The sequence below is a fragment of the Aquitalea sp. genome, assembly GCF_030150775.1.
Lineage (GTDB): Bacteria > Pseudomonadota > Gammaproteobacteria > Burkholderiales > Chromobacteriaceae > Aquitalea > Aquitalea denitrificans.
On the sequence record NZ_JASLFG010000008.1, the window covers coordinates 1 to 56140 of the forward strand.

The following is a 56140-nucleotide window of genomic DNA, read 5'->3' on the forward strand; positions in this document are numbered from 1 at the left end:
GCTTTCGGACATGACTGACCCTCCAGTTGTTTGGCTTCAGCTCTCCACTGCTTGATCAGTGGATATTTCTGTTGGCAATCCAGTACCAGCCGTACCTGATGGCAGGGCAGGAACACCAGATTCAGGCCGCAGGTACTGCCATATCGTGGGATCTCCACCTGCGCGCTGTAGTGCTGGTAAGTCATTTGCTTTTTTTTCATGTACTCGCGAAAAGCGTTACGGTCTTTCGGACCACAATCCAAGCAAGGATTGGGGTCCTCCACCCAGCGCACGGTGGCCATCAGGCCGGGACGCCAGGTGCGGGGCAGCGTGGCGCAGCACTCCTCGCCGCCGGACACCCCGGCCACACCCAGAAACTCAAACTCGGCACTGATGACGGTGTAGATATGCGGGTTGAAGTCATACAGATGGGTAGGCACGCCAATCAGCCCGCCCCCCGGCCCGGCCAGGCTGGAGCACGCTGCCAGCCAGGGCAGCAGCAGGCAGAGCAGCGTGCGTTTAAGCCAGCGCAGCAGCGACGGCAACCCCGCACCCAAGGCCGGGGCAGCACTGGGGACCGCGAGTTGGGCGTGTTCCAGGTTTACGGGGTCATCGTGCATAGCCGCCACGATATAGAGATAGTCCGGACAAACTCGGGTTGGCGCAGATGCCTGCATGCAGAAGCGGGCTGAAGCGGTAGCGGGTTTCCTGCAGATTGTGGTCCTTGCGCACCATGCCATGCCAACAGTGCTGCTGCGCCGGGTCGGCTGATGGACTGGTCATGCCGCTGAGCACTGGCAACGGATGAGACGGCGGCGAGGTGATGATAAAGCTGATCGACCGGTCAATGAGGGTCACCAGTGCCAATGCACAGCCGGGACGGACGACGGTGAACCGCCGCAGATAAGGTGTGTCGAGGGCTTCGTCTAGGGTAAAGCTATGGACAGAGATAGCCAGTCCCTGACGGTCGGGGAAGGAGTGCTGGTAGGGGTTGCGCATGGGTAGGGTGTGAAGGGAGTGATGACATTGGCAATCATTGAAGTGTGCACGGCACAATGCCAATCAGATAGGGAGGAGTCTGTATGGCGAAAGGTCGAAAATCTGTATCAGACGAATTGGCTGGTTTAGGTAGATATCAGGGCAGGCGTTTGCTGGAAGGCGATGACTTGGTGCTGGGAGCCACGTTGCCAACAGCAGCGCAGTCTGGGAGAGCCCTGCCGGAATCACTGCGGCGCAGTCTGCCGCGCAAGGCTGTGGCGCGGGTACTCCCCGGCTTGTATGCGCATCGCCTGTGCGCCGAATCCGCAACACGGTTTTATCAGGAGGAATGGATAGTAGCCTCCGAGTCCGACCGCATCGGCTATCGGCTCAAAGGGGGTTCGCCCTTGCAGTTTCAACCATGGGAAGCACCATTCGGAGCCGGAGACGACCCGTCAAACATCGTGGACGCTGGCTATCCGATTGGCTCCATCCAGGTGTCCGCTGGCAAGGAGCCAATCATTCTGCTGCGTGATGCAGTCTCCGGAGGCGGCTACGCCATGGTAGGCACCGTCATCCGCGCGGATCTGGACGTAGCGGCGCATTGCAGCTCAATCAGGGCATTACGTTTAGCACAGCAGAGATGCAACAAGCCTTGCAGGCCAGACAACAATATCAGGCTGGGTTGCAGCAACTACGACTGGCGCTGCAGTTGAGCTGAACCCACCGCACCAGGAAGAGCGGATCAAGCATGGGCGACGATGGTATTACGTCCTGCCTGTTTGGCCGCATACAAAGCCTGGTCGGCATTGCGGTAGAGTTCGGGAAACGCAATTCCGGGCTGCCATGCTGCCAGCCCCATGCTGACACTGTAGGGAATGCTGCCGCCAAGCGAGGCCGCCGGCATGCCTCTGGCATGCAAACGTAAATCTTCCGCCAGCTCCAGGGCCTGCGGTACCGTGGCCTGCGGCAACAACAGCGCAAACTCCTCACCGCCCATCCGGCCCGCCACGTCGCCCGGTCGCAGGCCTTGCTGCAGCAGGGCGCTGAACGCCAGCAACACCTGATCGCCGGCCTGGTGGCCATGGCGATCGTTGATCTGCTTGAAATGATCCAGATCCATCAACACCAGACACAGGGGAAAGGCGCTGGCCTCGGCCTGTTGCAATAGCTGCATGCTGCGGGTTTCAAAACACTGTCGGGTATTCAGACCGGTCATGCCATCGTGCTCGGCACGCCAGGTAGCCTCGCTGAGCAGGTGCTCCTGCACCATGGCCACGGCCAGCATGGACAGGCCAGGCACCAGCGCTGCGGTCATGCTCATGGAAAAGACATTGGGTACGGTAGTGGCAAACAAGTCGTTGATATCGCCATAGCCACCGCCGTAGTAAATGGATCGCGATAAATGCAGCAGGGATGTGACCGCGCTGCAGGCCGCGCCCAGCCAGTAGACTGCCGCCCGGTGTGTGGGCTCGCGGTGGCGGTACAGCAGCCAGGCGGTGGCCGCAAACACGATGCTGATGCCGCCGGAGGAAATCACCACGCGCATCTGCATGCTGTCCAACAACAGGGTAAAGCCCAGCAAACCGCCAATGCCGGCCACCACCAGCATGGCCAGGGGCCGCGCATGGGTAGGCCGGCCCAGAAAACGGGCGCAGCCGATGTAAAACGTGCTGGCCGCCACCAGGCCCAGGCCATTGCTCAACACCACACTGAACACCAGCGGCAGCACCATGCGCAAACCCAGTGCCGGCAGATAGCCCAACATGGCGATATTGGCCAGCAGCCAGCTGCGGGTTCCGGCAACACCGGCTTTTTTTAATGACCACAGCTGTACCGTATTACAGGCACACAGCAACTCGGTGACCATGAATACCGGTAAGAGGATGGGAATACTGCCGGGAACCGCCATGAATTGCTTCCGTACAGACATCAAGGCCGCCATGCTATGCCCTGAGCGCAAGCAGGCACAAGCCCATTCAATTCAAATGGAATTTTTTTACATCAAACTGCTGGCAATATCATTGGCCATCCCTGCAGCTGACGACGGCACCGTCCGACACACCGCCGCCACTGCCTCATTCTGCCTTGCCTGACCGGGCCTGCTCCTCCCAGCCACCGCCCAAGGCCAGGAACAGGTTGACCTGATCCTGCGCCAGCTGGCTTTCGGCACTGGCCACGGCCAGATCGCTGCTGACCATGGTGCGATCGGCATCCAGACTGGACAGGTAAGGCGCACGGCCGGCCTGATACAGGCGGCGGTTCTGCGCGGCGGCATCGCGCGCACTGTCACGGGCGCTACGCAGCAGCGTCAGCCGCTGCAAGTCCTTGCCGTACAGGCTGAGGCTGGTTTCCACTTCACGCAGGGCATTGAGTACCACACCGTCAAAGTGGGCCAGCGCGGCGGCATTGTCGGCACGGGCAGCAGTGACGCGGGCGCGGCTGCCGCTGTCGGGAATGGTCCAGCTGATCAGCGGGCCAAAGCCGAAGCGCTGGGTGGAGCGCTTGCCCAGGTCTTCCACGAAACCGGTAAAGCCAGCCGATGCCCCCAGCGTGATGCTGGGATACAGCTCGGCGGTGGCCACGCCTATCATGGCGCTGGATTGCGCCAGCCGGCGTTCGGCCTGCTTCACATCGGGCCGGCGTGCCAGCAAGGCAGCCCCATCACCAACCGGAATGGCCTGCGCCAGTTGCGGTTCCTGCGTGCAAGCCAGCGCAGCTGGCGGCAAGGCCTCGCCCGGTGTTTTGCCCAGCAGCATGGCCAGGCGGTAACGGGCGGCATCGCGCTGGGCCTGATAGACGGGCAAGCCTGCCTGCACACTATCTGCCTGCGCCTTGGCCCGTAGCACATCGGTGGCGGTCAGTCGCCCGGCACGCGCCAGCCGCTGTGTCAGTTCCACTTGCTTCTGCTGCAGGCCGTATTGCTGTTGCAAGACCTGGTAGCCGTGGTTAGCCGAGCAGATCTGCAGATAGCTGCGTACGGTTTCTGCCGTCACGGTGATACTGGCCAGGTCGCGCGCCGCGCTTACCGCTTCGGTATTGGCTTCGGCAGCTTCCTCGCCACGCCTGAGCTTGCCAAACAGGTCAAGCTGATAGGCCACGCGGATGCCCTCATCCCCCAGATTGGTGACTGGCAACGGTTCTTCCAGCAGCATGCTCTGGCCGGAAACGCGCGCCCGCTCTGCCGAGGCCGATACGGCGGCATGCGGTCCGGCTTCGGCATTCACTTCGGTGGCCACTGCCATGGCTTTTTGCAGATTGGCCGTGGCCGCACGCAAATCGGTATTGGCAGCCCGGGCCTGTTCCACCAGCTGGTTTAGCACCGGGTCGTGATACAGCTGCCACCAGCGGGGGGCTGCCGGCTGCTGGCTGGTCAGCTTGCCGTCCACATTGGCAAAACCAGCCTGCGCTGCCGGGCGCTGCATCGCGGCCTTGTCCGGCAGATGGTAATCCGGGCCTACGGTGGTGCAGCCTGCCAAGGCAGTCACTACCAGCAAGGCAGTGGGGCAAAGTCGGTTCACGGCTGGCCTCCCTTGCCGGCAAGTACGGCCACGGTGGCGGTACGACCGGCAATCATGCGGAAATCTGCCGGGACTTCATCCAGCGTCACCCGTACCGGGATACGCTGTGCCAGCCGCACCCAGTTGAAGGTGGGATTCACATTGGGTAGCAAGGTGGCACCGTTGCTGCGGTCACGATCTTCGATGCCGGCGGCAATGCTCTGCACATGGCCGCGCAGCTTGCGCGCTTCGCCCATGATCTGGATTTCTACCGGCTGGTTCACCTGTACCCGGCCCAGCTTGGTTTCCTCGAAATAGCCGTCCACGTGGAAGGAACGGGCATCTACCAGCGACAGCACCGGTTTGCCGGTGCTGACATAGTCGCCAACACGTGGCATGCGGTCGTTAAGATAGCCATCGACCGGGCTATTCACCACGGTACGTTGCAGGTTCAGCCGGGCCACTTCCACGGCGGTTGCCGCAGCGGCAACATTGGCCTCGTCCTGCTGCACACGGGCTTCGCTTTGTTCAACACTTTCCCGGGCAACCAGATCGGCCAGACCACGGTTGCGCGCCGCCTCGCGTCTGGCCTGCGCCAGGCCGGCATTCTGCATGGCAAGCGTTGCTTCCGCCTGTTTCAGCGCCAGCGCATAGCGGGCGCGGTCGATGACAAACAGCACCTGGCCACGCTTCACCAGTTGGTTGTCGCTTACTTTCACCTCGGTGATCAGGCCGGAAACATCCGGTGAAATCTGCACCACGTCGGCACGGATGTGGCCATCCCGCGTCCACGGTGCATTGGTGTAGTAATCCCACAGGTAGCGCCCTACCAGCACTGCTGCCACTACCACAATCAGGGTCAGGGCCACCGGGCCCGCTTTTCCTGCCAGCTTTTTCATCATTACCATCCGCGAGTCAGCACGACGAAACCGCCGAGCACGATTACATACAAGGCGAAGTTCATCAGTGAACGGTGCCATACCAGTTTGTAGAAGCCCAGCTGACCCAAGAGGATGCGCAGGCCGGCGGTGACGCCAAAGGCCAGCACCATCAGGATCAGCAGGCTGGGGAAGAACACCCCGTAGATTTCGATTTCACCGATCACGGTGTCACGCCTCCAGTAGCCAAGGGTAAGGGGGCGGCCACGGCAAAGCTGCCGGCTGCCGGGAACAGGGTAAGCCGCAGTTCCACCAGTGCATTGAGTACGGTGAGCACCTGATGGTCGCTGCGGCGCGATGTCGCCAGCACCTGGTCCAGGGCGGCATCTATGCGTTGCAGCAGCTGTTCGCGGGTTGGCGCTTGCTGGCGCAATGCCAGCGCATGGCGGTAATGCACGGCCACATCGTCCAGCACCTGTTGCACGCGCTGGCCAGCCGGGCCGGGCAAGGCATTTTCGTCGCGCTGCAGGTGCAATACGCTAAAGCCGGTACGCAGTTCGCTGAACGCCTGTGGCAACTGGTCATGCCCGCTGGCGGCCAAGCGCGGTATCAGTTGGCCCAGTCGGTCCAGCATGCGCGCGGTCAGTTGCGGATAATCGTCCAGCTTACGCCCTGCCGCCATGCGTGCCAGGTCGTGCCAGCTGGCGCGTCGCAGCCGGCGGATGGCCAGCTCGATGCCGAAGGGACGTACCAGCAGGCTGAACAACAGCGCAAACGACACCCCTACCACGGTGGCAACATTACCGTTGAAAAACGCATTGAAATCGGTGTCGTACGCCCCTTGCAAGCTGAGAAAGGTAGCGGTGTTCACCGTCAGCATCATGGCAATCATGGTGAACTGCGGCCGGGTAAACAGCGTGCCCACCAGCAAGAACGGTACCGCCAGCATGGCCACCAGCATTTCAAAGGTATAGGCCGCCGGAATCACCATGAACAGCAATACGGTGGTCAGCACAATGCTGACCACCGCCCAGATGAGGAAGGTGCGCATCATCGGGGCGGGTTCGTCCAGCGCGGCAAAAAAGCAGGAGGCAATCGCCACCATGATCACGGCACCGGAACCGTCGGTCCAGCCCAGCTGTATCCACAACTGCGAGGCCAGAAAGATGGCGGCAGACGCTTGCAACGCGGAAAACGCCATCATGCCGTAATCGTAATGCCGTGCTGTGCCACCCACCGGCCAATGCCGATAGGCTGGCTTCCACTGAAAAGTGGGGTGCTCTTCCGCCAGCAACTGCTGCAACAATCGACAGTCCAGCCACAGATTGATCAGTGACTGCAACCGAGCCAGCACATGGGCAGCCAGCAGCGACTGCCAGTCATTGCCGTTGGCAATTTCCTGTTTCAGCGCGGCCAGTTGGCGCTGCAGCACCGGCACCGCCTGACGGCTGTGAGCGAGGTCCGGGTCAGCCATCCAGTCAGCTACCTGCTGCATCAGCGCCGCCAGCGGTGCAGGCAGCCCTGCAGCCTGCTGCACCAGCGCCTGCCGGGTTTCGGTCAGCGAGGACAGGATGGGCAGCAGCATGCTCATGCGGCCACGCAGCTCGCGCGCATGCTTGACCATGGCAAAGCTGGTGGTGTCGTAGGACAGATGAGAAATAAACTGATCCAATGCCAGGATATCCGCCGCCAGCTTGTGGCGACTGGCATGAGCCAGCTCTGCAGCCTCGGCCCGCGGCGGGGTAAGCAGCTCGCAGGCCCAGTCGCGCGCATCCTGCATCCAGCTGTTGATGCGGGCGCTGAAAATAGGGGCTACCTTGCCTGGCCATACCAGTGCGGATACCACGCTGGCACACAGGATGCCCAGCAGGATTTCCTCGCTGCGCGCCAGTGCCACATCGAAGATGGTTTCCGGATTATTCAGTGTGGGCAGGGCAATCATCGGCAGGGTGTAGGCCGACAACATGAACAGATAGCTGCGCGGCGTGCGGTCCAGCAGAGAAATACTCAGCAGGCTGCCAGTCCACAAGGCCACCACCAGGCACAGCAAAGTAGGCGCATTGACAAACAGCGGCATCAGGATGACGGCGGCCGAAGCCCCCAGCAGGGTACCGCCGATGCGGTACACCGCCTTGGATCGGGTGGCCCCGGTCAGCGGGTGCGACACCACGTATACCGTGGCCATTGCCCAGTAGGGCCGCGGCAGTTCCAGCGCCATGGCGATGAACAGCGCCAGCATGGCGGCGGCAAACACCTTGGCCGAAAAAAACCAGTCGCGCCAGGAAGGAAATGTCATGCCCGCCCCTGCCCGGCCATCGCCGCCAGTTCGGCCGCCAGTCCGGGCCGCTGGAACGCATCATCCACCGCCGCGAATACCCGCAGCGTAGCCTCCAGGTCCGCCGCGGAAATATCCTTGAACACCAGAGCGCGCAAGCCCACCAGTTCAACTTCAATCTTGTTGGTCAGCACCCTGCCCGCTTCGGTAAACCACAAGGTATTGGAACGGCGATCCACCTTGTCTTTTTCCCGCCTCACCAGTCCATCAGTTGCCAACTGGTCGATGACGCGCACCAGCGACGGGCCTTCAATGCCGATTTCCTCGGCCAGCGCCACCTGGTTGATTCCTTCACCCAAGCGTCCAATAAAAATCAGGGCAGTGGCACAGGGTGCCGTCAGGCCATGGCCAAATACCACATCCTGCGAGATATGCCGCCATTTACGGCCGGCATGCATGATGGCACTGGTAATGCCAAGGCGCAGTAAATCCACATTGTCCATAATGGTTTGCATGTAAATGATTTGATTGCTAATCAATTATAAGGAAAGCATCCCCGCCAAGGCAAGACATTTTCTGGCACCACCAAGCACAATCCCCGCTTGCGCATTACTCTCGCCACAATGCAAAAAGCCCTGATTGCTCAGGGCTTTTCAGCATAGACAGACCAAACGGTGCATTCCAGTTACACCACGACAGGCTCAATCGCCGTGGCGGTAATCGTCGTGCCAGTCACGGCCATGCCAGTCGCGACGATGGTAATGATCGCGCCAGTCACCACGCCAGTCGCCATGCCAGTATGGCCGCGGCGGCGGGGCATAGCGTACCGGTTCCACATAGGCTACCGGCTGGTATACCACGGGAGCCGGGGGCGGCAAGGGGCGATAGCGGCGTTCTTCATCATGCTGGTAGGCCAGCGCAGTGCCGACACTGCCACCAACTGCGCTACCAATGATGGCACCATTGCGTCCGCCAATGGACTGGCCAACGGCGGCACCCACGGCACCGCCCAGCGCGCCGCCAAGAATGGCCGAGGCGTCGGCATGCGCAAGACTGGTAAACGACAGCGCCAGCAGCGCGGGAATCAGGATGCGGGTTTTCATGGACTGGACCTCCAATGCGTTGATACCGCTCCAGATTAGCGCCTGCCAGGTAACGGCATGTAAAACAGTGTGAAGAAGCATTGCACCAGCCGGTCCGGCACATGTTTGTACACATTTTGGCCTTCAGCGTTTCGCCTTCTTGCAGCCTCAGGACACTGAACTCAACATGTCGCAGTCATGCAGAGCGGCTATAATGCCGCATTTCCCAGCGGCACCCCACTCTCTCATGCGCCAAAGCTTCCCACGTAAACTCGTGTTCCTGAGCAGCCTGGTTTTTGCCGCCCTGCTGTTTGGCACCAGCGGCTACATGCTGATCGAACACTGGGACTTCTCCGACAGTCTGTTCATGACAGTCATTACCCTGGCCACCATCGGCTATGGTGAAACCCACAACCTGTCGCTGGATGGCCGCTACTTCACCATTGCCCTGATTGTGTTTGGCACCGGCGTGGTCGGTTATGGCATTTCCTCGCTCACCCTGATGCTGTTTCAGGGCGACCTGCCGCTTTATCTGAGACGAAAGAAAATGGAAAAACTGATCACACGCATGCGTGGCCACACCATCATCTGCGGCCTGAGCCATACCGGCCGCTATGCGCTGGAGGAGCTGCTGGGCACCCAGCATCAGGTGGTGGTGATCGAGAAGGACGAAACCAATACCATGCTGCTGCAGGAGCTGGATATTCCCTTTATCGTCGGAGATGCATCCGAGGATGAAAACCTCTCCGCCGCTGGTATTACGCATGCCCGCGCCCTGATTTCCTGCCTGAGCGCCGATGCTGATAATGCCTTTGTGGTGGTCACCGCCAAAAGCCTGAACAGCAAGGTGCTGGCCGTGGCAAAAGCGGAGAACGAAAGCTCGCGCAAGAAGCTGCTGGCGGTGGGTGCGGACAATGTGGTGATTCCATCCCACTTGGGCGGCATGAACATGGCCAATATCGTGGCTCATCCGGAAACCCTGCACTTCTTCGAGCACCTGCATCACCGTTATCCCAACCAGTTTCGCGCTCAGGTTCATGTTCTGGACGAGCGCTGGGAAGGCCTGCCGCTGGAATGCTTCCTGAAAGACGGCTTTGACGGCAAAGCCATGGTGATTGCACTGGAACGCAGCCCAGGCGAGGTCGAGTTTTCTCCCGGCCCGGAAATCATCATGCACAGCGGGGAATCCTTACTGCTGATCAGCACCCAGACTCCCAACACCTAGCAGACAGCACAAGGGCCGGGTGCAACCCGGCCCTTGTCACCTCATCCCGTTATCAGCACGCAGGCAGCATGGCACCCCGCCACATTGCCAGCAATCCTTCCACTCCAGCCAAGCTCAACGATCTGTTGCTTCGCTACGGCCTGTCGCCATGGCGGCAACAGACGGCACCCGGTCCTGAGTAATGCCGGAATACAGCCACTGACGAAAATGGTTCAGCGTCATCGGCTTGCCAAAATAAAAACCCTGCAGAAACTGGAAGCCCTTGACCGACAAATAGTTCTGCTGCCCTTGGGTTTCCACCCCCTTCACGATCACCTGCACCCCCAGCTGATGTGAGGTTTGCAGCAGTCCATCCAGAATATTGGCCTTGAAACTGTCCTTGCCCAGCGCCGACACATAGCCCTTTTCCACCTTCAGATAATCGAATCCCCAGCGGCGCAGGTAGTTGCGGTCGGCATGGCCGATGCCAAAATCATCCAGTGCCAGCTTCACGCCCATCTGGCGCAGGTCCTGCACCACCCGGTGGGTAACCTGATGCTCGGGCAGCGGAAAGCGCTCCGACACTTCCAGCACCAGCACGGCTTTTTTCTCGCGCAGTACTGCCAGCAGAATCTTGCAGTCTTCCACCAGATCCGGCATGCCAAGATGCTCGGCAGCAATATTGATACCAACCAGGAAGCCAGGCGGCAATGCAACTTGCTTGAATTCCTTGCTGACGCGGCGGATCAGGTAACGGGTCAATGGCACAATCAGCCCGGCATCTTCGGCGGCAGGAATGAACAGGTCGGAACGAATGGCACCCTGTACCGGATGACGCCAGCGGGCCAGCACCTCTACTCCGATGCATTCACCGTGCTCCGCCGTGACAATGGGCTGGTAGTGGGTAAAGAACTCGCGGTTACGAATGCCCTGGGCAATTTCCCAAGAGCTGGAATTACGTGCCAGTTGACGACGCAGCAAAGCCCAGCCCAGTGCCACACCAGCCAGGGCAGCTAGCAACAGGGTGTCCAGCCGGCGCAACACCGAATGCTGCACCACCTCAGCCCAGGATTCCCGCACAACAACTTCCAGCAAGCCATCCTGTGTAGCAGCCTGATAACTCAGCCCTTGCCCGACAGCATCATCCACCGCATGCACCGTACCGTCCGCAGCCAGATACTGCGATCCCATCCTCACCCCGGCCACGACACCGGTACTGCCAGGCTGCAACAAGGCGGCCAGCGATACCGCCCCCAGCTCCAGCATGCTACCGCCATTACCCTGATGCTGCAGCACAAATGCCGGGCTGCCAGCCTGAGAGCTGCGCAAAATCAGAGTAGAACCTGCGGCTACGGCAGGCGGATTATCAATACGGGAAATATCCGAGGTACACACCCGGCCATCCGGCGCAGTACGCAACGCATAGCGGGCATGCGGCGTAGCCTGGACAACAGCGGCCAGCAAACGGGAGGTCAGCTCACAGTTGCTACCGGGCGCAATCGCATCAATACGGGCCAGGGCGGTATTGGCTTGCGCAAACTGCAGCTCCAGCTGATGTGCAATGGTAACGGCCCGCTGCTGCAGATCAGCACGGTCCTGCAGATACGCCGCCCCCAGGGCCAGCAGCCAGCCAATCAACAGACAGGCGCATACCGCGACGGGATAGACCACCGCCGGTTTGGCAGACAATGCATGGCGCGACCACTGCGCCCCGAGCCTTTTAAGCATCCACTTGTTCCAGTCACCACGCCCATGGCTGGTTTATCACGACAGCGTACCCCCATCGGCCACTGTCTGGTTATTGTCATCATAGCTCTTATTGCCCCCAACCCAAGCTGGATCGGGCTTGCAAGGATATCCTTTCGGATAAGTAAGGAAAAGCGTAGTTTTGCTTACAACCACAGGCGATCATCAGCAACATCACCATGACAAATGCAATAACACAGCGTGCCGCAGCCTACCCTCGACAGGCAGCAGCCATTTGCTCAGCAGATATCGCCACAAGACAGACACCGGAATAACGGCAGAAAGAGGAAGGATGGCAGTCGCCAGAAGGGAAAAGAAAGACGGCTGGTTGTATTGCAAGTGGCAAGGCAGAATCACCCGCTCAGGACTGCCAGATCACACTGCCCCGCCAGCAAACGTGGCAAGGCAATGTGCGGTATCGGATTCAGACGGTGATAATCAGCCGAAGTGACAAACGTAGTGCAGGGTTTCCAGTACTTCGATCTGGAAGGAGCTGTCCCCCGGCACATTGAAGCTCTGGCCACCCTGATAGTCGATAGCTTCGCTGCTGCCGGCCAGGGTGATGCGGCACTTGCCTTCCAGCAGTTCCATGATTTCGGGAGCGCCGGTATTGAACAGCAGCTTGGACGGCAGGATCACGCCCACCGATTTGCTGGTGCCATCGGCCAGTGTAATGCTGTGGCTGACGCATTTGCCATCAAAATAGACATTGGCACGCTTGGCCACACTGACATTGTCGAACTGATCCATGGGTATCCTTTGCTCGTGTTTTTGTTATCAACGATAAAATGATCGGCTAGCATACCCGAATCCACCATAACGGCAAGATGCAGACCGGCACGTGCCATCTTGCTTGCCATCTCGACAGGGAGCGAAGACTCATGGCCATTATCCAGCGCTACAGCCTGCTGCTGACGCCATTTCTACTAGCCGCCTGCAGCACCATGGCTGACCGCCTGCAAGGCAGCATCACCCCACCTCCGGGCTATGGCTATGCCATCGTCTCGCTGACGGCCAAGGCTTTTGATCAGGACTCGGCCAATACCGGACTGCATATTGCCGACAGCAGTGGCCATGTGGTGGCCAATGGCCGCGCCAGCATGAATACGGACACCGTGTTCGGAGAAGAAGGCATGAGTCCGGTAGACGGCAGGCTGCTGCTGTTTGCTCTGCCGCCAGGGCATTATCAGGTAGCCGATGCCTGGGGTAACTGGGTGGAAGAATCAGGCTGGGGCAGCCAGTGGCGCTCGGTCACGCTGCCGGTCCAGGCTGGTTTCGACATCAGTGCCGGCAACAGCGTGTATCTGGGAGAGGTGTTTCTGGATTTGTCCATGCGGCCGGAACTGAAGCTGAGCAATCAGCAAAAGCGGGACTTCGGCCACATGCAACGGGTATGGAAGGTCAATAATCTGAGCACTGTTCGCATCAGTCCCCTGCAAACCTCCGGTAGCGAACAGGTGGCACCGGCCAGCCACTGACAGCCTAGCCCAGCCGCGAGGTCCACAGCCGGGTGAGATAAGCAGGATTGACCGCGGCCGTCGCAGCGGCAACCGGCTCCAGTACCCGGCAAGTGCTCTGGCGGGTATCTCGCAGCAAGACATCAGCATAGGGCGGGCCATCCACCTTGCGCAGGGCAGCCACCCGCGGCTGATTGGCCTTGTCTCCGCTGTGAGTGACCACGGCAATTTCATTACTGGCCAGGCGCACGAAACTGCCGGGTGGGTAGATGCCCATTTCCTTGATCATCAGCGCAACCAGCGCCGGCTCAAACCGCCCCAGCTCGCCACGGAACAGGCTGGCCATCACTTGCGAAGGCAGCACGGCAACATCGCTGTGGAACTGTTCGCACAGCAGGTCAGCCAGTGCCAGCAGGCGCGCATCGGGATGGATGTCATCACCGCGTAGTCCGGCCGGATAGCCCTGACCGTCATCCTGCTCATGGTGCGTTTGCACCAGCATGTGCCAGTGTTCATCCACCACTCCCGCCTCGCGCAGAATGGCCGAACCCAGTACCGGGTGTGCCACCAGCGCTTCCTGCTGAGACAGGCTTAGCGCCTGACGCTGGCTACCCAGCTGATTCAGCAACTGGCTGATGGCCACATTCATCGACATGGCAGCACATACCAGGCTATGCAGACGCGCCGGCTCCAGCCCCTGGCGCCGGCCCAGCAGGGCCACCAGGGTGGCCACCTTCAGGCTGTGCGACTTCACCGGCACCAGAAACAGCGACGCCAGCAAGCCATCGCGAAAACGCTGGGTAAGCTGCAGCAGCTCGTCCGCCATTTCTTCCAGCCGACCTCCCAGGCCAGGTACAGCCAGGCCGTGCAACAGCAAAGCCTCCAGCCGCCCGGCCATGAAGCCTACCTCCACCAGCGGATTCTTCGGTGCCATGGCCGCCGCTTCGCGCTCGCGCTGGGCAGCACGGTCCAGCCGTTCGCGCTCCAGCCTTACCGCCACTTCCTCGGCATCGCCGTGTGCCACATCCATCAGGCGTTCGCGCTGCTCTGGCGTCAGGACATAATGCCCCTTCTTTAACAGCAAAAAGCCATTCTTGGCATAGACATCAACCGGGAGCTGCTCCCCTACGCGCAAAAAGCTGCCGGGAAGTTTTATCTTGGAGGGTGGCTGGGACATGGTGGTGACTGAGATAACGTATCTAGACTACAGTTTAGTCAAACAGAGGCCATTGCGCCGACAAAGCAGGCAAGGAGCAACAATCGAGCGGCATTGTCGCCAAGCGTGTCGCAAACCACAAGTCCCGGCGGTATGCCGGATACAACCACGGGAGCATTCTGTCCATGCAAGCATTCGACCCACCACGTCGTGACTTCCTCAAAGGTGCACTGGCTGCCGGCTTCGCCCTGGCGGTACAGCCTGTCGCCGCCAGCAGCATCATCACCGACACCCTGTCACTGGATACCGGCCTGACCGGCATTGCACTGGATGATGGCATTCTGCCTGTCTACTTTGCCCATCCTGCCGGCCAGACAACCGGCATGCCCATCATGCTGGTGGTACAGGAAATCTTTGGTGTGCACGAGCATATCCGTGATATCTGTCGCCGTCTGGCCAAACTAGGCTATCTGGCCATTGCCCCGGAGCTGTATTTCCGGCAGGGCAATCCAGCAGAAAGCAGCAACATCACCACCATCATCAGCACGATTGTCAGCAAGGTACCGGACCAGCAGGTCATGCAAGATCTGGACGCCACCCTGGCCTGGGCCGGTCTGCATGGCGGAGACGTGAAGCGGGCGGCCATCACCGGCTTCTGCTGGGGTGGACGCATCAGCTGGCTATACGCCAGCCACAACCCCGACTTGAAGGCCGGCATTGCCTGGTATGGCAAGCTGGTGGGCGAGCACGACCCGATGACGCCAAGCCAGCCCGTTGACCTTGCCGCCAATCTTGCCGTACCGGTACTCGGCCTGTATGGCGGACAGGATGGCAGCATCCCGCAAGACAGTGTCAACACCATGCGCAATGCCTTGCAACAAGGCCACAGCGGCTCGCAGATCGTGGTGTATCCGCAAGCCGGACACGCCTTCAATGCCGACTACCGCCCTTCATATAATGCAGCGGCAGCACAGGATGGCTGGCAGCGCATGCAAACCTGGCTGGACAGCCACGGTATGGCGGTACGCTGAAACCGCTTAGCTTGCCGCCTGCTCCAGCATGCGGCGCAGCACCTGATTGAAGGGATCAAGCCAGGCACGCTCGAATTGATCATCCGCCGCATTCAGCTCGGCGGCCGCGCGCAGCATGGAGCGGCGCTGCCCGCGATGGGCATGCTTGAGCATCACGGCCTCGAAGGCATCCACCAGCGCCAGAATGCGCGCTCCCTGGCAGATCTCGCCGCTGGCGAGGCCGTATGGATAACCCTCACCATCCGGTGTTTCGTGGTGCTGCATCACCATCAACGCCGCGCCTTCCCAGCCAGGCATACGCCCCATCAGGCCGGCCACCCAAGCCGGGTGCAGTACCATCAGGCGGCGTTCGTTTTCGCTGATGCTACCCAGCTTGAGCCACACTTGTTCGGGCAGAAACATCATGCCGACATCGTGCATGTACACGGCTGCCTCCAGCTGTTCGGCATCCACCCAGCCGCCCGCCTGGCGATTCAGTTCCAGTGCCAGCCGCAAATTGCGCTCGGTACGGCCAACAAATTCCGGCATGCGCTGTTCCAGCTGGAAAGCCAGCGTACGAAACAGCAGCATATCCTGCTGACGCGACTGCGCCACCGATTTGCCGGCAGCCGCCGCCACCGGCGCATCGCTGCTACCCTGCGCACCAACCATGGCCGCAATCAGCCGTGAACAGGTGGCCAGCACTGAAGGCAATGGCGCACTTTCCAGCGAGCACAGTGCATCTAGCAGATTATGCATCTGTGCCACATCCACCTTGCGAGCACCGGCAACCTGAGCCATCACCAGGTCCAGCCGATCGAGCACCAGCAGCAGCACATCACCCATGACTTCCTGATACACCAGCTCGCCACTGCGCAAACGTGCCAGCAATCCTTCCAGCGCATGGGCAAACGGCACCACAAACATCACCCGGCACAGACCCGCATCGCCTTTTATCGTGTGGACCAGGCGAAACAGATCGCCAATCAACTCGGGCGAGCGCGGGTTCTGGCTCAGCTGTGAAGCCAGCTTTTCAATCTGCGGCGCGTAATCGGACAGCACATCGCGGAAATCCTGAAAGCCTTCCGCGTCTTCCCGCACAAACAGCAATTGCTCTTCTTCGCTCATGGCATGCTCACGGTGTGACCAGATGTCATTGCACTATAAATCATCAGATTGACTCCAACCGATTCAATCCCTTGCCGCGTGTCAAAAACAGCGGAGTATCATGTGCGCCTTTCCCGTGACTTTGCCGGAGTATCCAGCCATGCCCGCCCCCTTCATTGCCTTGCAACAGCAAATCGACTTCATTCTGGAAGTCGACAAACTCAAATCCGTACTGCGCAAAACCAAGCCAGTCGGCCTCGAGCGCTATGAAAACTCGGCGGAACACAGCTGGCAGGCCGCCTTGCTGGCCCTGGCCATGACCGAACATGCACCGGTGGCACTGAATATCGACAAAGTCATCCGCATGCTGCTGATTCACGATCTGGGAGAAATAGATACCGGCGATGTAATTGTCTATGCCGCCACCGACAATGCCGAACGCGAGGCTGAAGAATTGGCGGCCATACGCCGTATCTGCGGCCTGCTGCCAGAACAACAGGCTGCCGGGCTGGTGGAACTATGGCAGGAGTTCGAGGCACGCCAGAGTGCCGAAGCACGCTTTGCCCGTGCAATGGACCGGCTGATGCCCATCCTGCTCAACCTGAACCGCCAGGGACAAAGCTGGCGTGAAAACGGCGTCAGTAAGCAGCAGGTACTGTCCATGGCTGCCAGCAAGGTCAGTGATGGCTGCCCACTGGCAGGCCAGTGGCTACTGCAGGCGCTGGACGAAGCAGAAAAACAGGGATTTTTTGGCGCGTAAAACCGTCACCAGGCCAAATAAACCACAATCAATACAATGTTTTTGGTCAGGACTGATCACAGACGGGGCGGATAGCGCGCAGAAAATACTTGCCAACATTCGCAACAATGGGCAGTATGCCTGCCTGCAGGATGCTCAAGTTGTGGATGTGTAGTTGTCGTAGTGGCATTTAGTCCGTACCTCAGTCGCCATTTCCCTTGAACTTCATGCGTTTTATCAACTTGCTCGTTTTGAGGATAAACAAAATGGCAACCGGTACCGTTAAGTGGTTCAACGACTCCAAAGGTTTTGGCTTCATCACTCCGGATGAAGGTGGCGATGACGTATTCGCTCACTTCTCCCAGATCAATGCCAAAGGCTTCCGCACCCTGGCCGAAAACCAGCGCGTAAGCTTCGACATCGTCGATGGCCCGAAAGGCAAGCAAGCCTCCAACATCCAGCCGCTGTAATCTTTTAAAGATTACTCGCTGATGAAAACCCGGACTCGTCCGGGTTTTTTGTTTTCCAAGCTTCACCGCCGTATATCACCCAGCCATTCGGACCTAGCACCATGCAAACGCCAACCCACGAAGAAGCCATTACCAGCACACGCGAATGGCTGGAAAAGGCCGTCATCGGCCTGAATCTCTGCCCCTTTGCCAAATCGGTTTATGTCAAAAACCAGGTACGCATTGTCGTAAGCGACGCCACGGAACCGGCGCAACTCGCCGAAGAGCTGGCGCGTGAGCTGCGCCTGCTGGCCGATACCGACCCGGAAGAAACCGATACCACCCTGCTGGTACACCCTTATGTATTGCAGCGCTTCCTGGATTTCAACGAATTCCAGGATATCGCTGACGCCATCGTCGAAGAACTGGAACTGGACGGAGAGCTGCAGGTTGCCAGCTTCCATCCGAAATTCCAGTTTGACGGCACCGGCATCAATGATGTCAGCAACTACACCAACCGCTCGCCCTGGCCTACTCTGCACCTGATTCGCGAAGCCAGCATCGATCGGGCCGTGGAAGCCTTTCCGGACGCCGAAGCCATCTTCGAAAAAAATATCGAAACAGTCACCCGCCTTGGTGTAGATGGCTGGCGCGCCCTGTTCGCCACCAAGTCCTGACACCTGGCCTACTTGCTTGAGTGCAGGCAACAGGGTAAAACGGCTCATCTTCACTTTTACACGCCAGGCGTGCACAGCCATGAAGATGCTACGCTTTGCCCTACTCTTGCTGCTGGGCCTGCTACTGGCCGGCTGCAGTAACGCGCCAGTACGCAAACCGGTCAAGGGGGACGATTTCAGCTCTGCCGAACTGGGTCAGAGCGCAGCCAATCGCATGGCCAACCTGGCCATGCGCGACAATCTGGCCAGCCTGCAAACCTTGCTGGACAAGCTTTATCGCCGCAACCCGTCGCAATGGCAAAAAGCAGGCTTCAGCAGCCGCGATGCCGCCATCTCCCAAGTCATGAACGCAATCCGGCAGAATCAGCCCCTGCCCAGCCTGGGACAGGTGCGCTCCACCGCCGCACTAAGCACTGCCTTTGATCCGCAATTTGGCGGCGACCGCGTAGGTACGCTGGTATTCGGGCTGGGCAGCATGCTGGTGGAGGTTTATGGTGGTCGTACCGAACTGTATCTGGTACACGGGCTGAATGCCCAGCAACTGGCCAATGCCGCCTACAATGTCGAAGTGGCCTCCTGGCTGCTGGGGCGCAGGCAGAATCCGGACGGCAGCCCCATGCTGCTGGCCAATGAAATCACACCACAGCTGCGCAATCTGAGCTTTGAACGCGAAATGTCCAAGATCATTGCACGGCTGGAGTTGCTGGCCGAGCTGTCCGATGAAAAGCTGCGCCGCAGCGCCATCGACTTTGGCCAGTCCTTGCTGGCCGCACCCTTCCTGCAGTTCATCCCGGTGCAAGCAGCCACCAGCGCAGCCCCCGTTCCCTGAAAACAAGCCGTCACCATGCAACAGGCCCGCAGCAACTGCCTGCGGGCCTGTACCGATCAAGGCATCCGGCAACCAGTACTACCTGGATACGGCCGCGGATGGCAAGGTGTGTTTTTACGACCCCGCCTAGTGCTGGTCCGGGTATTTACCCACCTTATCCTGATAAAAAGCCTGGATTTGCGGCATGTCCACCGCGATATCACCGATCGGATAAAACACCGGACCGAAACCGCATACCTTGCGTGCGTAATCCATATAAGCCAGCGCCACCGGCACCTGCGCACCGCAGGCGATGTGGTAAAACCCGGTCTTCCATTCCTTGACACGCTGACGGGTGCCTTCCGGCGGAATGGCCACCACCAGCTTGTCGGAACGCTGGTATACATCCACCATCTGCTGCACCAGCGAGTTGCTGCGGCTGCGCAGTACCGGAATCCCCCCCAACCAGCGCATGAGTGGTCCCATCGGCCCCCAGAACAAAGTGTGCTTGCCCATCCAGTACAGCTTGGCACGCAGGGCAAAGCACACGCCCAGCGTCAGCGGGAAATCCCAGTTACTGGTATGCGGTGCAGCAATCAGCACGTATTTGGGTAGATCAGGAAAGTTGCCATCAATGCGCCAACCATGCAGACGCAGCAGGAAAATGGACAAGGTGCGCATCAGGTCGCGCAGGATTGGCGTGTCGAAAATGGTGTAGTGCATGAGCCCGGCATAAGGGCAGGACTCACTGACGGGACGGCTGGCAGCCTCCTGTCAGAAGCCTGCCTTGACGATGGAAAAGGCGGACTGTACCGGATATGGCTACAGGGGTAAATCAGAATGATGCAGCCGACCGCAGCCACACCGGTTCGCCACAATACACCATCAACTGCGCTGCAGGATTTCTTTAAGGTCTTTCTGCACATCCCAGTAGGTGACATCAGCATCATAGACCCCAAGGCAAGTGGGTTTGGCGAGGTAGCGCTGGGCATTGCGACTATCCATGGAGCAAAACAGCAAGCGCTCCTTTTCCCAGATGACGATGCACTGGCCTTTTTTGGAAAGCCGGTCGATCAGGGTACTAATCTGTTCGCTGATCACCCGGGAAGACAGATTGCCGGTTTGCTTGCCGGCTTTGCACGGTTCTTTATTCATCGCTTCGGACAATCATTTCAGGGTTGTTCAATGACCTACCCGTCGTATTATCCTGAGCTGAGAAACAATACCTATCAGAAGTTTCGGAAAGATAGCCAGAACCTTTAACCCATACCCTGGTTCTCCACCCGCCTCAACAGACAGTCAACCCTCGCGCAGCAAACAAGGCCCGGGCCGCATCCACTACCGCCGAAGCGGCGGCCGGGGTGTTGGCCAGCGGGTAGTCCAGTCCAAGTTCTGCCCATTTGGCTGCTCCCATCTGATGAAAGGGCAAAACCTCCACCCGTTGCACGATACTGCCCAGACTGGCTGCGTAGTCTGCCAGGCGGGCGATATCAGCCGCGCCATCGGTCAAACCCGGCACCAGCACATAGCGCAGCCACATCGGCTTGCCCAGCCGCTTTAGCCGCTGGGCAAAATCCAGCGTCGGCTGTAGCGCCTGTCCGGTAATCAGCTGATAGCGCACCGGGTCGCTGTGCTTGATGTCCAGCAATACCAGATCGACCTGGTCAAACCAGGCATCATCCACATTGGCATGCAAGAAGCCCTGGGTATCCAGCGCGGTGTGCAGGCCGTAGCGCTGCTTGATGGCAGTGAATAGTGCCCCGACAAATTCTGCCTGCATCAGCGGCTCGCCACCGGATACAGTCACGCCACCGGCAAATTTGAGAAAGCCGGCATAGGGTGCGATTTCCGCCACTGCCTGTTCAACCGTCAACTGCCTTCCCGCATGCAGCTTCCAGGTGTCCGGGTTGTGGCAGTACTGGCAGCGAAACTGGCAGCCGGACATGAAATAGACAAAGCGCATGCCCGGCCCGTCCACTCCGGCACCGCTTTCGGTGGAGTGGACATAGCCGGTCAGCTCACCCTGACTGAGCGGCACATGCACCACATGCTGCTGGGTCATGAAAACTCCCGATGAAAAACCCGCCCGTCAGCATCTGCCGGCGGGCGGGTGGATGGACAAACCGTGACTGGCTTACAGGCTACCGTGGAAGGTACGGTTGATCACATCCAGTTGCTGTTCACGCGTCAGTTTGACGAAGTTCACCGCATAGCCGGACACGCGGATGGTGAGTTGCGGGTACAGTTCTGGATGCTCCATGGCGTCCAGCAGGGTTTCACGGCGGAACACGTTCACATTCACATGGAAACCGCCGGCAGCGGCAAAGCCATCCAGACAATGCGACAAATTGGCAACGCGGTCCTCTGCGGTATGCCCCAGCGCATCCGGCGTTGCCGATGCGGTCCAGCTGATGCCATCCAGCGCGGCGGCATAGGGCAGCTTGGCCACCGAGGCACCGGCAGCAACAAAACCATGCACGTCACGACCGTTCATCGGATTGGCACCCGGTGCAAACGGCTCGCCAGCGCGACGGCCGCACGGGGTGTTACCGGTTTTCTTGCCATACACCACATTGGAAGTGATGGTGAGTACCGACTGGGTGGGCGTGGCATTGCGGTAGAAATACGGCTGGGCCTTGATCTTCTGCATGAAAGTTTCGGTCAGCCACACTGCCATGCTGTCCACCCGGTCGTCGTTATTGCCATAGGCCGGGTAGTCGCCCTCGATACGGTAGTCCACTGCCAGGCCGTCTTCGTTGCGGATGACATGCACGCGGGCATGCTTGATGGCCGACAGCGAATCCGCTGCCACCGACAGCCCGGCAATACCGCAGGCCATGGTGCGCAGGATGTCACGGTCGTGCAGTGCCATTTCGATACGCTCGTATGCGTATTTGTCGTGCATGTAATGGATGCAGTTGAGCGCCTTCACGTAAGTGGCGGCCAGCCAGTCCATCATCTTGTCGAACCTGGCCATCACTGTGTCAAAGTCCAGCACATCATCGGTAATCGGCTCGAAGCCATGTGCCACCACGGCACCGCTCTTTTCATCGCGACCGCCATTGATGGCATACAGCATGGCCTTGGCCAGATTGGCACGGGCACCAAAGAACTGCATTTGCTTGCCGATGCGCATGGCCGACACGCAGCAGGCAATGCCGTAATCGTCGCCCCAGTAGGGCCGCATCAGGTCGTCGTTTTCGTACTGGATGGAGCTGGTATCGATGGACACCTTGGCGCAGAAATCCTTGAAGCCCTGCGGCAGCGCGGTGGACCACAATACGGTGAGGTTGGGCTCCGGTGCCGGCCCCAGGTTGTACAGGGTATTGAGGAAGCGGAAGCTGTTTTTGGTCACCAGCGTGCGGCCATCCTCACCCATGCCGCCAATGGATTCGGTCACCCAGGTGGGGTCGCCGGAGAACAGCTGGTCGTATTCCGGGGTGCGCAGGAAGCGTACGATGCGCAGCTTGATCACCAGATCATCAATCAGCTCCTGTGCCTGTGCTTCGCTCAGGATGCCTGCCGCCAGATCACGCTGGATATAGATGTCGAGGAAGGTGGCAATGCGGCCCAGCGACATGGCGGCACCGTTTTGCTCCTTCACCGCAGCCAGATAGGCAAAGTAGGTCCATTGCACGGCTTCGCGCGCATTCACCGCCGGACGGCTGATGTCGTAGCCGTACTTGGCTGCCATTTCGCGCAGCTCATCCAGCGCACGGAATTGTTCGGACAGCTCTTCACGCTGACGTAGCACGTCTTCGGTGAATACGGCGTCGTCCAGTTCATGGAAGGCTTGCTGGCGTTCCTTGCGCAGGAAATCGGTACCGTACAGGGCGACACGACGGTAATCGCCAATAATGCGGCCACGACCATAGGCATCCGGCAGGCCGGTGATGATGCCGGATTTACGCGCGGCCAGAATTTCCGGGGTATAGGTATCGAACACACCCTGGTTATGGCTCTTGCGGTATTTGCTCCAGACTTCCTTGATCACCGGGTCCAGGGTAAAGCCATAGGCAGCCAGACCGGCTTCCACCATGCGCAAACCACCGTTTGGCATGATGGCACGCTTGAGCGGCGCATCGGTCTGCAGGCCGACAATCAGTTCCAGCTTGGGATCGATATACCCAGCGTCATGCGCCGTGATGGATGTTGCGCGGTCAGCCGAGACATCCAGCACCCCCTTCGCGCGTTCCTGTGTCAGCAACTCCCCCAGCGCCTCCCACAAAGCCTGGGTGCGTTCGGTAGCGGCGGCAAGGAAACTGGCATCGCCAGCATATGGTTGGTAATTGCGCTGGATGAAGTTGCGTACATCGACACGGGTTTGCCAGTCTCCGGCGGCAAAATCCCGCCACGGGTCAGCTTGTACGGCTTGTTGAGCAATCGATTCCATGACTATCTCCTGATTGAAGCCCGAAATTGTTCTCTATGGAAACAATACTACATTCGATATCGAAAATAACAGCTTGATGCAGATCAAACCAGGACCGCACAAAGCGCCCTGACTGCCCAACAGGGAAAATCCAGCCCCCGCCTGAGCGGCAAGGCGTCTGGCACCGCATACGCAGACCTGTTGATAATCAACACCATAGCAGCAAAACAGGCAAAGTGCATGCCGTGCAGGCGCACCTGCCGTCTTTTGCCGCCAAAGCCACAAGCACCGACAGCAACAGCACAACGACCCCGCGCGCAGAATAAGGCCACTCAGTAACGAGCAGGCTAATATGTTCGATTTCAAACATTCATGTTTTTCATAGTGAATGTTAACTACAGGTGATGCGCAAGAATATATGTAGCATTACTACGATAAAAAACAGGAACTCTTGCCGCCCCAGACACTCTGCCATCGTTCACAGTACCAGGAGCCATCATGATCTCGCACAGAAAAGTCATGGCCATGACAGGGCTTTGCCTGCTGACCGCCTGCAGCCAGCAACAAAGCGAACAGGTACAGCAAGCGGCCTCAGCCGCCATCGGCGTAGCCCACAATAGCCTGCAAGCCAGCAGCGCACCGCTTGCCGCACTGCGCCAGCAGGCAAGCAATGTCACGGCCGAAGCCAAGCAGCAGGCGGCAACACTGCTCACGGAGAATCCGGCACTGGGCAATGCCATGGCCATCCTGAAACAGGCATCAGGCAAGGCGGATGGCAAGCAGCAATGGCAGGCGCTGGAAAACAAGGTAGGAAAGTACCCGGCCGACATCGGCCTGTACCAGACCGGCGTGGTGGCGGACGCGTTGCGGCAACTGCTGGGCAGCAAATTTGCCGTGTTCCAGCAGAACATGCAGGTTAGCGGCCCGCTAAGCCGGGACCAGCTGCTCTATGTCAGTGGCAACAAGCCGCACGAAGGCGGCAGCGAGATGGCCTACCTGCTGCTGGACCCAGCCAGCAGGCAGCTGGAAGTCGGCCTCATCGAACAAGGAAAACTGACGGTGTATCGAAGCGGCCCGGCCCTGTATCGCCCGGCGGAAATCACCACCATGCTGAGCAATATCGATGGTCAGCCCTGAGAACAACCGGCAGCGCTAGCGCGCCAGCCCGCGAGGCCACAGCCGGCCAGTGTGCTGCATATACTGGCGATAGGCATCACCCAGCCACTGCAGCAACAGCCCTTCCTCCCGCCTTACGCTGCGTCCATAGCTGAACAGCAGGGCAAGCACACCGCCACTGCCCGCCAAGCCATCCTGCACCAGCAGGAACTGGGCCAGTGCCGCCAGCCACAGGGCCGCATACAGCGGATGGCGAATACGCTGATAAACCCCGCCCGGCCATGGCTTGCGCTGCGCATTGCCCAACAGCACATCATGCTGACTACGCCAGAACAGCCAGCATGCATACGCCAGCATCAGGCAGCCCACCGGCCCGGCCAGCGGTGACAGGGCCAGCGAAAACCGGTGCGGCCAGCCCGGAAACGAGGCCAGCAAGGGCAGGATCACCATGCCAAGCAGCACAGGCCAGCGCAGGATGCACTGCCCCACCAGCAGGTGACTACTACGCCGCAGCAATGGCCGGTAAGCAAACCGCGTCAGCACCATTACCCCCACTCCGCATAGCTGAATGATTGCCCACAGCATGACATCACCTCGCTCATTTGTTAATGACAATCATTATCATTTACATGCACAATCATCGCAAGCAGATTTTATCGGCTCAAGCCCCCCACCAACCCTGAGCTGATCGCACGGCAAGGGCGACTTTCCGGCAGGCCCTTGCTATTGTTGCTGGCAGCATCCGGCTTGTGCCGGTACTTCCCGGAGAAAACGCATGCATGTCCGTCACCTGCTTATCCTTGCCTGCCTGATGCTGCCCCTGTCGGCGCAAGCTGCCGAACGCTGCCCTCAGGCTGCACCACCCGGCATGCACGTCCTGCCCGGCCTGTGCGCCGAAATCATTGCCAGCGGCCTGAAAATGCCGCGTGGACTTGCCATCCTGCCGGACGGCAAGCTGCTGCTGACCGAAATGACACGCTGGGATGCCCCGCAAGGCCGTCTGCTGCAACTGGAACGCAAGAACGGCAGCTGGCAGCAGACTGTGCTGCTAACAGGGCTGGACCGTCCGCACGGCGTGGCGCAAGGACCGGATGGCAAGATTTACGTGGGAGAAGTGGGACGCATCATCCGCTTTGACCTGGCAGCGCCACAACAACGCGAAACCGTCATCAGCCTGCCAGCGCGCCAGCGTCATCCGCTCACTACCTTTGCCCTGGCCGCCAATGGCGATCTCTACGTCAATATCGGCAGCTCATCCGACAATTGCGAAAACGCATCGCCAGCCGAGCAGGCAAGCGGACACTGCCCCGAGAGTGAGCAGGACCTGGCCGGCGTGGTGTGGCGCTATCACATCGATAACAATGGCAAGGTCAGCGATATGGGGGTATTTGCCCGCGGCCTGCGCAACAGCATGGCACTGGGCGTGCATCCGCGCAGTGGCATCCTGCTGCAGGCAGAAAACAGCCGCGACGCCATCCAACTGAAACTGCAGTTGCCCAACGACAATGAACTGCCACACGACGAGCTGAATCTGCTGCAAGCCGGCAAGCACTATGGCTGGCCCTTTTGCTACGACAAACAGGTGGCGGCACCGGAGTTTCCCGCCTACGACTGCAGTCAAACCATCGCCCCCTACCGCCTGTTACCCGCACATGCCGCACCATTGGGACTGACCTGGTGGCTGGGGCCCAAGGCCGCGCCACGCTTTGCCGGCTGGCTGATTGTCGGATTTCATGGTTATCGCCAGCATGGCCACCGCCTGATGGCCTATCCGACCGACCGCCAGGGCCTGCCCACTGGCCAGGGGCTGGAACTGATCAGCAACTGGAAAGACAGCAAAGGCCCCGGCGGCCCGGTAGAAATCCGCGCCGGTGCCGACGGCGCACTCTACATTACCGAAGACCGCCACGGCCAGTTGATCCGCCTGTATGCCCTGCGCTGAGCGGCAAGCTGCTTTTCCCCGGGCGGCAAAGCCCATATCATCGCTACATCCAACCTGCCACGGCCTGCCATGACCCAGCACCAGCAACAACAATGGACTGCCCTGCTCTCCACCCAGCGCTTCAAGGTGGTACAAGGGGAAATCAAGCCCACCCGCACCCCGGCTACCGATGAAGGCAGTGCCGGACTGCGCAGCGACTTCCACATCGACCATGACCGGGTAGTGTTTTCCAGCGCCTTCCGCCGCCTGGGCCGCAAGACCCAGGTACATCCGCTGGCCCAGAACGACCACACCCACAACCGGCTGACGCACAGCGTGGAAGTGGCCAGTGTCGGCCGCAGTCTGGGCAACCGGGTTGGCGTGATGATGCAGCACGCCGGCGTCATGCCTGCGGGCTACAGCCCCTTTGATATTGGTGCGGTGGTGCAGGTAGCCTGCCTGGCACACGACATCGGCAACCCGCCGTTTGGCCATACCGGCGAAGATGCACTGCGCGACTGGTTCCGCGATGCACGCAACGCCCATTTCCTGCACACGCTGGATGCCGCCCAGCTCCGCGATGTGCAGACCTACGAAGGCAACGCCCACGGCCTGCGCATGCTGGCCACGCTGGAAATGTACAACCATGAAGGCGGCATGCGCCTGACTGCCGCGGCACTGGGTGCGCTGATCAAATACCCATGGACATCCGACGCACCCAAGGCACTGGTGCGCGACAAGTTCAATATCTACCGTACCGAGCTGGCCTATTTCGAGCGCATTGCCACCGAGCTGCAATTACCGCGCAAGGGCGAACTGGAATGGAGCCGCCATCCGCTGTCTTACCTGATGGAAGCGGCCGACGATATCTGCTACGCCATTCTGGACCTGGAAGATGCGGTGGAAATCGGCATTCTGGACGTACACGAATTCGAAGGCCTGTTTGCCCGCTTCACCGAATACGAAAAGGTGTGGAACCTGCACGACGTGAAGCAGAAATGCGCCACCTTGCGCGGCATCGCCATTGGCCGCTGCGTGGCCGAAGTGGCGCAAAAATTCATGCTGCACCACAACGCCCTTCTTGCTGGCGAATTTCCGGCCAAGGACCTGATCAACCTGACGGATGCCGAGGTACAGGAAGCACTGATTCAGGCCAAGGAACTGGCCAGCAACAAGGTATACCGCCACCGCACCAAACTGGTTACCGAACTGGCCTCCTACCCCTGCATTGCGGCCATCCTGGACGTGCTCATCCCTGCCGTGCACGCCTTGGTCACCCGTGGTGCAGAACAGCTGACCCCGCGCCAACACCTGGCCATGGGGCTGCTGGAGCAACACATCAAGCCAGAAGACAGCCTGTATCAGGCCTATATGAAAGTACTGGATTTCGTAGGGGGCATGACCGACAACTACGCCGCCAACCTGGCGCGTGAAATCTCTGGTGTCGGCATACTGTAATCCCGCTTCAACCGCTCAACCATCCGGAAACACCCATGCCCATCACCCGTTTTTGCCTGATCCGCCACGGTGAAACCGACTGGAACCGCGAGCGCCGCCTGCAAGGCCATCTGGATATCCCGCTCAATGCGCGCGGCTTGCAGCAGGCCGAACAGCTGGCCGCCGCACTTGGCAGACAGCAACTGCAGTTTGCCGCGCTGCATGTCAGCGAGTTGACCCGCGCCCGCCAGACCGCCAGCGCCATCAGCCGCCAGTTGGGCCTGCCGCTGCAAACCCACCCCGCGCTAAAAGAACGGCATTATGGGGCCTTCCAGGGGCGCACCTTCGACGAAGCACGCGAGCATATCCCGCACATTTACCGGCTGCACCAGGAGCGAGACCTGCATTTTGACCTGCAAGGCGGCGAAAGCCTGCACGCCTTCAGTCAGCGCATCATGCACTGCATGCAGCAACTAGCGGAGCAACATCCGGGGGAGCAGATTCTGGTGGTCAGCCATGGCGGCGTGCTGGAGATGGTGCACCGCACCGCCAGTGGTCAGGGACTGAACGGCGCACGCAACTTTCCCATCCCCAATGCAGCACTCAACTGGGTCAGCTATCGAGATGGCTGCTGGGAAATTGAAAAATGGGCCGACGAGACCCATCTGGACAGCAGCCTGGACGAACTGTAAGCCTGCCACGCGTCAGATCAAGCCAGCAGCCACGACCAACAGCCACAGCCCCACCTCAAGGAATGGCCATGAACGACCCGAAATCCATCAGCGATGCCGACTGGCGTACCCGGCTCAGCCCGGAACAATACCGTGTCGCCCGCCAGGGCGGCACCGAACGCCCGTTCAGCGGCGAACATTACCTGCGCACCGAGCGCGGTGACTATTACTGCATTTGCTGTGGCAGCCTGTTGTTCCACTCCGATACCAAGTTTGATGCAGGCTGCGGCTGGCCCAGCTTCTGGGCCGAAGCTGCCGGTGAACGCATTACCCGCCTGCGCGATACATCACACGGCATGCTGCGCGTAGAGGTGCGTTGCACAAACTGCGATGCCCATCTGGGCCATGTATTCCCGGATGGCCCGGAACCCACCGGCGAGCGTTACTGCATCAACTCCGTCTGCCTGAGTTTCAAACCAGCCGACTGAGCCACAGCTGCTGTAGGGACGCTAAATTATTGAAGTTAATAACTTTACACTTGTAGATTAGATTTGCACCAGCATTGGGCACCCCGAGAGGGCGTGCCCATTTTTTTTGCCGCTTCCCCGCTATTGCAGCTCCCTAAAAACACAGGCAGAAACAAATCTGCTGATGTGTTTTGCCAAAAATCGTCCAGGATGCGACAGATGATTTGCTACGCGTACACTGGCCATGTGGCCATGCTTCCCCGCCCTTAGCCCGGACTGTCCCGCTTTTATTTTCAATGTGAAATTAATAAAGCAATATCAAGCCAACATTAATTATTAGTATTACTCAAAATATCTTCTCACCCGATCTCCCCTGCACATATCCCCAAAACCAAAACCCTGCTTAATGCCAGCTCAGGTTATTTCATGCAAAATATTCAGCATAGGTAAGTTTACTAAGTAAAAAGCATGTTGTTCCCGACATCAGACAAACCTAGCCTGAACAAGCCGCAAGATAAATACCGGCAAAAAGTCTTCTCACCATGCACGAAGGGAATAGTCATGCTTGCCATTTCAGACCGCCTCAACTTCATTAATAATCTACAACTACCCGCCAGCAATTTGACCTTACAGTCCAATCTATTGGCAAACACCACCACTCCACCACCCGACGATAGCAAAGGAGGTTATGTCGTAGATGGCAGTCTGGTTTCATTTGTGGCAGGCCTGGACAGCCAGAACAAATCGGACGTATTGAATTCCACATTACTTGCCCAGCTGGCAGCCAACAAAAAATATGACCGGGAGGTACAAACCCAGGATTGGTATAAATATTATCAAAGTGTGCTGGAACCACTAGGCTGGGTAATCCAGGCCTTTAATTTTGACAAATACAATGCCGCTGGTGATTCATTTGAAATGAACAAAGCAGTGATTGAAATATTGAAAGCGATTGCATCGGAAGATGAGGCCGCTGTCTCGCAGGCGACGATTGATGCCTTGGGTGCACTCGATAGCGGCAGTCATGGCCTGGTATTATGGAATAGCTCCAGCAGCAGCGTTACCGCTGGTAATTTCCAGATTGCTCCTTGCGGCTTGTCAAATGGTTCGGTGGTCATGAAAAACGCATCCTTCTACTTCAACACTACCGAATCAACCACCGGTTTTCTCTGGTTTACCTACTCCACATCCAAAATGTCTTTATACAAATCCACCAATACCATGACGTTGGATGGCGACATTTACACCAAAGTCAGACAAGCCGTTATCGACAAACTGGGAGACAAGGCCATTCAGTTTGTTGCAGACCTGGATATTTAACGTTTATTACTCGCTGCACAGAAAGGCAGAAAATGAACGAAATCATCGATGCAGGTCAGCACTGGCCAATGCAAAACCCCAAAGTTGCCCAACAACAAATCCGCGTTACCATGGCGGGGCAAAATGGACTAACCGCGGTGAGCAGTGGGCATCACCGTATCGGCCAGGCCGTTGTCAATGGCAACGTCTATCAGATTCAACTGCCCGGGCTGCAAGGTGGTGGCCTGGATGCGGAGTTTACCCGACAATAAAATTTACCACTCAAAAGAAAAGCCGCATTCTGCGGCTTTTCTTTTGTCAATACGATGCTACGGCCTGTGGCTTGGCTGTGTTCTGGTAAGAATCCTAGCGACAGCAAGATCTTTCAATGGTTTTGCCGGGAAAACAATTTTTCCGGAACACGGTGTCGCTTCCACTGCGATGCCAGCCCACACTGACTTTACACTCCGACATCGCTCAACCCGCCACTGCCGCCGGCACTACACCAACAGGGCTGACATGGACCCGATTGCGACCATTGTTCTTTGCCTCATACAAAGCCTGGTCGGCACGACGGCATAGCTGATCAAAACTTTCGCCACCATGCCAGTCCGCCACGCCAATGCTGATGCTGTAGCGGCAATCGCCAAAACTGCTGCTGACCAGATGCTGCTGGGCATGTAGTCTCAGCCGCTCGGCCACCTGCCATCCAGCCTCCACGGTGGCATCGGGTAACAGAATGGCAAATTCTTCTCCACCCAGCCGGCCCAGGGTGTCCTGCCCGCGCAGATGCCCATGCACCATGTCAGCGAAAGCCCGTAGTACTTCATCGCCAGCGGCATGGCCAAATGTGTCGTTGATGGTTTTGAAGTGATCCAGATCGATCAACAGCAGCGTCAATGGCTGATGTGATGCCGCCGCGTGCAGTATCTGCTGCTGACCGATGGTGAAAAGGTGTTTGCGTGACAGTGCGCCGGTCATGAAATCACGATTGGCAGCATTCTCGGCCTCCGTTTGCAAGGACTCGTGCAGCATCAGTACGGCAGACATCGACAGGGCAGGCATGATGGCAGCGCCCAGGCACAGCAGCACGATATTCCAGCCGCTGGCCAGCATGATGCTGGTAGGTGCCGGGTGCAGTGTGTAGAAGTAGATGCTGCGCGCCAGTTGTGACAAGGCAAAGATACAGGCCAGCCCGGTAAGCAAGCGATAATGCACGCTGCTGCGCCGACCACGATAATGTTTCAGCATCAGCCAGGCGGTAGCGGTACACACCACGGCACTGTAAGCGGAAATGGCCATCACCCGCATGGGCAGGCTGTTGTCCCCGTAGCGCCAGTAGCTTACCGCCAGCACCTGCAGCAGCGCACCACCCAGCAGCCAGTTCCAGCGTGGTGGCTGGCCAAGAAAATGGGCACAGCCGGCATAGTACAGGGCTACAGACAAAGCCAGGATGCCATTGGCGGCCACAATGGAAATACTGTCGGGCACTATCCCGCGCAAACCCAGCAAGGGCAGATAAACCACGACGGCAAGATTGGCTAGCAACCACTGCCGCACGCCGGGCAGGCCGCTGCGCCGCAGCGAAGCCAGCGCCATGCACAGCGCCAGACTCAGCAATTCGGTGGTCAGGAAGATCGGGGCCAGAACCAGTACGGGGTCGATAGTCATGATGGGTATCAATACCGGCTTGAGCAGCCGGGAAGCCCGCCTTGCAAACGGACAGGGCCTGATTTGCAAGATGCAATTCAGCTTTATACCAAAAATGACAGCCGACATCAGCATTTAAAACAATTATTCACATTAGGCACGGCAACAGGCACAATCGCTGCAGTTTCCACTCTGTCCGGCCACATCATGCCCGCTACCGGAAAAGCCCCCCAACCCCTCCGGCAATGCCTGGACTGCCGCCACTACCATATCAGCCATGATGCCCGCTTTCCTTACGCCTGCACTGCCCTAAAAATCAAGAGCAAGCGCCAGCCCTGTCTGGATGTGCTGGAAGCATCTGGCCAGCCCTGCCTTTACCGGCAGCAGAAAACCGGGCGGCAGTCTTGAAAGCCAGCGCCGGCGTCACCATTTAGCAAGGTTGATTGCGGTTTTCCTTTTCCCTGCCCCAGCGGCGCATTACCATGCAGGACAGGAATTCCAGCGGCAGCAGACCAGTGGAGTTTGCCACACACACGTCACGGATAAACAGCGGCTGGCAGGACCACTCCCACGGGCAAGCACCCGCGCCAGGGCCATGCCAGTCCATCGAAGATAAAGGCCAAAGCCACCATGAGCAAAACGGATAACAACGCCATGAGCACCGATAGCGTGTCCTCCCGCATACGCTACCGCCTGCAGAATGCCGGCGTGCGCTTTCACGCCAATGACAATATTGCCGATTTCATCGAGGGCGATGAGCTGGACTTGCTGCAACAGGAAGTGGCAGCCAAGATGCAAGGGGTGCTGGAAAGCCTGGTCATCGACACGGTTAACGACCACAACACGCAGGACACGGCACGGCGCGTTGCCAAGATGTTCGTGCGCGAGGTGTTTCGTGGCCGTTATGTTGCCAGCCCGCCCAATACCGAATTCCCGAATATCGAACAGCTGAACGAATTGATGATCGTCGGCCCCATCACGGTACGCAGTGCCTGCTCCCACCATCTGTGTCCCATCATGGGCCGGGTTTGGGTCGGGGTAATGCCGAATGAGCATTCCAACCTGATTGGCCTGTCCAAATACGCGCGCCTGATCGACTGGATCATGACCCGTCCGCAAATCCAGGAAGAAGCGGTGATGCAGATTGCTGACCTGCTGATGGACAAGCTACAACCGGATGGCCTGGCCATCGTCATGGAGGCAGATCATTTCTGCATGCACTGGCGCGGCGTGAAGGACAACAATTCGAAAATGACCAATAGCGTGATGCGCGGTTCTTTCCTGCGCGACGCCAATCTGCGCCGGGAATTCCTGTCGCTGATGCACAGAGGAAACTGACATGCTCGTTCGCCTGATTTACGCCAGCCGCAGCGCCACCCCAATCACCAGCGAACTGGTGCGGCTGATTCTGGATGCCGCCCATCAACACAACCCCGAGCGCGGCATCACCGGCGTGCTGTGCTATGGCGATGGTGTTTTCGTACAGGCACTGGAAGGTGGACGCGCCGAAGTCAATGCGCTGTATCAGACCATTTGCCGTGACAACCGGCATTGCGACGTTACCTTGCTTAGCTACGAGGAAGTCGAGCAGCGCGAGTTTGCCTGCTGGTCGATGGCACAGGCACCGCTAGACAAGAAAAATGCCGCACTACTGCTGCGGCACTCTTCCAGCCCGGTGCTGGACCCCTTCCGCCTGAGCGGCAAGACCACCTGCCGCCTGCTCAGCGAACTGGGTAGTTCCGGCGGCCTGCGCTCCAAGAACTAGCAAGGCTAGGCCGTAGCCAATGGCAGGGTGATGCTGACACGCAGCCCGCCCTGCGGCAGATTACTTGCCTTGATGCGGCCATGGTGGGTCTGCACGATGCGGTGTGCCATGGCCAGGCCCAGACCGTAGCCACCCGGCTGGCTGTTCTGTTCGCTGCGGAAGAAGGGCTCGAAGATGGTTTCCAGCTCATGCTCCGGCACACCGGGGCCGCAATCGCACACTTCGATGGTGACATCCGTAACAGAACGCACCACCGCCAGCGACACCGCACTGCCCTTGCGCGTATGGTGGATGGCATTGCGCACCACGTTTTCCAGCGCCCGCGACAACAGCTCCGGCTGCATCATAACTTCGGCCATATCGGTCTGCAGCAGCAGAATGCTGCAGTCATTGGCCTCAGCCTCGAATTCGGCGTCGGGAATCAGCTCTTCCAGCAATACATCGATCGCCAGCCGCTCCGGCGGATGCTGTGCACCTTCGGCATCCAGCCGGGCCAGCGCCAGCACCTCGCCCACCAGCGTATCCATGCGACCGGACTCACGTTCGATACGTCCCAGCCACTCATCCAGACGATCTGGCTGCTGTCGCGCCAGATCGACTGCCGCATTCAGCCGGGCCAGCGGCGAGCGCAGTTCGTGCGATACATCGTGAAACAAACGGCGCTGGCCCACGATCAACTGCTTCAGCCTTTGCGCCAGGCTGTCGAAGTCACGTCCAAGATCGGCCAGTTCATCGCGGCGTCCACCAATGCGGCTGGCCAGATTGACATCCATATTGCCCTTGGCTACCGACTGGAATGCTTCGCTCATCAGGTGGATGGGCTTGGACAGATAGCGCGCAAGAATGGCACCAAACAACAGGCTGCCCAGCAAAGCCCCCACCACGGGAATCAGCGGAATCGGTCCCGGATCATCCGGGCCACCATGCCCCGGACCACCCGGACCACCCGGCCCTCCGGGCAGGCCTGGCGGCGGCCCCGGCGGTAGCAACACCAACCGGTAATGCGTGCCATCCGGCAGGCTTACCTCCCGCGTGGGTCGGTGGGCGAGCAGCTCTGCTGCCGGTGCGGCACGATCCAGCAACTCATGCCCATGATCGTCCAGTATGTACAGATAATCGCGCCCGCGCGAACTCATGCCTTCCAGCTGTTTGCGCAAACCGGCACTACCTTCATGACGCAGCAAGCTGGCCGCCAAGTCCAGCACCGTACCGTCCATGGGGTGGCGTTGCTCGACAGCGGCGGCCGTCTCGTTACGGTGCTTGATCCAGAATACCGCCCCCACCCCGACCACGGTGCAGATCTGCGCCAGCCACAGAATGAGAAACAGCTTCCAGAACAAACGTCCCATGCTCAGGCCTTGATGAACTGGTAACCGCGACGTACCACGGTCTGGATGCAGATACGGCCCGGAGCCACCCGCGACAGCTTCTGCCGGATGCTGCTCATGTGTACATCCACGCTGCGGTCAAAACGGGCCAGCGGACGGCCCAAAGCCTGCTTGGACAGCACATCCTTGCCCACCGGCTGACCGGCATGGCGCACCAGCAGTTCCAGCAGGCTGTATTCGGTACTGGTCAGCTCCAGCAGGTCTTCACCCCACTGGGCACGGCGCTCGCCCGGCCACATGGTCAGCGGGCCTTCGCGCAGGACGTCAGTTTCATGCGCCGGCTGCGGCTGATTGCCAGTGCGGCGCAGGATGGCACGGATGCGTGCCAGCAGCTCGCGCGGTGTGCATGGTTTGGGTACGTAGTCATCGGCACCCAGCTCCAGACCCAGCACTCGGTCGGTATCGTCACCACGGGCCGTCAGCATCAGCACCGGCAGCATGCTGTGTTCGCGCACACGCCGCAGCACTTCTACCCCGCTAAGCCCAGGCATCATGACGTCCAGCACCATCAGGTCGAACTGACCGGACAGTGCTTGTACCACGGCGCTGGTACCATCACTTACTTTCTGTACCAGGCAGGACTCTCGCTCCAGGTAGCTGCCCAGCATGTCGGCCAATTCAATATCGTCATCAACCAGCAGTATTCTCATTTTCCATCCTGATTTATTGCATTACCCCCCTCTCCCGGGGGCTGTCGGCAGACATAATCCACATCGCAGCCTGTTGCGGGTGAAGTTTTACTGCCATTTACACTGATTTATAGCGCTTTACCGGTCGCTAACCGTTTTTAACGGATCAGCCGCGCATGATGGCAAGCGGTAGCCGCCTGCCCGCTTGCCCCGGGTCCCTCTCTCATTCGGGCGGCTGCCATCAGCACCAGGCGGCAAAAATTGCCTGACGGTAATCAAAGAGTGGTGACAAGCCACTGTCTGCAATGAATATTTACAATTTTGCAACGGCAGCATATTGCCGACGGCGGCAATTTTTTCCAGCACGTGCAACAGGCTACAAGCCAAAGCAGGCAACACCTTAGCAGAGCACGGGAATTTTTCCGCGCCTCACGACAATCGCTAACATTTTCTAACATGTTTTTACATTTAAGCCGTAACTTACTGGCCTGAAACTTGCCTTGCAGCAGCATCGCGCCTGTCGCCGGCCGCAGCACTCATCGCGACACCGCACCGCTCACTTGCAAGCATCAGGAGCCGTCATCATGAGCATTTCAGGCATTAGCAGCAGCACATCCATTTACGGCAGCCTGCTCGGCAGCAGCCAGACCAGTACGACATCAAGCAGCAGTGATGTCCGCCATCACGGCAAGCACCGTGGTGGCAATGATGCCTTCATGCAAAGCGTGGAACAGGCATTAAGCCAACTGGGTATTTCATTGCAACCGCCATCGTCCAGCAGTAGCAGCAACAGCACGGGCAACAGCAGCAATGGCTCGCTTGCCGGCATGCCGCCACCGCCGCCACCGCCGCCAGATGGCGACGGTGACAGCGATGACAGCCTGAGCAGTACCGGCAGTACGCAAAACCCGATGCAGGCCATGCACACTTTCATGCACGACCTGTTTGCCGCGCTGAAGTCCTCCAGTACGTCTGCCAGCACCTCAGATAGCAGCAGCGACAGCAGTACCAGCGCCTACGGCAATACCGAAAGCCAGCTGCAAAGCCTGATCCAGCAGCTGTCCAGCTCCTCTGGCAGCACCAGCAGCTCCAGTGCGCTCAGCACCCTGCAAAGCGATTTCAACAATCTGCTCAGCAGTGTCCAGCAGGCCAATGGCAGCAGCGCCAGCGACAGTGCTACGTCCGGCAGCAACACCTCGGCCAATCTGCAATCTTTCCTGAGCGCCCTGCTGCAAAACCTGCAGCACAGCCAGAGCAATAGCTACACCAGCTCGGTGGGCAGCCTGCTAAGTACGCAAGGTTGAGTTTTATGGATCAGGCCTGATCCAACGCGGACTGCAGCGGTGCCAGCACGTGCTGCTGCAGTCGCAGCTGCAGGAATTCGCGCAGGCGTACAACCAGTGGCGACAGCATCATGCGATGCGGGCAGACCAGATACAGCGGTGCACGCTCGGTCTGGTAATCCGTCAGCAAGGGTAGCAAGCGGCCGGCACGCACATCGTCCAGCACATCCAGCCGGGATTTGTAGGCTATCCCCTGTCCATCTACCGCCCAGCGCCGGACGATTTCACCATCGTCGCTATTGCGGCGTCCGCTCACCATTACCGTGCTCCACTCGCCTTGCCGGACAAAACGCCAGCGTTCATGCAGCGCATCCCCCAGCACCAGCCGCAGGCAGGCATGGGCAGCAAGATCTTCCGGCTGCCCAGGCCAGCCATGCCGCGCCAGATAGGACGGGGCAGCACACAGTAGACGCCGGTTATCCGGCAACATGGGCAGGGCCACCAGGCTGGAATCCTCTGGCACACCGTAGCGCAGGGCCACATCCACCGGCATGCGGTACAAATCAGCCAAGCGGTCGCTGATATGCAGTTGCAGCCGTACACCCGGATGCTCATCCAGAAACACATCCAGCCAGGGACGCAGCAATTGCCTGCCAATATCGGAGGGCATGGACAGGCTGAGCTGCCCCTGCAGCGTCTGGCGACCGGCAGCCAGCGCCTGCGCACCGGCCTGTAAGGCATCCAGCGCAGTTCGGGCATGCTCCAGATAGCGCTCGCCATCGGCGGTCAGGCGCAAGCTGCGGGTAGAGCGAACCAGCAGATGGGTACCCAGTTCGCTTTCCAGCCGCTTCAGTGCGGCACTAGCCACCGCAGGGCTGATGTCCAGCGCGCGCGCAGCGGCTGACAGGCTGCCCAGCTGTGCGGTATGCAGCAGGATTTGTACGTCTTCCAGCCGGACCATGCTTTCTCCTGCGACAGTCGTCGTATCCGGTAAGAACAAATGTGGAAACAAAGGTACAGCCAGCCGCCACCTGCGGCTCAGGGCAGAAAGGGCTTCATATTGTACTTGCGTACCAGTTGCTGATACGCCGGGCTTTGCCTGAAGCTGCCCAAGGTGCCGACATAGGCATCAATCCGCTGCGCAGACATGGCCTTGCGCGAGAACCCAAGGTAGAAATCGCCAATCAGCCAGCGCGGCTCGCGCAGGGCAACTACCTGGGATTGCAGCTCCGGCATCTGCGCATCCAGCGACTGCAAGGAAGTACCATAGGCCACCGCGATATCGATACGCCCGGCCAGCAGCTTGGAAAACACCTCTTCCTTGGAGCTGGCCGTCATGTCGATCTGCCAGCATTCACGCATCGCCTGCTGCACGATGTCGCCGTAAAAGTAGTTACTGGCTGCCGCAATGTGATAACCCGCATAACTGCAAGGCTTGGTGGTATCGGGAAAATGCTGACGCTGGGAACGCCGCACAAACAGGCCGGCGAACTGACGATGTTGAATGGCAGCCGGCAGAAACACGGCATAGGCATCACGCTCCGGCGTACGCGCCAGATAGCTGAGCGCATCCACCCGGCCCAGTTGCAGACTGCGCAGGGCACGCTGCCAAGGCATGGGCTTGTACACTACATGCCAACCCAGCCGGGCTGCAACCTGATCAATCACTTCCAGATGAAAGCCACCGTGCGTCTTGCCATCCCCTTGCACATACTCAAAGGGATGGTTGTCGGACTCTTCCACCGCAACGGTAAAATCCTGCGCCGCCACGGATTGCCACAGGCAGAGCCCTGCCAGCAGCAACAGCCACCGGCCAGATGCCAGGCCGGTCTTTGCTTGCGTCATGAATGCCAGCTACCCTGTCAGCCGCCGGTACCGCCAACGGTCAGTCCGCCATCAATGCGCAAGGTGGGCTGGCCCACCCCCACCGGCACGCTCTGACCTTCCTTGCCGCACACGCCCACGCCCTGATCCAGCGCCATGTCATTGCCTATCATCGACACATAACCCAGCACATCCGGGCCATTACCGATCAGCGTGGCCCCCTTGATAGGGTAAGTCAGCTTGCCATCTTCGATACGCCAGGCTTCCGAGGCAGAGAACACGAACTTGCCGCTGGTAATGTCCACCTGACCACCACCGAAGTTGGCGGCATACAGGCCGTCCTTTACCGAAGCGATGATTTCCTTGGGATCATGCTGGCCACCCAGCATATAGGTGTTGGTCATGCGCGGCATCGGGATGTGGGCATAGGATTCGCGCCGGCCATTGCCGGTGGGAGCCACCTGCATCAGGCGGGCGTTCATCGCATCCTGCATATAGCCCTTGAGGATGCCGTCTTCAATCAGCACGGTACGGTTGGTCTGATTGCCTTCGTCGTCGATGGCCAGCGAACCACGCAGACCATCCAGCGTGCCGTCATCCACCACGGTAACGCCGGCTGCGGCCACACGCTGGCCCAGCTTGCCGGAAAAGGCCGAAGTGCCCTTGCGGTTGAAATCGCCTTCCAGACCGTGGCCGATGGCCTCATGCAGCAGCACACCCGGCCAGCCGGAACCCAGCACCACCGTCATCTGGCCGGCTGGTGCCGGACGGGCTTCCAGATTGATCAGCGCCTGGTCCACCGCCTGACGTACATACAACTCCACCAGCGCATCGTCAAAGCGCGTCAGGTCAAAACGGCCACCACCACCACCGGAGCCCTGCTCGCGCCGGCCATTGTGCTCGGCAATCACATGCACCGACAGCCGTACCAGCGGACGCACATCGGCTGCGCGCACACCGTCATGACGTGCCACGTATACCACGTCATATTCCGAGGCCACACCAGCCATCACCTGGATCACGCGCGGGTCCATGGCGCGGGCCAGTTTTTCCACCTTTTCCAGCAGCGCTACCTTGGCAGCTGCTTCCAGACTGTGGCAGGGGTCGATGGCCGGGTACAGCGCCCGCGCACGTTGCGGGGACTGGCGACCAGCACTGCCATCCCCACCCACGAGGCCGATGGCACGCACGGCGTCGGCCGCACGGTTGATGGCGTCTGCACCGATGTCGTCGGAATAGGCAAAGGCGGTCTTGTCGCCGGAAACGGCACGGACACCCACCCCCTGATCGATGCTGAAGCTACCGGACTTGACGATGCCCTCTTCCAGACTCCAGCCCTCGCTGCGGGTGTACTGGAAGTAAAGGTCGGCATAATCGATGGCATGCTGACGCATGCGGGCAAAGGTTTTCTCGATCATGGTTTCATCCACGCCATAAGGCGCGAGCAACAACTGATCGGCAATACTGAAAGCGTCTTGCATGGTGAGTCTTTCTGTCAAAGCACACGGTGAGCCAGGGCCGGCAGGCCACTGCGCACCGAATGCAGCAATTCGGGGTCAATCTCTGCCAGTACAACACCGTCACCACTGGCATGTTGCGCCAGAATGCGCCCCCAGGGGTCGATGATCATGGACTGGCCATGGGTTTTGCGGCCGTTTTCGTGGGTACCACCTTGTCCGGAGGCAATCACGAAGCATTGGTTTTCAATGGCACGGGCGCGCATCAGTACTTCCCAGTGAGCTTCGCCGGTGGCTGCAGTAAAGGCCGCCGGCAGAATCATCACATCAAACGGTGCCAACTGGCGGAACAGCTCGGGAAAGCGCAGATCGTAGCAGATACCGCATGCCACTTCTGCCAGACCGATATCCACCTTCACCGGCGTACTGCCAGCCAGAATACTGTCGGACTCGCAATAGCGCTCGCCATTTCCGGTATAGCCAAACAGGTGGATCTTGTCGTAGCGGGCCTGTACGACGCCATCCGGGTCGAATACCAGCGTGGTGTTGAATACCTTGCCAGGCTCCGGGCTGCGCAACGGAATGGTGCCGGCGGCCAGCCAGATCTTGTTGTCACGCGCCATGGCCGCCAGTGCCGTCTGCAGCGGGCCACTGCCTGCAGCTTCGCAAATGGCCACCTTGTCGCCATCCTTCCTGCCCATCAGGCAGAAGTATTCGGGCAACACCACAAAGGCGGCACCGGCAGCCGCCGCCTGTGCCACCAGCGCCGCGGCACGGGCCAGGTTGGCAGCGACATCGGTACCGGACACCATCTGCACGGCGGCAGCGATAAATTTCTGTTTCATGGCGTGATGATCCGCTTGCTGTTTTTCAAAGGTTCCGCTGCCTGCTTGTCCACCTTGGGATTGGCAAACGAGCCGGTCAACACATATTCGACCGACAGAATCTTGCCGACCGGGTCCTGCAATACTTTCTGCGCCGCCAGTGCGGCAACGCCCACCACTGGATTGAGTAGCGCCGCCCCGGCAGCCAGTGCCACGCTCTCGGCCAGATGGGGCTGTACCTTGATGTGCACGTCCTGGGTTTCATTGGCCAGATTCACCTGGCCACGCAGATAGACATCCGCCGCCGGGCCTTTCATGTGCACATTATCAGAAACAAACACGCCCTTGCTGATACGGGCATCACCGGTGATGGAGTCAAAAGCGAAACCGTCGCTGAACACATCGGTGAAATCCAGCTTTACCCGGCGTGTCAGCGACTGCAGGCTCAACACGCCAAGCAGGCGTGCCACCCCCGGGTCCACCTTGGCAAAGCGACCATTTTTCAGGGCCAGCGTCATTTCGCCGGAAAGCTGGCTGGCGCTGACATCAAACAGCCCCCCCGGCCAGCTCATATTACCGGTGAGGGTGCCTTCACCCTTGCGGAAGGTATCCTGCAGGCCGACGCGTGCCAGCAGCTTGCCCACATCGCTGCTGTCCAGCTGATAGCGGGTCTGCACTTCCTTGCCACTATCACTGCGACGCACGCGGGCACTGCCCTGCAGGCTGCCTTCCGCTGCCACCAACCGCAGCGGATTGAGCACCCAGTCACGCCCTTCGCGGCGGGCACGCATTTCCAGCCTGCCAACCGATCTGTTCTGATAAACCAGGTCACCCACGCGAATATCCAGTGCCGGCCAGTCGCCTTTGTCGGCCATGGCGGTGTCGCCATCAGCTGAGCTGCCCTTTTCCGGCGGATTGAGCAAGGCATAGGCCAGATTGGCACGCACCAGCCCATTGCCCTCGGGCAGGTAATCGATGCTGCCGCTCAGTTCATGCGCCCGTACATCCAGCGACCAGCCATTGTGGATACGCCGATTACCCAGCGTGGCCGTCACCTTGTGCAGGCTGCCACCCCAGCTGTCCAGCTGCGGGGTTTCCAGCTCTATCTGCAAAGGCAGGTCGAACTGCAGCGATTTGCCGGCGGAGGCCGTATTGCCATGCAGTCCGGAAGGCCCGGCAATGGTATCCACCCAGCGTGGCAAATCCACCTTGGGCGCGGCCAGGCGCAGTACCAGGCCCTCGTCCGGCAGCTTGCCCTGCGGACGGCCGGAGGCAATCACCCCGCTTTTGAGATTGCCATGCTCATCCAGCAGCAGGCTGCCACTGGCCACCGTGCCCACATCCAGATCCAGCCTGAGCGGCTGCTGGGCAGTTTTGCCGGGCGTTAGCCGTAATGACAGCGGCAGCACATCAGCCGCCTGCTTGCCGGCCGGGGCCGGTGCCAAAATGCTGCTACCCTGCAGGCTGGAGCTGACCACCAGGTTTTCCAGCCCCTTCTGCACCACAAACTGCACCGCAAACGGCGAGTGGCCGCTGACATAGGGCGACAGCAAGGGCAGGTAGTGGTCCAGCGCCTGCTTGCTGTCGGCTTCGCCATGGATATCAAAATTCATGCGCCCGGCCGGGGTGCTGGCCGCCTTCAGCAGGAAGGAGCCGCCCAGGGCATTAAAGCTGACGCCATTGGTTTCGACACCATGCTCGGTAAAAGTCAGCGTACCGCGCGCATCATGCAAGGTGGGAATAGGCAGGGTGCGAAAGCCCAGCTGATTACCCGCCAGCAGGATGTCGCCCCTTACCCTGACCGGCTCCTTGCCTGACAGGGGAATGCCCAGCTTCAGGTTCAGCTCAGCATTACCCGACCCTTGCAGATTGCCGGTAAAACCATCCAGCCAGCCATCTACCGGGCTGCTGGTGGTGAATTTCAACATACTGGCCAGCGGGCCCCGGGCACGCCCCAGCACAGTCAGAACCGGCTGAGCAGCACCCAGATTGTCTATGCCCACCTGTACGGCAGACAGCGGCACACCCAAGGTACTGCCGGAACGTGCGGCAATCAGCATCTTTTCATTATGAAAACCCAAATCAGCCTGAATATTGTCTATGGTCGGCCAGCCTTTTTCGTACAGCAACTTGCCCTGCTCAACCTTGGCATCCACGCTGAACTGCCCTCCCTTGCCACCGGCAAAGGGAAAGTCTGCCAGATCTCCTTTCAGAATCATGCGCACATCGCTGGCCATACCGCCTTGCAGCGACTGCTTGAGCCAGCGCAGGGTGTCCTCACCCACCGCATGCGGCAGATAGGCTGGCACCCGGATGGCAGACACCTTGTCTACGCTGGCGGTGAAATCCACCACGCCCGGGCCCTTGTCGCCATGATGGTAATGCCCGCCAAAGCGGCCATTCAGATCGGCATTGGCAAAACTGACCTCATGAAACTCCACATCAGTCTGATTGCCCTGGTTTTTCCAGTCCACGCGGGCATTGAGCTGATCGAAGTTCAGCAACTGGGGGAAAACTGCCGGATAGTTTAGTGTTGCATGGTGACTGTCCAGTTGCAGGCTGCCACCCTGCTCGCCAAATCGTAGCGAGCCGCTGACCCCGCTGATACCCGGCACCGATGAAAATGCCTGCCAGGCAAGTTGATCAAACCGGGTCGCCACTGCGTACTGGCGTGGAGACTGCAACGGCCCCTTCCAACTGAGTGACAGGTTTTTCAACTGACCGCTGGGGGCAAAGCGCGAAAATAGCGAGTTACCATCTCCCCCCAGCGCCCGGATGAAGGGCGTCAGATGCGCCACATTGACATTATCCAGCGTCAGTTGGCCATGGCCCTGCTCGCCCGGCAGCCAGTCACCACGGATGCTGGAATTGTCGAACGCCAGGCCGCTGGCACTGGCCAGCGTCAGCTTGGAAGCATTAATGACATAAGCACCTCCGCCAGAGCGCTCCAGTTGCAGCTTGCCACTGATGACCGGCAAAACCAGGGTGCGGGCATCCCGCGGGGTGTAGGCTGCATTGCGGATGCTGACATCGGCATCCAGGCTGTTGATATGGCCATCGGAAAAATCCGCCTCCAGCGTGCCACTGCCTTCACCGCTACTTACCAGACCTATTTTCTCCATGTAGCGCGACAGCATGCCTGCCTGCGCGCCATTGAGCCGCACACGTGCATTACCAGCCCAATTCCGCCACTGACGAAAATCATTACCACGCCACGACAACTCCATGTCAAAACCCTTACCCAGGGTGGCAACCGGCCTGCCCGACAAGGTCAGGCGATGGCCAAGCAGCGTCTTGCCCAGAATCAGCTGGCCTTGCTGCAGATCCAGCCTGGGCAGCCCCAGCAGCTTGTCTTCCCAGCTGATATGCGCCTGGCTGATTTCAATGTGCTTCTGCCGCAGCAGCCAGTTGGCGGCAGGTTCGCTATCCGTGGCCTGTGGCTGGTCCGGGCTGGCTGTCAGGTCGAAACCATTAAGCAGGATATGTCCATCGGCATTGCGCATCAGCGCCACGCTCGGCCCCTGGATCACGATGCTGGAAAACAGCGGCTGCCAAGTCAGCAACGACCACCATGAGGGCAGCACCGTCACCTGCTGCAGCGTCAGCGCTTCTCCTGTAACCGGGTTGGCAATGCGCAGACCGCCCAGCCGCAACCTCGGAGCCACGCCCTGCCACTGACCGGACAAGGTGGCCACGCTCACCTGTCGGCCCGAGGCCTGGGACAGGCTTGCTTCCAGCTCGGGACGAAATTGCTCCAGCCGTGGCAGGAACCACCAGTTGAATACCGAAAAAGCGCTGCCCACCACAATGCCTGCCAGCAACAGCAACAGGCCGCCGACTCGCAGCATTTTGCGCAGCAGGCGAATGACGTGGATTCTGGCAAGCAGGTGCAGGGGCTTTTCCAAATGAGCTAAACCGATACAATGAGGTGTTATCAGGACCAACCAGCGAGTGCAGCGCCATTATGCCAGCAAACCCGGAGCATGCCATTGCCCACAGTCGTGCCTTTTCACTTTATCTGGACCGGCTGCTGACTGCCCGGCCCGAACAGCATGCCTTGCTGCTCAGCCGTCTGCACCAGCCACTGGATGCAGCAGAAATGGCCGGCTTCGCCGACTGGGACCTGCTGAACGAACCGGACAGCATGGCCTCAGCCCTGCGCCGGCTGCGTCAGGCGGTAATGGCACGGCTGATTACTCGCGATCACAACGGCCTGGCCAATCTCGATGAGGTCGTCAGCACCATCAGCCTGCTGGCCGAATTTGCCGTGCAGCAATCACTGGCCTGCGCCTGCCGCTCGCTGCCGCAATATGGCCAGCCCATCGGCGAGGACAGCGGCGAAGTGCAACAGCTCATCGTCATCGGCATGGGCAAGCTGGGCGGTGGCGAGCTGAATGTCTCCTCCGACATCGACCTGATCTTCATCTATCCCGAAGGCGGCGAAACCAGCGGCCCGCGCAAGATCAGCAATCACGAATACTTCAGCCAGGTGGGCAAACGCATCATTAGCCTGATCAATGACGTCACGCTGGATGGCCAGGTATTCCGTGTCGACATGCGCCTGCGCCCGTATGGCGACTCCGGCCCGCTGGTGATGAGCTTTTCCGCCCTGGAAAACTACCTGCTCACCCAGGGCCGCGAATGGGAACGCTACGCCTGGATCAAGGCCAAGGCGCTGACCGGCGATATCGCAGGCCTTTCCGACATGGTTCGCCCCTTCGTCTACCGCAAGTATCTGGATTACAACGCCTACGGTGCCATGCGCGAGCTGCATGCACAGATTCGCCGCGAAGTAGCACGGCGCGATATGGTCGACAATATCAAGCTGGGGCCAGGCGGCATTCGCGAAGTGGAATTCATCGCCCAGGTGTTCCAGCTGATTCGCGGTGGCCGCGACAAGAGCCTGCAACTGCGCAGTACGCGCGCCACGCTGGAGCGGCTGGCCGAACTGCGCCTGTTGGAACCCGCCGCCGTGGCCGAATTGCAGGAGGCCTATGCCTTCCTGCGCAATCTGGAACACCGCCTGCAATACCTGGACGATCAGCAAACCCAGACCCTGCCCTCCGGCGAAGAAAACCAAGCCCGCATCGCCGCCAGCATGGGTTTTGCCGGATGGCAGGATTTTCTCGATGCACTGAATGCCGAACGGCGCAAGGTAACACGCCACTTCGAGCAGGTGTTCATCCTGCCCACCGAAACTGCGCCTGACCACCCACTATCCTGCCTGTGGCGTGACATTTGCGAACAGGACCCGACCGAACAACTGGCCACCCTGGGCTTTGATGATGTGCCGGGCGTGGCCGGACAGCTGCGCGCACTGGCCCAGAGCCAGCGCTATCAGCAGATTCCGCTGACAGGCCGCAAGAAATTCGATGCACTGATTCCGCCGCTGATCGAGGTATCCACCCACTTCCCCAATCCGGCCGCCACCCTGTCGCGCATCATCGGCCTGATGGAAGCCATCAGCCGTCGCGCGTCCTACCTGGCGCTGCTGACCGAATACCCGCAAACCCTGCAACGCCTGGCTACCTTGTGCTCGGCCAGCGCCTGGGTGTCCACTTACCTGACCCGTCACCCCATCCTGCTGGATGAACTATTGGATGCCCGCGTGCTGTACGCCACCCCGGACTGGCCAGCCCTTACCGCCCAGCTGGAAGAACAGATGGCGCAGTGCGATGGCGACATCGAGGCCAAAATGGATACGCTGCGCCACTTCCAGCACGCCCAGGCCTTCCGCCTGGTGGCACAGGACATTGCCGGCATGTGGACGGTGGAGGCACTGTCCGACCAGCTTTCACTGCTGGCCGATACCGTGCTGGACGCCACGCTACGCCATGCCTGGCGTGACATTCCCAGCCGCCACACCGACACGCCACGCTTTGCCATCATCGGTTACGGCAAGCTGGGCGGCAAGGAGCTGGGCTATGCCTCCGATCTGGACATCATCTTTCTGTACGACGACGAGCACCCTGACGCCACCGAGCTGTACTCGCGGCTGGCACGCAAAATGTCCACCTGGCTGACCAGCGCCACCAGCGCCGGCGTGCTCTACGACATCGACTTGCGACTGCGCCCCAATGGTGCCAGCGGCCTGCTGGTCAGCTCGCTAGCAGCCTTTCGCAACTACCAGGAAAAACAAGCCTGGGTATGGGAACACCAGGCGCTGACCCGGGCACGTTATGTAGCCGGCGATGCCACCATCGGTGAAGGCTTCGAAGCCATCCGCCATGACGTGCTAACCCAGCCGCGCGAGCTGGCCAAGCTGCGCAGCGAGGTTCTGGCCATGCGCCAGCGCATGCTGGAAAGCCATCCGTCGCACGAGCACGACGTCAAGAATGCGCGCGGTGGCATCATCGACATCGAATTCATCGTGCAGTACCTGATCCTGGCCCACGCCGGCCAGCTCCCCGCCTTCACCCGCAACACCGGCAATATCGCCCTGCTGGCAGTTGCCGCCGAAGCCGGACTGATCAGCCCGGAACTGGCCGAACAGGGACGCGCCGCCTACCGCTACTACCGCAAGCTGCAACATGCAGCCAGACTGAACGAAAGCAGCAAGGTCGAAGTCAATGAAACGCTGCGCCAGCACTACCGGCAGGCACAGGCACTGTGGCAGCAGGTTTTCAGTACCGACAACCCGGCTTGAAACGGTTTTTCACTGACGACGGTTCACAAGACCACGGCTGACGGTATAATCGCCAGCTACGCAAAACACAATGACGGAGAGCTCCAAGATGTCGATGGCAGATCGTGACGGATTCATCTGGTATGACGGCAAACTGGTTGACTGGCGCGATGCCACCACCCACGTGCTGACCCACACCCTGCATTACGGCATGGGCGTGTTCGAAGGCGTGCGCGCCTACGAAACCCCCAAGGGCCCGGCCATTTTCCGCCTGCAGGACCACACCGACCGTCTGTTCCGCTCTGCCAAGATCCTGGGCATGGACCTGCCATTCAGCAAGGATGACATCAACCAGGCCCACCTGGACGTGGTGAAGGCCAACAAGCTGTCTTCCTGCTACTTCCGTCCGATGGCTTTCTACGGCTCCGGCAAGCTGGGCGTGGCACCGAAAAAGGACGACGTGCGCATCATCGTGGCCGCCTGGCCCTGGGGTGCCTACCTGGGTGAAGAAGGCCTGGAAAAGGGTATCCGCGTGAAGACTTCGTCCTTCACCCGCCACCACGTCAACATCACCATGTGCAAGGCCAAGGCCAACGGCAACTACATGAACTCCATCCTGGCCAACAACGAAGCCACAGCAGACGGCTACGACGAAGCCCTGCTGCTGGACGTGGACGGCTTCGTGGCTGAAGGCTCGGGCGAGAACATCTTCATCGTGCGCAAGGGCAAGCTATACACCCCGGACCTCACCTCCGCCCTGGAAGGCATCACCCGCGACACCGTGGTGCAGATCGCCCAGGAACAAGGGCTGGAAATCATTGAAAAACGCATTACCCGTGACGAAGTGTATAGCGCCGACGAAGCCTTCTTCACCGGCACCGCCGCCGAAGTCACCCCGATTCGCGAGCTGGACCGCCGTGCCATCGGTGAAGGCAGCCGCGGCCCGATCACTGCCGCCATCCAGCAGAAGTACTTCAATATCGTGAAGGGCCTGGATGCCGAGCACGAACACTGGCTGACCTACGTCAAGTAAACACACCCCTGCAGCAAGGGCCGGCGCCGCCGGCCTGACAAGGAAAGACAATGGCTGAACTGAAAGAAAACACCCGCCGCATCATCGAAGTCACCGCCAAGGACCTGCCCCTGCACTGCCCGATGCCGGACATGGTGGCATGGAATTCCCACCCGCGCGTATTCCTGCCGGTACACAAAACCGGCGAAGCACTGTGCCCCTACTGTGGCACCCAGTACAAGCTGATCGGCCCGGTCGGACATCACCACTGAGCCAGCGCCTGACTGACGGCATGCGAAAGGTGCGGGCTTCCGCACCTTTTTCGCTTGCCCGCTCACCAAATCAACGCCAGCTTGCCGCCAAACCTGGCACAGGCTGGCGCTGATTTGGAAGCGGAATCCTCATGAAGAAAAAAATACTGGTCATCGGCCCCTCATGGGTTGGCGACAGCGTCATGGCCCAGCCGCTATACCAGCGGCTGCACCAGCGCCACCCGGGTCTGGAACTGCATGTATTTGCCCCGGCCTGGACTCTCCCCCTGCTTGCACGCATGCCGGAAGTGGCCAAGGCACACCTCAATCCTTTCGGCCACGGCGCGTTGCGCCTGCGCGAACGCTGGGAAACCGCTCGCAAGCTCAAGGCCGAAGGCTTCGATCAGGCCATCGTACTGCCCAACTCCATTAAATCGGCCCTGATCCCGTTCTTTGCCGGCATTCCGCTGCGCACCGGCTTCATTGGCGAATCACGCTACTGGATCCTCAACGACACCCGCGAGCTGGACGAACAGGAACTGCCGATGATGGTGGAGCGCTTCTGCGCACTGGCGGAAACACGTGATACGCTGCTGCCGCGCCCCATCGCCCATCCGGCGCTGGTAACCAACCCGCAAAGCCAGCTGGAAACAGCCCGCCGCCTGCAACTGGACACCAGCCGTCCGGTTGTTGCCTTCTGTCCGGGTGCCGAATACGGCCCGGCCAAACGCTGGCCGGCGCGCCACTTTGCCGAACTGGCCAAACGCTTTGCCGCCGCAGGCTTTGCCGTCTGGCTGTTCGGCTCCGGCAAGGACAAGGACATCGGCGAAGACATCGCCCGCCTGGCAGATGGCACAGCCATCAATCTGTGCGGCAGCACCGGGCTGGAGGAAGCCATCGACCTGATGGGCCTGACCCGCCTGGCCGTGTGCAACGACTCCGGCCTGATGCACGTTGCCGCCGCCCTTGGCAAACCACTGGTTGCGCTGTACGGATCCTCCAGCCCGGACTTCACCCCGCCGCTGTCGGATCAGGCGGCGGTAGTCAGCCTCAATCTGGATTGCAGCCCCTGTTTCGAGCGCAACTGTCCGTACAAGCACACCAACTGCCTGGAACAACTGGGCCCGGACATGGCCTGGCAGGCTGCGCAGCGTTTTCTGCCCGAACTGGGCAATACCACCATTCAATTTACCCGCAGTACATAGGCTGAATCATGAGCATACAAGACAAGAACAATCAGCCAGAAGAAAATAGCCGCCGCATGGAGCTGGTGCGCGCTGCCGCCAAGCTGTTCCGCGACCAGGGCTATGAACGCACCACGGTACGGGATCTGGGCAATGCAGTAGGACTACAGTCCGGCAGCCTGTTCTACCATTTCCGTACCAAAGAGGAGATTCTGGTTGCGGTGATGGCCTTGGGCATTACCGCAACTACCGAACAGCTGGGCGAAGCCATTGCCCGGGCACGCCACCCGCGTGACAAGCTCTCGGCCCTGTTTCATGTACACCTGAGCTCACTGCTGGGAGACAACCAGGCCGCACTGGAAGTGATGCTGTATGAATGGCGCAGCGTTTCCGCCGCCGCTAAACCCGGCCTCATCGTACTGCGGGACCGCTATGAAGCGCTGTGGCAAGACGTGCTGGACGAAGCCGCCGCCGCCGGGCTGGTCAAACAGGATACCCGCCTGCTGCGCCGTACCTTGCTGGGCAGCCTGCATTGGTCGGTGCAGTGGTATAAATCCGACGGAGAACTGAGCGTGGACGAGCTGGCAGAGCGCATGCTGGCGCTGGTACTGTTGAAGTAAATCCACACCATGGTGCAACACTGACTGATTTATCAGCAAACCCAGCGTAAAATGTTCTAAAATCACAGGGTTAGCCTATTTGATCAGGAGTTGCGCCATGGACAGCATCTCTCGCCTGCAAAGCAGCAGTGCCAACACCACGGCCAGCCTGTTGCAGCAGAGCCGCAACAGCCGCGCAGCCAGCAGCAGCCAGACGACCAGCGAAACCAGCGCACCGTCCACCCGCAGCCAGGGCACCACAGAACAACTGCAAGCCAGTGGCCAGCAGGCTGCAACGGCCAACAGCCAGTCACGACAAAGCCAGAACCGGCAGCAAGTGGAACAGCAACTGGCAAGCCAGCTCTCCTCCAGTCAGGCAGTCAATATCAGCACCGAAAGCACCCGGACCGTCAATGCCAGCCGAGCAAGCAGCGAAACCGACTCCACCAGTAACAGCACCACAGCAGCCATCAGCAATCGCAACCGCGACAACACCAGCAACCGCAGCAATGCACGCGCCAGCGCAGACAGCAATGAAACCACGGCCAGCAGCCAGTCAGCCCCGGTTCGCAATCAGGCCCAAGTCACACTGGAAAGCCAAAAGAGCAGTGGCCAGATAGCTGTTGCGCAATACCAGAACAACCAGTCGCTATTGGAAAGCTCCACTCAAGCAAGCAGTCGCCGGGTTAGCGAACAGGCTTGACCCCCTGCTTGCCAAGAAAAAACCGGGCATCCACCACTACACACAGCCCAGAAACTGACAGCCGCAAAAAAAGCGGCTGTCGCCGCTTTGGAATCCGTCCAGCTCAATCAGGCCCTAACATCAACGCTCTGACCAAGATGAGCCGGATTTGATGCCGCCTGGCTGATTTGCGTACCGGCATCACTGGCACCTTGCACCAGAGACAAAACCGACTGGCCTTCTGCCTGCAGCGACTTTTTCAGGGCGAACACCTGAGTGGCCGATGAAACATTCTGTCCGCTTACTTGACTTATTCCGTCCATGCCCCCACCTCCCGACTCATTACATATCTTAACCAGTCCAGTTTAGACCGCATGCGCCATTCTGTCATGGCAAAGCTGCTAAAATGACTGTCCAACGACCTAAAACAGGAACAACACGATGAGCAACACCCGTCACAGCCCCCTCCTGATCCTTGGTTCCGGTCCTGCTGGCTACACCGCCGCCGTTTACGCAGCACGTGCCAACCTCAAACCGGTCCTGATTACCGGCCTGGCACAAGGTGGCCAACTGATGACCACCACCGAGGTAGACAACTGGCCTGCTGATGCCAGCGGCGTGATGGGCCCCGAGCTGATGCAGCGCTTCCAGCAGCATGCCGAGCGCTTCGGTACGGAAATGATCTTCGATCACATCCACACCACCCACATGAATGAAAAGCCGATCCGCCTAGTAGGCGACGCCGGCGAATACACCTGCGATGCGCTCATCATCGCCACCGGTGCATCCGCCAAATACCTGGGTCTGCCGTCTGAACAAAGTTTTGCCGGCAAGGGTGTGTCTGCCTGCGCCACTTGCGATGGTTTCTTCTACCGCAACCAGGATGTTGCCGTGGTTGGTGGCGGCAATACCGCCGTGGAAGAAGCGCTGTACCTGGCCAATATCGCCAGGCACGTTACCCTGATCCACCGTCGCGACAGCTTCCGTGCCGAAAAAATCATGATCGACAAGCTGATGTCGCGCGTGGCCGAAGGCAAGATCACCCTCAAGCTGAATGCCAAGCTGGATGAAGTGCTGGGCGATGACAGTGGCGTAACCGGTGCCCGTTTGAAATTCAACGATGGCAGCAGCGAAGACATCAAGCTGATGGGCGTGTTCATCGCCATCGGCCACCAGCCGAATACCGACATCTTCAAGGGCCAACTGGAAATGGATGCCACCGGCTACCTGATCACCCGTGGCGGCCGCGAAGGCAATGCCACCCTGACCAGTGTGGATGGCGTGTTTGCCGCCGGTGACGTGCAGGACCATATCTACCGCCAGGCTGTCACCAGTGCCGCCTCTGGCTGCCAGGCAGCCCTGGACGCCGAACGTTATCTGGACAGCCTGAAGTAATACCTTGAAGGCCTTCAAGGATACATTGAAGGAAATCCGCCGGCAGGCACGTCGTACTGATGTGCCTGCCGTGCGTCCGACTGTCCCCGTTCCGGCACCGCCACCCGAACCGGACTTCAAGCAGCTGTTCAGCGATGTCATCCCGCTGAAAAGCCCGCCGCGCCATATTCCCCAACACAAGAAACCCAGTCCCCATCCACGTCGTCGCCATGGCCAGCATGGCCTATCAGCACAAACCGAAATGGAAGTACTGCGGCACATGACCGGTCTGTTCGAACCCCAGGACAGCCAGAACCAGTACGCCCGTCCCGGAATGCCCGGCCAGACGCTCAAACGTTTGCGTAGTGGCCACTGGCCAGTTGCCTGTCAGCTGGACTTACACGGCATGGACCGTTATCAGGCCCAGGATGCACTGGCACTGTTCCTGCACCGTGCCCGGCAGCGCGGTCCCTGCCTGCGCATCATCCACGGCAAAGGGTTTGGCTCCAATGGCCAGCCGGTGCTGAAAAAGCTGGTACGTACCTGGTTGAGCCATCACCCGGAAGTACTGGCTTTCTGTCAGGCCAGCGAGGCGATGGGTGGTGAAGGCGCGCTGCTGGTGCTGATACGACGTGGTCATTATGAAGAATGTGGCTCAGAATAAGGATGACAATAGTAAGAAATTTCCGCTAAGCTCAAAGCAAGGCGGTTGCATTCCCACCAACCTCCACCGTCAGGAGTCTTGCATGTCAGGCACACCCTGCCCCGACTTCACCCTGCCCGGCACGACCGGCACCACCTTCTCTCTTTCTGCCGCGTCCAAGCCGCTGGTGATCTACTTCTACCCCAAGGACAACACCCCGGGCTGCACCAACGAAACCATGGATTTCCGCGACCTCCATACCCAGTTTGCCACAGCAGGCATCAGCATTGTCGGTATCTCGCGTGACAGCATCAAATCGCATGAAAACTTCAAGGCCAAGCTGGAATTGCCGTTTGAATTGCTATCCGATGCGGAGGAAACTGTTTGTACCCTGTTTGACGTCATCAAAATGAAAAACATGTACGGCAAACAGGTAAGAGGCATCGAGCGCAGCACCTTCGTGATCGATGCCAGCGGTGTGATCGTGCGCGAGTGGCGCAAAGTAAAAGTGCCCGGCCATGCCGCAGAAGTTCTTGCCTTTGTAAACACTCTCTAACGCAGCGCCCCGGTCTGTCGACCGGGCACTGCATCGCCAAGGGGTCCATCATGGTAAGCCGTAAAAAAAGCAAAACCACCAAGCTGTTCGTTCTGGACACCAATGTATTGCTGCACGACCCTACCAGTTTGTACCGCTTTGAAGAGCACGATGTTTTCATCCCCATCATCACCCTGGAAGAGCTGGACGCCCACAAGAGCGGCATGTCGGAAGTGGCGCGCAATGCCCGCCAGACCAGCCGTTTTCTGGACGATATCGTCAGCGGCTGCGAAAACAAGATCGAAGCCGGCATTACGCTGAAGAATGCCAGCCGCGAGGCTGCCACCGGCAAGCTCATCCTGCAGACCCAGGCCATTCACAGCGTACTGCCCCCTTCTTTGCCAGTGGGCAAGGCTGATAACCAGATCCTGGGTATCGTGATGGCACTAAAGGAGCTGCACCCAGAGCGCTCCGTCATCCTGGTGTCCAAAGACATCAATATGCGCATCAAGGCCCGCGCACTGGGCCTGGACGCAGAAGATTATTTCAACGACAAGGTACTGCAGGATTCCGACCTGCTGTACACCGGCACCCGCGAGATCGACGAAACCTTCTGGGAACGCAATGGCAAGGACATGAAGTCGTGGCAGGAACAAGGCCGCAGCTTCTATCAGGTAAAGGGACAGGACGTCCCCAATCTGCTGATCAACCAGATGCTGTGGCAGGAAGGGCCGCAGCCCCTGCAAGCGCGGGTGATCAATGTTGAGGGCAAGAATGCCGTCATCCAGACCCTGAAGGACTACAGCCATCACAAGAATAATGTGTGGGGCATTACCGCCCGCAACCGGGAACAGAACTTCGCACTAAACCTGCTGATGGACCCTGAGGTGGACTTCATCACCTTGCTGGGTCAGGCAGGCACCGGCAAAACCCTGCTCACCCTGGCCGCAGGTCTGGCCATGACGCTGGAACAAAAACTGTACTCGGAAATCATCATGACCCGCGTCACCGTACCGGTGGGTGAAGACATCGGCTTTTTGCCGGGGACGGAAGAGGAAAAGATGGCCCCCTGGATGGGCGCGCTGGAAGATAACCTGGATGTGCTGAACAAGAGCGACGACGATGGCGGCGACTGGGGCCGTGCCGCCACTCGCGATCTGGTGCGCTCGCGCATCAAGGTGAAGTCACTCAACTTCATGCGTGGCCGCACCTTCCTCAACAAGTATCTGATCATCGACGAGGCGCAAAACCTGACACCCAAGCAGATGAAGACACTGATCACTCGTGCAGGTCCGGGAACCAAGGTAGTCTGTCTGGGCAATATTTCGCAAATCGACACGCCCTACCTGACTGAAGGCAGTTCCGGCCTCACCTATGTGGTCGACCGCTTCAAGGGTTGGGAACATTCCGGCCATATCACCCTGCAACGCGGGGAACGCTCACGACTGGCAGACCATGCCGGAGAGGTACTCTGATTCAATGCAACCACGCCTCGAACTGATTCATGAGGCAGCAACAGGGACGGCGCGCAACGCGCCGCCCCTTTTGTTTGTCCACGGCGCATTCTGTGCCGCATGGTGCTGGCAGGAAACCTTCCTGCCATGGTTTGCCCGCCAGGGCTATGACTGCTGGGCGCTCAGCCTGGAAGGACATGGCGACAGCGACGGGCGGCAATATCTGGCAGCCATCAGCATCGACGACTATGTACGTAATCTGAGTGCAGCCGTAAAGCGCATCAAGCACACCCCCATCATGATTGGTCATTCGATGGGTGGCTTTGTGCTGCAGCAATACCTGATCCGTCATCGCCTGCCGGCAGCCGCCTTCCTGGCATCTGTCCCGCCAACCGGGCTGGCCTCCTCCAGCCTGCGCCTGCTGACCCAGGCACCGGGCCTGCTGCTTAATCTGAATCTGTATCAGCAGGGCAGCTACAACCCGGCCCAGGAAGAGCTGCGCGATCTGCTGCTCTCTGCCGATGCCCCGGACAGCACCACCGACTTGCTAGTGCGGCGTTGCCAGCTGGAAAGCCAACGTGCGGTCATGGACATGACCCTGGTCAACCCCTTGGGGATAGCGGCCATCCCGCC

Annotated in this window: 57 protein-coding genes (1 of these 57 cut by a window edge); 32 read left to right on the plus strand and 25 right to left on the minus strand. The window is 59.5% G+C overall.

Annotated features, from left to right (window positions below; all coding sequences use genetic code 11):
* Positions 1–599, minus strand: a 599-nt coding sequence (locus QVF59_RS02810; protein WP_287877264.1) for a DUF3304 domain-containing protein, incomplete at its 3' end; no start/stop codon positions are given.
* Positions 589–978 (minus strand): hypothetical protein, encoded by a 390-nt coding sequence (locus QVF59_RS02815; RefSeq protein WP_159876013.1) that lies wholly within the window; start codon positions 976–978, stop codon positions 589–591. The genes QVF59_RS02815 and QVF59_RS02810, both read right to left, overlap by 11 nt.
* A gap of 83 nt (positions 979–1061) precedes the next feature.
* Here QVF59_RS02815 and QVF59_RS02820 point away from each other — a divergent pair, with 83 nt between their 5' ends.
* On the plus strand, positions 1062–1673 hold the full coding sequence (locus QVF59_RS02820; protein WP_287877265.1) for a 5-oxoprolinase subunit C family protein: 612 nt from the start codon (positions 1062–1064) through the stop codon (positions 1671–1673).
* A gap of 29 nt (positions 1674–1702) precedes the next feature.
* Here the strand turns inward: QVF59_RS02820 and QVF59_RS02825 are convergent, their stop codons facing one another.
* Entirely contained in the window at positions 1703–2869 is a 1167-nt protein-coding gene (locus QVF59_RS02825; RefSeq protein ID WP_287877266.1) for a GGDEF domain-containing protein, read from the minus strand.
* On the opposite strand from QVF59_RS02825, the gene QVF59_RS02830 reads away from it, so the two are divergent.
* Positions 2868–3053, plus strand: a complete 186-nt coding sequence (locus QVF59_RS02830; protein ID WP_159876009.1) for a hypothetical protein — start codon at positions 2868–2870, stop codon at positions 3051–3053. The genes QVF59_RS02825 and QVF59_RS02830 overlap by 2 nt on opposite strands.
* Here QVF59_RS02830 and QVF59_RS02835 read toward each other — a convergent pair.
* The 6 genes from QVF59_RS02835 to QVF59_RS02860 all read right to left on the minus strand — a co-directional run bounded on the left by QVF59_RS02835 (position 3036) and on the right by QVF59_RS02860 (position 8713).
* The gene (locus QVF59_RS02835) at positions 3036–4478 is read right to left on the minus strand and encodes an efflux transporter outer membrane subunit (RefSeq protein WP_159876007.1); all 1443 of its coding nucleotides are present in this window, start codon (positions 4476–4478) and stop codon (positions 3036–3038) included. The two genes, QVF59_RS02830 and QVF59_RS02835, sit on opposite strands and share 18 nt — an antisense overlap.
* The gene (locus tag QVF59_RS02840) at positions 4475–5326 is read right to left on the minus strand and encodes an efflux RND transporter periplasmic adaptor subunit (protein WP_240902623.1); all 852 of its coding nucleotides are present in this window, start codon (positions 5324–5326) and stop codon (positions 4475–4477) included. Before QVF59_RS02840 ends, QVF59_RS02835 begins: the two co-directional genes overlap by 4 nt.
* 32 nt (positions 5327–5358) lie before the next feature.
* Positions 5359–5562, minus strand: coding sequence for a DUF1656 domain-containing protein (locus QVF59_RS02845; protein WP_089086263.1), 204 nt, complete (start codon positions 5560–5562; stop codon positions 5359–5361).
* Positions 5559–7631: an FUSC family protein gene (locus QVF59_RS02850; RefSeq protein WP_159876005.1), complete on the minus strand. Its 2073-nt coding sequence runs from the start codon at positions 7629–7631 to the stop codon at positions 5559–5561. Before QVF59_RS02850 ends, QVF59_RS02845 begins: the two co-directional genes overlap by 4 nt.
* Positions 7628–8125, minus strand: a complete 498-nt coding sequence (locus tag QVF59_RS02855; protein ID WP_240902622.1) for a MarR family winged helix-turn-helix transcriptional regulator — start codon at positions 8123–8125, stop codon at positions 7628–7630. Before QVF59_RS02855 ends, QVF59_RS02850 begins: the two co-directional genes overlap by 4 nt.
* A 186-nt stretch (positions 8126–8311) precedes the next feature.
* Positions 8312–8713 carry a YMGG-like glycine zipper-containing protein gene (locus QVF59_RS02860; protein ID WP_287877267.1) on the minus strand — a complete coding sequence of 134 codons (402 nt, stop codon included), beginning with the start codon at positions 8711–8713 and terminating at the stop codon, positions 8312–8314.
* Between the two features lie 226 nt (positions 8714–8939).
* Here QVF59_RS02860 and QVF59_RS02865 point away from each other — a divergent pair, with 226 nt between their 5' ends.
* Positions 8940–9917: a potassium channel family protein gene (locus tag QVF59_RS02865; RefSeq protein WP_287877268.1), complete on the plus strand. Its 978-nt coding sequence runs from the start codon at positions 8940–8942 to the stop codon at positions 9915–9917.
* A 114-nt stretch (positions 9918–10031) separates the two neighbouring features.
* Here QVF59_RS02865 and QVF59_RS02870 read toward each other — a convergent pair whose 3' ends face one another.
* Together QVF59_RS02870 and ppnP are read right to left on the minus strand one after the other, a co-directional pair.
* On the minus strand, positions 10032–11624 hold the full coding sequence (locus tag QVF59_RS02870; RefSeq protein ID WP_287877269.1) for an EAL domain-containing protein: 1593 nt from the start codon (positions 11622–11624) through the stop codon (positions 10032–10034).
* 456 nt (positions 11625–12080) lie between these two features.
* The gene (gene ppnP / locus QVF59_RS02875; protein WP_159875999.1) at positions 12081–12392 is read right to left on the minus strand and encodes a pyrimidine/purine nucleoside phosphorylase; all 312 of its coding nucleotides are present in this window, start codon (positions 12390–12392) and stop codon (positions 12081–12083) included.
* 131 nt (positions 12393–12523) lie between these two features.
* On the opposite strand from ppnP, the gene QVF59_RS02880 reads away from it, so the two are divergent.
* Positions 12524–13120 carry a hypothetical protein gene (locus QVF59_RS02880; RefSeq protein ID WP_159875997.1) on the plus strand — a complete coding sequence of 199 codons (597 nt, stop codon included), beginning with the start codon at positions 12524–12526 and terminating at the stop codon, positions 13118–13120.
* 4 nt (positions 13121–13124) lie between these two features.
* Here the strand turns inward: QVF59_RS02880 and QVF59_RS02885 are convergent, their stop codons facing one another.
* On the minus strand, positions 13125–14276 hold the full coding sequence (locus tag QVF59_RS02885; protein ID WP_159875995.1) for an HD-GYP domain-containing protein: 1152 nt from the start codon (positions 14274–14276) through the stop codon (positions 13125–13127).
* 164 nt (positions 14277–14440) lie between these two features.
* On the opposite strand from QVF59_RS02885, the gene QVF59_RS02890 reads away from it, so the two are divergent.
* Positions 14441–15286, plus strand: coding sequence for a dienelactone hydrolase family protein (locus tag QVF59_RS02890; RefSeq protein WP_159875993.1), 846 nt, complete (start codon positions 14441–14443; stop codon positions 15284–15286).
* Between the two features lie 6 nt (positions 15287–15292).
* Here the strand turns inward: QVF59_RS02890 and QVF59_RS02895 are convergent, their stop codons facing one another.
* Positions 15293–16393 carry an HD-GYP domain-containing protein gene (locus tag QVF59_RS02895; protein WP_287877270.1) on the minus strand — a complete coding sequence of 367 codons (1101 nt, stop codon included), beginning with the start codon at positions 16391–16393 and terminating at the stop codon, positions 15293–15295.
* A gap of 139 nt (positions 16394–16532) precedes the next feature.
* On the opposite strand from QVF59_RS02895, the gene QVF59_RS02900 reads away from it, so the two are divergent.
* From QVF59_RS02900 to QVF59_RS02915, 4 genes are all read left to right on the plus strand, one after another.
* Positions 16533–17132: an HD domain-containing protein gene (locus QVF59_RS02900; RefSeq protein WP_159875989.1), complete on the plus strand. Its 600-nt coding sequence runs from the start codon at positions 16533–16535 to the stop codon at positions 17130–17132.
* A gap of 245 nt (positions 17133–17377) precedes the next feature.
* A complete protein-coding gene (locus QVF59_RS02905; RefSeq protein WP_045845074.1) occupies positions 17378–17581 on the plus strand; it encodes a cold-shock protein in 204 nt (67 codons plus the stop codon).
* A gap of 101 nt (positions 17582–17682) precedes the next feature.
* Positions 17683–18237 carry a DUF1415 domain-containing protein gene (locus tag QVF59_RS02910; RefSeq protein ID WP_159875987.1) on the plus strand — a complete coding sequence of 185 codons (555 nt, stop codon included), beginning with the start codon at positions 17683–17685 and terminating at the stop codon, positions 18235–18237.
* Positions 18238–18316: 79 nt separating this feature from the next.
* On the plus strand, positions 18317–19066 hold the full coding sequence (locus QVF59_RS02915; protein WP_159875985.1) for a hypothetical protein: 750 nt from the start codon (positions 18317–18319) through the stop codon (positions 19064–19066).
* A gap of 126 nt (positions 19067–19192) precedes the next feature.
* Here the strand turns inward: QVF59_RS02915 and QVF59_RS02920 are convergent, their stop codons facing one another.
* Positions 19193–19768 carry a lysophospholipid acyltransferase family protein gene (locus tag QVF59_RS02920; RefSeq protein WP_287877271.1) on the minus strand — a complete coding sequence of 192 codons (576 nt, stop codon included), beginning with the start codon at positions 19766–19768 and terminating at the stop codon, positions 19193–19195.
* Between the two features lie 117 nt (positions 19769–19885).
* Here QVF59_RS02920 and QVF59_RS02925 point away from each other — a divergent pair, with 117 nt between their 5' ends.
* Positions 19886–20308, plus strand: coding sequence for a superoxide dismutase family protein (locus tag QVF59_RS02925; protein ID WP_287877272.1), 423 nt, complete (start codon positions 19886–19888; stop codon positions 20306–20308).
* Positions 20309–20333: 25 nt separating this feature from the next.
* On the opposite strand, the gene pflA is transcribed toward QVF59_RS02925, so the two are convergent.
* Together pflA and pflB are read right to left on the minus strand one after the other, a co-directional pair.
* Positions 20334–21107, minus strand: a complete 774-nt coding sequence (gene pflA / locus QVF59_RS02930) for a pyruvate formate-lyase-activating protein (RefSeq protein ID WP_287877273.1) — start codon at positions 21105–21107, stop codon at positions 20334–20336.
* Positions 21108–21179: 72 nt separating this feature from the next.
* Entirely contained in the window at positions 21180–23438 is a 2259-nt protein-coding gene (gene pflB / locus QVF59_RS02935) for a formate C-acetyltransferase (protein WP_287877274.1), read from the minus strand.
* A 477-nt stretch (positions 23439–23915) separates the two neighbouring features.
* On the opposite strand from pflB, the gene QVF59_RS02940 reads away from it, so the two are divergent.
* Entirely contained in the window at positions 23916–24554 is a 639-nt protein-coding gene (locus QVF59_RS02940; protein WP_287877275.1) for an Ivy family c-type lysozyme inhibitor, read from the plus strand.
* A gap of 15 nt (positions 24555–24569) precedes the next feature.
* On the opposite strand, the gene QVF59_RS02945 is transcribed toward QVF59_RS02940, so the two are convergent.
* Positions 24570–25118 (minus strand): hypothetical protein, encoded by a 549-nt coding sequence (locus tag QVF59_RS02945; protein WP_287877276.1) that lies wholly within the window; start codon positions 25116–25118, stop codon positions 24570–24572.
* Positions 25119–25308: 190 nt separating this feature from the next.
* Here QVF59_RS02945 and QVF59_RS02950 point away from each other — a divergent pair, with 190 nt between their 5' ends.
* From QVF59_RS02950 to QVF59_RS02975, 6 genes are all read left to right on the plus strand, one after another.
* Positions 25309–26475: a PQQ-dependent sugar dehydrogenase gene (locus QVF59_RS02950; RefSeq protein WP_287877277.1), complete on the plus strand. Its 1167-nt coding sequence runs from the start codon at positions 25309–25311 to the stop codon at positions 26473–26475.
* Between the two features lie 69 nt (positions 26476–26544).
* Positions 26545–27912, plus strand: a complete 1368-nt coding sequence (locus QVF59_RS02955; protein ID WP_287877279.1) for a deoxyguanosinetriphosphate triphosphohydrolase — start codon at positions 26545–26547, stop codon at positions 27910–27912.
* A gap of 35 nt (positions 27913–27947) precedes the next feature.
* On the plus strand, positions 27948–28583 hold the full coding sequence (locus tag QVF59_RS02960; RefSeq protein ID WP_287877281.1) for a histidine phosphatase family protein: 636 nt from the start codon (positions 27948–27950) through the stop codon (positions 28581–28583).
* 68 nt (positions 28584–28651) lie between these two features.
* Complete coding sequence (gene msrB, locus QVF59_RS02965; RefSeq protein ID WP_287877283.1) at positions 28652–29050, plus strand: peptide-methionine (R)-S-oxide reductase MsrB; 399 nt, start codon at positions 28652–28654, stop codon at positions 29048–29050.
* Between the two features lie 447 nt (positions 29051–29497).
* Entirely contained in the window at positions 29498–30349 is an 852-nt protein-coding gene (locus tag QVF59_RS02970; protein WP_287877285.1) for a hypothetical protein, read from the plus strand.
* Between the two features lie 32 nt (positions 30350–30381).
* Entirely contained in the window at positions 30382–30600 is a 219-nt protein-coding gene (locus QVF59_RS02975; protein WP_159875943.1) for a hypothetical protein, read from the plus strand.
* Positions 30601–30805: 205 nt separating this feature from the next.
* Here the strand turns inward: QVF59_RS02975 and QVF59_RS02980 are convergent, their stop codons facing one another.
* Positions 30806–31999 carry a GGDEF domain-containing protein gene (locus QVF59_RS02980; RefSeq protein WP_287877287.1) on the minus strand — a complete coding sequence of 398 codons (1194 nt, stop codon included), beginning with the start codon at positions 31997–31999 and terminating at the stop codon, positions 30806–30808.
* Positions 32000–32062: 63 nt separating this feature from the next.
* Between QVF59_RS02980 and QVF59_RS02985 the strand changes: the two genes are divergently transcribed.
* The 3 genes from QVF59_RS02985 (at position 32063) to QVF59_RS02995 (ending at position 33743) form a co-directional block, all read left to right on the plus strand.
* Complete coding sequence (locus tag QVF59_RS02985; RefSeq protein WP_287877289.1) at positions 32063–32386, plus strand: hypothetical protein; 324 nt, start codon at positions 32063–32065, stop codon at positions 32384–32386.
* Positions 32387–32608: 222 nt separating this feature from the next.
* Positions 32609–33316 (plus strand): GTP cyclohydrolase I, encoded by a 708-nt coding sequence (gene folE / locus QVF59_RS02990; RefSeq protein WP_287877291.1) that lies wholly within the window; start codon positions 32609–32611, stop codon positions 33314–33316.
* Between the two features lies 1 nt (position 33317).
* On the plus strand, positions 33318–33743 hold the full coding sequence (locus QVF59_RS02995) for a BLUF domain-containing protein (RefSeq protein ID WP_159875937.1): 426 nt from the start codon (positions 33318–33320) through the stop codon (positions 33741–33743).
* Positions 33744–33748: 5 nt separating this feature from the next.
* Here the strand turns inward: QVF59_RS02995 and QVF59_RS03000 are convergent, their stop codons facing one another.
* On the minus strand, positions 33749–35092 hold the full coding sequence (locus tag QVF59_RS03000) for a HAMP domain-containing sensor histidine kinase (RefSeq protein ID WP_287877294.1): 1344 nt from the start codon (positions 35090–35092) through the stop codon (positions 33749–33751).
* 2 nt (positions 35093–35094) lie between these two features.
* The gene (locus QVF59_RS03005) at positions 35095–35781 is read right to left on the minus strand and encodes a response regulator transcription factor (RefSeq protein WP_159875933.1); all 687 of its coding nucleotides are present in this window, start codon (positions 35779–35781) and stop codon (positions 35095–35097) included.
* Between the two features lie 563 nt (positions 35782–36344).
* On the opposite strand from QVF59_RS03005, the gene QVF59_RS03010 reads away from it, so the two are divergent.
* Positions 36345–37064 carry a hypothetical protein gene (locus tag QVF59_RS03010; protein ID WP_287877297.1) on the plus strand — a complete coding sequence of 240 codons (720 nt, stop codon included), beginning with the start codon at positions 36345–36347 and terminating at the stop codon, positions 37062–37064.
* 10 nt (positions 37065–37074) lie between these two features.
* On the opposite strand, the gene QVF59_RS03015 is transcribed toward QVF59_RS03010, so the two are convergent.
* The 5 genes from QVF59_RS03015 to QVF59_RS03035 all read right to left on the minus strand — a co-directional run bounded on the left by QVF59_RS03015 (position 37075) and on the right by QVF59_RS03035 (position 45053).
* Complete coding sequence (locus QVF59_RS03015) at positions 37075–38004, minus strand: LysR family transcriptional regulator (RefSeq protein ID WP_287877299.1); 930 nt, start codon at positions 38002–38004, stop codon at positions 37075–37077.
* Positions 38005–38081: 77 nt separating this feature from the next.
* The gene (locus QVF59_RS03020) at positions 38082–38888 is read right to left on the minus strand and encodes a substrate-binding periplasmic protein (RefSeq protein WP_159875927.1); all 807 of its coding nucleotides are present in this window, start codon (positions 38886–38888) and stop codon (positions 38082–38084) included.
* Between the two features lie 17 nt (positions 38889–38905).
* Positions 38906–40348 carry a metalloprotease TldD gene (gene tldD / locus QVF59_RS03025; protein ID WP_287877300.1) on the minus strand — a complete coding sequence of 481 codons (1443 nt, stop codon included), beginning with the start codon at positions 40346–40348 and terminating at the stop codon, positions 38906–38908.
* A gap of 14 nt (positions 40349–40362) precedes the next feature.
* On the minus strand, positions 40363–41169 hold the full coding sequence (locus QVF59_RS03030; RefSeq protein ID WP_287877302.1) for a carbon-nitrogen hydrolase family protein: 807 nt from the start codon (positions 41167–41169) through the stop codon (positions 40363–40365).
* Positions 41166–45053, minus strand: coding sequence for a YhdP family protein (locus QVF59_RS03035; RefSeq protein ID WP_287877304.1), 3888 nt, complete (start codon positions 45051–45053; stop codon positions 41166–41168). Before QVF59_RS03035 ends, QVF59_RS03030 begins: the two co-directional genes overlap by 4 nt.
* Before the next feature lie 59 nt (positions 45054–45112).
* Between QVF59_RS03035 and glnE the strand changes: the two genes are divergently transcribed.
* The 11 genes from glnE to QVF59_RS03090 all read left to right on the plus strand — a co-directional run.
* Entirely contained in the window at positions 45113–47794 is a 2682-nt protein-coding gene (glnE, locus tag QVF59_RS03040) for a bifunctional [glutamate--ammonia ligase]-adenylyl-L-tyrosine phosphorylase/[glutamate--ammonia-ligase] adenylyltransferase (protein WP_287877305.1), read from the plus strand.
* Between the two features lie 88 nt (positions 47795–47882).
* Complete coding sequence (locus QVF59_RS03045; RefSeq protein ID WP_159880760.1) at positions 47883–48806, plus strand: branched-chain amino acid transaminase; 924 nt, start codon at positions 47883–47885, stop codon at positions 48804–48806.
* 50 nt (positions 48807–48856) lie between these two features.
* On the plus strand, positions 48857–49057 hold the full coding sequence (locus QVF59_RS03050) for a zinc-finger domain-containing protein (RefSeq protein WP_287877306.1): 201 nt from the start codon (positions 48857–48859) through the stop codon (positions 49055–49057).
* A gap of 131 nt (positions 49058–49188) precedes the next feature.
* Positions 49189–50241, plus strand: coding sequence for a lipopolysaccharide heptosyltransferase II (gene waaF, locus QVF59_RS03055; protein WP_287877307.1), 1053 nt, complete (start codon positions 49189–49191; stop codon positions 50239–50241).
* Positions 50242–50249: 8 nt separating this feature from the next.
* A complete protein-coding gene (locus QVF59_RS03060; RefSeq protein WP_287877308.1) occupies positions 50250–50840 on the plus strand; it encodes a TetR/AcrR family transcriptional regulator in 591 nt (196 codons plus the stop codon).
* A 97-nt stretch (positions 50841–50937) separates the two neighbouring features.
* Entirely contained in the window at positions 50938–51522 is a 585-nt protein-coding gene (locus QVF59_RS03065) for a hypothetical protein (protein WP_287877309.1), read from the plus strand.
* A 420-nt stretch (positions 51523–51942) separates the two neighbouring features.
* The gene (gene trxB, locus QVF59_RS03070; RefSeq protein WP_159875909.1) at positions 51943–52896 is read left to right on the plus strand and encodes a thioredoxin-disulfide reductase; all 954 of its coding nucleotides are present in this window, start codon (positions 51943–51945) and stop codon (positions 52894–52896) included.
* Between the two features lie 4 nt (positions 52897–52900).
* Positions 52901–53539 (plus strand): Smr/MutS family protein, encoded by a 639-nt coding sequence (locus QVF59_RS03075; protein ID WP_287877311.1) that lies wholly within the window; start codon positions 52901–52903, stop codon positions 53537–53539.
* Between the two features lie 82 nt (positions 53540–53621).
* Entirely contained in the window at positions 53622–54074 is a 453-nt protein-coding gene (locus QVF59_RS03080) for a peroxiredoxin (RefSeq protein WP_287877313.1), read from the plus strand.
* Between the two features lie 50 nt (positions 54075–54124).
* Entirely contained in the window at positions 54125–55528 is a 1404-nt protein-coding gene (locus QVF59_RS03085) for a PhoH family protein (RefSeq protein ID WP_159875903.1), read from the plus strand.
* Positions 55529–55532: 4 nt separating this feature from the next.
* Positions 55533–56140: the 5' portion of an alpha/beta hydrolase gene (locus QVF59_RS03090; protein ID WP_287877315.1), read on the plus strand. Its footprint extends 226 nt past the window's final position; the window shows 608 of its 834 coding nt (coding positions 1–608); it begins with the start codon at positions 55533–55535; the stop codon falls past the right edge of the window.

What these genes read in the sequence shown, in the direction of transcription:
- QVF59_RS02865 (WP_287877268.1), top strand. Translation starts at nt 8,940, where the DNA reads ATGCGCCAAAGCTTCCCACGTAAACTCGTGTTCCTGAGCAGCCTGGTT.
- QVF59_RS02915 (WP_159875985.1), top strand. Translation starts at nt 18,317, where the DNA reads ATGAAGATGCTACGCTTTGCCCTACTCTTGCTGCTGGGCCTGCTACTG.
- QVF59_RS02895 (WP_287877270.1), bottom strand. Translation starts at nt 16,393, where the DNA reads ATGAGCGAAGAAGAGCAATTGCTGTTTGTGCGGGAAGACGCGGAAGGC.
- QVF59_RS03030 (WP_287877302.1), bottom strand. Translation starts at nt 41,169, where the DNA reads ATGAAACAGAAATTTATCGCTGCCGCCGTGCAGATGGTGTCCGGTACC.
- QVF59_RS02980 (WP_287877287.1), bottom strand. Translation starts at nt 31,999, where the DNA reads ATGACTATCGACCCCGTACTGGTTCTGGCCCCGATCTTCCTGACCACC.
- QVF59_RS03050 (WP_287877306.1), top strand. Translation starts at nt 48,857, where the DNA reads ATGGCTGAACTGAAAGAAAACACCCGCCGCATCATCGAAGTCACCGCC.
- tldD (WP_287877300.1), bottom strand. Translation starts at nt 40,348, where the DNA reads ATGCAAGACGCTTTCAGTATTGCCGATCAGTTGTTGCTCGCGCCTTAT.
- QVF59_RS03020 (WP_159875927.1), bottom strand. Translation starts at nt 38,888, where the DNA reads ATGACGCAAGCAAAGACCGGCCTGGCATCTGGCCGGTGGCTGTTGCTG.
- QVF59_RS02940 (WP_287877275.1), top strand. Translation starts at nt 23,916, where the DNA reads ATGATCTCGCACAGAAAAGTCATGGCCATGACAGGGCTTTGCCTGCTG.
- QVF59_RS02995 (WP_159875937.1), top strand. Translation starts at nt 33,318, where the DNA reads ATGCTCGTTCGCCTGATTTACGCCAGCCGCAGCGCCACCCCAATCACC.
- pflA (WP_287877273.1), bottom strand. Translation starts at nt 21,107, where the DNA reads ATGACCCAGCAGCATGTGGTGCATGTGCCGCTCAGTCAGGGTGAGCTG.
- QVF59_RS03010 (WP_287877297.1), top strand. Translation starts at nt 36,345, where the DNA reads ATGAGCATTTCAGGCATTAGCAGCAGCACATCCATTTACGGCAGCCTG.
- QVF59_RS02855 (WP_240902622.1), bottom strand. Translation starts at nt 8,125, where the DNA reads ATGCAAACCATTATGGACAATGTGGATTTACTGCGCCTTGGCATTACC.
- QVF59_RS03045 (WP_159880760.1), top strand. Translation starts at nt 47,883, where the DNA reads ATGTCGATGGCAGATCGTGACGGATTCATCTGGTATGACGGCAAACTG.
- QVF59_RS02955 (WP_287877279.1), top strand. Translation starts at nt 26,545, where the DNA reads ATGACCCAGCACCAGCAACAACAATGGACTGCCCTGCTCTCCACCCAG.
- QVF59_RS02960 (WP_287877281.1), top strand. Translation starts at nt 27,948, where the DNA reads ATGCCCATCACCCGTTTTTGCCTGATCCGCCACGGTGAAACCGACTGG.
- QVF59_RS02830 (WP_159876009.1), top strand. Translation starts at nt 2,868, where the DNA reads ATGAATTGCTTCCGTACAGACATCAAGGCCGCCATGCTATGCCCTGAG.
- msrB (WP_287877283.1), top strand. Translation starts at nt 28,652, where the DNA reads ATGAACGACCCGAAATCCATCAGCGATGCCGACTGGCGTACCCGGCTC.
- QVF59_RS02870 (WP_287877269.1), bottom strand. Translation starts at nt 11,624, where the DNA reads ATGCTTAAAAGGCTCGGGGCGCAGTGGTCGCGCCATGCATTGTCTGCC.
- QVF59_RS02950 (WP_287877277.1), top strand. Translation starts at nt 25,309, where the DNA reads ATGCATGTCCGTCACCTGCTTATCCTTGCCTGCCTGATGCTGCCCCTG.
- QVF59_RS02945 (WP_287877276.1), bottom strand. Translation starts at nt 25,118, where the DNA reads ATGCTGTGGGCAATCATTCAGCTATGCGGAGTGGGGGTAATGGTGCTG.
- QVF59_RS03015 (WP_287877299.1), bottom strand. Translation starts at nt 38,004, where the DNA reads ATGGTCCGGCTGGAAGACGTACAAATCCTGCTGCATACCGCACAGCTG.
- QVF59_RS02975 (WP_159875943.1), top strand. Translation starts at nt 30,382, where the DNA reads ATGAACGAAATCATCGATGCAGGTCAGCACTGGCCAATGCAAAACCCC.
- QVF59_RS03065 (WP_287877309.1), top strand. Translation starts at nt 50,938, where the DNA reads ATGGACAGCATCTCTCGCCTGCAAAGCAGCAGTGCCAACACCACGGCC.
- QVF59_RS02825 (WP_287877266.1), bottom strand. Translation starts at nt 2,869, where the DNA reads ATGGCGGTTCCCGGCAGTATTCCCATCCTCTTACCGGTATTCATGGTC.
- QVF59_RS02900 (WP_159875989.1), top strand. Translation starts at nt 16,533, where the DNA reads ATGCCCGCCCCCTTCATTGCCTTGCAACAGCAAATCGACTTCATTCTG.
- QVF59_RS02905 (WP_045845074.1), top strand. Translation starts at nt 17,378, where the DNA reads ATGGCAACCGGTACCGTTAAGTGGTTCAACGACTCCAAAGGTTTTGGC.
- QVF59_RS02920 (WP_287877271.1), bottom strand. Translation starts at nt 19,768, where the DNA reads ATGCACTACACCATTTTCGACACGCCAATCCTGCGCGACCTGATGCGC.
- trxB (WP_159875909.1), top strand. Translation starts at nt 51,943, where the DNA reads ATGAGCAACACCCGTCACAGCCCCCTCCTGATCCTTGGTTCCGGTCCT.
- QVF59_RS02970 (WP_287877285.1), top strand. Translation starts at nt 29,498, where the DNA reads ATGTTGTTCCCGACATCAGACAAACCTAGCCTGAACAAGCCGCAAGAT.
- folE (WP_287877291.1), top strand. Translation starts at nt 32,609, where the DNA reads ATGAGCAAAACGGATAACAACGCCATGAGCACCGATAGCGTGTCCTCC.
- waaF (WP_287877307.1), top strand. Translation starts at nt 49,189, where the DNA reads ATGAAGAAAAAAATACTGGTCATCGGCCCCTCATGGGTTGGCGACAGC.
- QVF59_RS02860 (WP_287877267.1), bottom strand. Translation starts at nt 8,713, where the DNA reads ATGAAAACCCGCATCCTGATTCCCGCGCTGCTGGCGCTGTCGTTTACC.
- QVF59_RS03005 (WP_159875933.1), bottom strand. Translation starts at nt 35,781, where the DNA reads ATGAGAATACTGCTGGTTGATGACGATATTGAATTGGCCGACATGCTG.
- QVF59_RS02820 (WP_287877265.1), top strand. Translation starts at nt 1,062, where the DNA reads ATGGCGAAAGGTCGAAAATCTGTATCAGACGAATTGGCTGGTTTAGGT.
- QVF59_RS02880 (WP_159875997.1), top strand. Translation starts at nt 12,524, where the DNA reads ATGGCCATTATCCAGCGCTACAGCCTGCTGCTGACGCCATTTCTACTA.
- QVF59_RS02925 (WP_287877272.1), top strand. Translation starts at nt 19,886, where the DNA reads ATGATGCAGCCGACCGCAGCCACACCGGTTCGCCACAATACACCATCA.
- ppnP (WP_159875999.1), bottom strand. Translation starts at nt 12,392, where the DNA reads ATGGATCAGTTCGACAATGTCAGTGTGGCCAAGCGTGCCAATGTCTAT.
- QVF59_RS02885 (WP_159875995.1), bottom strand. Translation starts at nt 14,276, where the DNA reads ATGTCCCAGCCACCCTCCAAGATAAAACTTCCCGGCAGCTTTTTGCGC.
- QVF59_RS02910 (WP_159875987.1), top strand. Translation starts at nt 17,683, where the DNA reads ATGCAAACGCCAACCCACGAAGAAGCCATTACCAGCACACGCGAATGG.
- QVF59_RS03000 (WP_287877294.1), bottom strand. Translation starts at nt 35,092, where the DNA reads ATGGGACGTTTGTTCTGGAAGCTGTTTCTCATTCTGTGGCTGGCGCAG.
- QVF59_RS02890 (WP_159875993.1), top strand. Translation starts at nt 14,441, where the DNA reads ATGCAAGCATTCGACCCACCACGTCGTGACTTCCTCAAAGGTGCACTG.
- QVF59_RS03080 (WP_287877313.1), top strand. Translation starts at nt 53,622, where the DNA reads ATGTCAGGCACACCCTGCCCCGACTTCACCCTGCCCGGCACGACCGGC.
- glnE (WP_287877305.1), top strand. Translation starts at nt 45,113, where the DNA reads ATGCCAGCAAACCCGGAGCATGCCATTGCCCACAGTCGTGCCTTTTCA.
- QVF59_RS02815 (WP_159876013.1), bottom strand. Translation starts at nt 978, where the DNA reads ATGCGCAACCCCTACCAGCACTCCTTCCCCGACCGTCAGGGACTGGCT.
- pflB (WP_287877274.1), bottom strand. Translation starts at nt 23,438, where the DNA reads ATGGAATCGATTGCTCAACAAGCCGTACAAGCTGACCCGTGGCGGGAT.
- QVF59_RS02850 (WP_159876005.1), bottom strand. Translation starts at nt 7,631, where the DNA reads ATGACATTTCCTTCCTGGCGCGACTGGTTTTTTTCGGCCAAGGTGTTT.
- QVF59_RS03060 (WP_287877308.1), top strand. Translation starts at nt 50,250, where the DNA reads ATGAGCATACAAGACAAGAACAATCAGCCAGAAGAAAATAGCCGCCGC.
- QVF59_RS03085 (WP_159875903.1), top strand. Translation starts at nt 54,125, where the DNA reads ATGGTAAGCCGTAAAAAAAGCAAAACCACCAAGCTGTTCGTTCTGGAC.